We start from the raw sequence: 54,992 nt of genomic DNA on the forward strand, positions 1-54,992 counted from the left end.
GGCCCCGACCGCCCTCGGCCCCGGCCGGCCCTCGGCCCCGGCCGCCCCCGCCCCCGCGACGACCACCCCCGGTCCCGACCGCCCCCGGCCCCGGCCGGCCCCCGGCCCCAGCCGCCCCCGCGACGACCGCGCCTCCCCGCCCCCGCTCTTTCTCAGCGAATTCACAGAAAAGCCCAAGCCGGGTCTCACGCTCCCCCGCGACCGTATCCGCATGACTGCGACCACCTCCCGTTCGCGTACCGATCTGCTCCGGCCCGACGGCAGTGCCGTCCGCGTCCTCGTCGTCGACGACGAGGCCTCGCTCGCCGAGCTGCTGTCGATGGCCCTGCGCTACGAGGGCTGGCAGGTGCACAGTGCGGGCGACGGGGCCGGGGCCCTGAAGCGGGCGCGGGAGTTCCGGCCCGATGCCGTCGTGCTCGACATGATGCTGCCCGACATGGACGGGCTCGCCGTCCTCGGGCGGCTGCGGCGCGAGCTGCCCGAGGTGCCGGTGCTGTTCCTGACCGCGAAGGACGCGGTCGAGGACCGGATCGCCGGGCTCACCGCGGGCGGCGACGACTACGTCACCAAACCGTTCAGCCTGGAGGAGGTGGTGGCCCGGCTGCGCGGGCTGATCCGCCGGTCCGGGGCCGCGCAGGCGCGCGCCGAGTCGCTGCTCACCGTCGGGGACCTCACCCTGGACGAGGACAGCCACGAGGTGACCCGGGGCGGCGAGTCGATCCATCTCACCGCCACCGAGTTCGAGCTGCTGCGCTTCCTCATGCGCAACCCGCGCCGGGTGCTCAGCAAGGCGCAGATCCTGGACCGGGTGTGGTCGTACGACTTCGGCGGCCAGGCCAACGTCGTCGAGCTCTACATCTCCTACCTGCGCCGGAAGATCGACGCCGGGCGCAGCCCGATGATCCACACCCGGCGCGGGGCGGGCTATCTGATCAAGCCGGGGGAGTAGCCGGCGTGCGCGTCCGCCCACGGGCGCCCTGGTCGCTGCGGACCCGGCTCGTCGTCTCCGCCGTCGCGCTGATCGCCGTCGTCTGCGCGGTCATCGGCACGGTGACGACGATCGCGTTCCGGTCGTATCTGTACGACCAGGCGGACACCCGCCTGCAGGAGGTCGCCAACCGGGCCGCGGGGCCGCCGCCCGACTCGGTCGAGCCCTCGCCGGGCGGCTTCGACACGCCCCTGGGCTTCGTCATCGGGCCCGGCGCGCCGCTGGGGACGGTCGGCGCGCGGCTGGTGGACGGGGAGGTGACGGCGGCGGACCGCTCCGTGCCGCCGGAGGACGGCGTGTACGGGCCGCGGTACCGGTCGATCAAGCTCGACGACGCCCAGAGCGCCGCCCTCGCCGCCGTCCCGCGCGACGGTGATCCGTACACCGTGTCGCTGCCCGGCGGCCTCGGTGACTACCGGGTGCAGTACGCGTCCGGCAAGAACGGCGACTACCTCATCGGCATTCCGCTGACCGAGGTCCAGGACGCCCTCTCCACCCTCGTCGTCGTCGAGCTGAGCGTCACCGGCGCCGGGCTCGTCGCCGCCTCGCTCGCAGGGACCGTGCTCGTACGGGTCGCCCTGCGGCCCCTGCGCAGGGTCGCCGTGACCGCGGCCCAGGTGGCCCGACTGCCCCTGCACAGCGGCGAGGTGGCGCTCGACCACCGGGTGCCGGAGGCGCAGGCCGATCCGCGCACCGAGGTGGGGCAGGTCGGCGCGGCCATCAACCGGATGCTGGACCACGTCCATTCGGCACTGGACGCACGCCAGCGCAGCGAGACGCGCGTGCGGCAGTTCGTCGCCGACGCGAGCCACGAGCTGCGCACGCCGCTCGCCTCGATCCGCGGGTACGCGGAGCTGACCCGGCGCGGCCGGGAGGAGTGCGGGCCCGACACCCGGCACGCCCTCGGGCGCATCGAGTCCGAGGCGACCCGGATGACGGGCCTGGTGGAGGACCTGCTGCTGCTCGCCCGGCTCGACACCGGACGGCCGCTCTCGTACGAGAGCACCGATCTCTCACTGCTCGTCGTGGACGCGGTCTCCGACGCCCGTGCCGCCGGGCCCGAGCACCGCTGGCGCCTCGAACTCCCCGACGGCGAGGCGGCGGTGAAGGTGCCGGCCGACGGCGCCCGGCTGCACCAGGTGCTGGTCAACCTGCTCGGCAACGCCCGCACGCACACCCCGCCCGGCACGACCGTCACCGCCCGCGTCCGTACGGAGCCGGGTCACGCGGTCGTCGAGGTCGAGGACGACGGGCCCGGCATTCCGGGCGAGTTGCTGCCCTCGGTCTTCGAGCGGTTCGCGCGCGGCGACGCCTCCAGGTCCCGGCAGGCCGGCAGCACCGGCCTCGGGCTCGCCATCGTCCGCGCCGTCACCCTCGCCCACGGCGGCGAGGTGACCGTCGACAGCCGCCCCGGGCGGACGCTGTTCGCCGTGCGTCTGCCACGCCGGCGCTGACGGCCGGTCGGCGCTGACGTCCTGGCGGTGCTGTCGCCCTGTCGGCGCCGACGGCCGGTCGGTGCTGCCGCCCTGGCGGCCCTGTCGCCCTGTCGGCGCTGACGTTCTGTCGGTGCCGTCATCCTGCTGGTGCTGTCGCCCTGCCGGTGCTGTCGCCCTGCCGGCGCTGACGTCCTGCCGGTGCTGTCGCCCTGCCGGCGCCGTCATCCTGCCGGTGCTGTCGCCCCGTCCGTGCTGACTCACAGGCCGGCCACAGGCTCACCACACGGCCGTGACAGCGGGCCCGGCGAGTGTCGGGGACATGCGAACGTCACCGAGCGCCGAAACGCTTCCCTCCCGGGAGCACCTGCCCGTGGGCGCGGCCGGCCGGCCCGTCCTCGACGTGGTGATCCCCGTCCACAACGAGGAGAAGGACCTGGAGCCGTGCGTGCTGCGGCTCCACGAGCACCTTCACCGCACCTTCCCGTACGCCTTCCGCATCACCGTCGCGGACAACGCCTCCACCGACGCCACCCCGCACGTGGCCCGCGCGCTCGCCGCCCGTCTGCCAGACACCGTCCGCAGCGTGCGGCTCGAGCAGAAGGGCCGGGGCCGGGCGCTGCGGACGGTGTGGTCGGCGTCGGACGCGCCGGTCCTCGCGTACATGGACGTGGACCTGTCCACCGACCTCAACGCGCTGCTGCCGCTCGTCGCGCCGCTCATCTCGGGTCACTCCGACCTGGCGATCGGCTCGCGGCTCGCCCGCTCCTCGCGCGTGGTGCGCGGCCCCAAGCGGGAGTTCATATCCCGCGCCTACAACCTGATCCTGCGCGGCTCGCTCGCCGCCCGGTTCTCGGACGCCCAGTGCGGGTTCAAGGCGATCCGGCGGGAGGTCGCGGAGCGGCTGCTGCCGATGGTCGAGGACTCGGGCTGGTTCTTCGACACCGAGATGCTGGTGCTCGCGGAGCGGGCCGGGCTGCGGATCCACGAGGTGCCGGTCGACTGGGTCGACGACCCCGACTCGACGGTGCACATCGTCCGTACCGCCACCGAGGACCTGAAGGGCGTGTGGCGGGTGGGGCGGGCGCTCGCGACCGGCTCGCTGCCGCTCGACCGGCTCGCCCGGCCGTTCGGCGACGACCCGCGCGACCGCGAACTGCCGGGCGTGCCGGGCGGGCTGGCGCGTCAGCTGGTCGGCTTCTGCGTGGTCGGCGCCCTGTCCACCCTCTTCTACCTCGCGCTGTACTCGCTCTTCCGGCTCGGCGTCGGTGCCCAGCTCGCCAACGCCGCCGCCCTCCTGGTCTCCGCCGTCGCCAACACGGCCGCCAACCGCCGGCTCACCTTCGGCGTACGGGGCCGGGAGCGGGCCGCCCGCCACCAGGCGCAGGGCCTCGTCGTCTTCGGCATCGGCCTGGCCCTGACCAGCGGTTCGCTCGCCGCGCTCGAGGCCGCGAGCGGCGATCCGGCGCACTCCACCGAGCTCGCCGTGCTGATCGTCGCCAATCTCGCCGCGACCGTCGTGCGCTTCCTCCTCTTCCGGCTCTGGGTCTTCCCGGACCGTTCCCCGAACCCGACCAGGACGTGGACCCGATGACCACCGACCACCGTTCACCCACCCCGCTCCACCGCCTGTGGCGCGGGCGGCCCGAGGACGCGCCGTGGGTGCGGCCCGCGTTCCACGGCCTGCTGCTCGCCACCGCCGCCCTCTACCTCTGGAACCTGAGCGCGAGCGGCTACGCCAACTCCTTCTACTCCGCGGCCGTCCAGGCCGGCAGCCAGAGCTGGAAGGCCTTCTTCTTCGGTTCGCTCGACGCGGCGAACGCCATCACGGTCGACAAGCCGCCGGCCGCGCTGTGGCCGATGGCCCTGTCGGTGCGGCTCTTCGGTCTCGGCTCGTGGCAGATCCTCGTGCCCGAGGTGCTGATGGGCGTGGCGACGGTCGCCGTCCTGTACGCGGCCGTCCGCCGCCGCTTCGGTGCGGGCGCCGGCCTGATCGCGGGCGCGGTCCTGGCGCTGACTCCGGTGGCCGCGCTGATGTTCCGCTTCAACAACCCGGACGCGCTGCTCGCGCTGCTCATGACGGTGGCCGTGTACTGCGTGCTGCGTGCCCTGGAGCTGGACCGGGGCGCGGCGAAGTGGCTGGTGTGGGCGGGCGTGGCGCTCGGTTTCGCGTTCCTCGCCAAGACGCTGCAGGCCTTCCTGATCCTGCCGGTACTGGCGCTGGTGTACGTGGTGTGCGCGCCGGGCGGGTTCGGGCGCCGGCTCGGCCGGCTAAGCCTGGGCGGGCTCGCGCTGCTGGTGTCGGCGGGCTGGTGGGTGGCCCTGGTCGAGCTGTGGCCGAAGTCCTCCCGCCCGTACGTCGGAGGCTCGCAGAACAACAGCTTCCTGGAGCTGACCTTCGGCTACAACGGTCTGGGCAGGCTCAACGGCAACGAGGTCGGCAGCGTCGGCGGCGGTGGCCGCGGCGGGTCGGGCGGCGCCGGCGGCAGGATCACCGAGAACCTGCCGGCCGGCATGGAGCTGCCCACCCGGGCCGGCGGCGGACCCGGCGGCGGGGCCGGCGGCGGTGGCGGCTGGGGCGAGACGGGCCTCGGGCGGATGTTCAACGAGCAGGTCGGCGGCCAGATCTCCTGGCTGCTGCCCGCCGCGCTGATCCTCCTCGTCGCCGGTCTCGTGGTGACCTGGCGGGCCGCGCGCACCGACACGGCGCGCTCGGCGTTCCTGGTGTGGGGCGGTTCGCTGCTCCTGACGACGGCCGTCTTCAGCTTCATGGCCGGCATCTTCCACGAGTACTACACGGTGGCGATGGCCCCGTACGTCGCCGCTCTGATCGGCATGGGCGCGGCGGTGCTGTGGGAGGAGCGGGGCCGGTTCACGGCCTCGGCGGCGCTCGCGGTGACGGTCGCGGTGACGGCGGTGTGGGGCTGGATGCTGCTCGGCCGTACGCCGGACTGGCTGCCGTGGCTGCGCTGGACGGTGCTCGTGGCCGGCGGCGCGGCGGCGCTCGGGCTGCTGCTCGCGGGCCGTACCGACCGCCGCCTGGGCCTCGCGGCGGCGGGCCTGGGCCTCGCGGCGGGACTCGCGGGCCCCTTCGCGTACACCCTGGCGACGCTGGCCGACGGCCACCAGGGCTCGATCGTGACGGCCGGCCCGGCGGGCATGGCGGGGCCGGGCGGCATGCGCGGCGGCCCGGGCAACGGCCGGATGTTCTTCGTGTACGGGCCGGACGGCCAGGGTCAGGGTCAGGGCCAGGGTCAGGCTCCGGGCGGCCAGGGCCAGTTCCCGGGTGGTCCGGGCGGGCCGGGTGGTCAGGCGCCGGGCGGACCGGCTCCGGACGGCCAGGGTGGCCAGGCCGGCCAGGCCGGCCAGGCTCCCGGTGCGGCCCGTGAGGGCCAGGCCAACGGACCCGGCGGCATGGGCGGGCTCCTCAACGGCGCGGACGTCGGTACCGAGGCCAGGGAGAAGCTGCTCGCCGACGCCGACGACTACACCTGGGTCGCCGCCGCGATCGGCTCGCAGAACGCCGCCAGCTACCAGCTCGCCACCGAGAAGCCCGTGATGGCCATCGGCGGCTTCAACGGCAGCGACCCGTCGCCGACCCTCGCGCAGTTCAAGCAGTACGTCGCCGAAGGGAAGATCCACTACTTCATCGCCTCCGGCGGAGGCTTCGGCGCGGGCGGCCACGGCGCGGACATCTCGTCCTGGGTCGAGGAGACCTTCCAGAAGGTCACCGTCGGCAACGCCACCTTCTACGACCTGACCCGCCCCCTGACCAGCACGAAGTAAGGAGCTGGAGCAGTCGGGAGCGACCTGGAGCAGTCGGGAGCGCAGTCGGGAGCAGCTGGAAACAGTCGGCCGGAAAATATCGCTATACAGCGTACAAGAGAGTCTTATACGGTGTACGAGTCCAAGCCTCGTACACCGTATAAGGAGTTCCCATGACGGCGTCGACCGCCGCGAACGAACCGGCCGCGACCGGCGGCCACCCGCAGCGCTGGCTGATCCTCGGCGTCATCTGCCTCGCTCAGCTCACCGTGCTGCTCGACAACACCGTGCTCAGCGTCGCGATCCCCTCGCTGACCACCGAGCTCCACGCCTCCACCAGCGACATCCAGTGGATGATCAACGCCTACTCGCTCGTGCAGTCCGGTCTGCTGCTCACCGCGGGCAACGCCGCCGACCGCTACGGCCGCAAGAAGATGCTGGCCATCGGTCTCGCGCTGTTCGGCCTCGGCTCGCTCACCGCCGGACTCGCCGACTCCACCGGGCAGCTGATCGCCGCCCGCGCGGGCATGGGCATCGGCGGCGCGCTCCTGATGACCACGACCCTCGCCGTCGTCATGCAGATCTTCGACGACTCGGAGCGGGTCAAGGCGATCGCCCTGTGGGCCACCGTCGGCTCGCTCGGCTTCGCCGCCGGACCGCTGATCGGCGGCGCCATCCTCAACCACTTCTGGTGGGGAATGATCTTCCTCATCAACATCCCGGTGGCCGTGATCGGCCTCGTCGCGGTCCTCAAGCTGGTCCCCGAGTCCAAGAACCCGCTGGGCGAACGCCCCGACCTGGTCGGCGCGCTGCTCTCCACCATCGGCATGACCTCCGCCGTGTACGCGATCATCACCGGTCCCGAGCACGGCTGGACCTCCGTCGAGGTGCTCGTCCCGGCCGCGATCGGCGTGGCCGTCCTGGCCGCGTTCGCGCTCTGGGAGCTGCGCGTCCCGTACCCGATGCTCGACATGCACTTCTTCCGCAACCAGAAGTTCGTCGGCGCCGTCGCCGGCGCCATCCTGGTGATGTTCGGCATGGGCGGCTCGCTCTTCCTGCTCACCCAGCACCTGCAGTTCGTCCTCGGTTACGAGCCGCTGGAGGCCGGTCTGCGGATGGCGCCGCTCGCCCTGACCGTCGTCGCCCTCAACCTCACCGGCGTGGGCCCGCGCATCGTCATGAAGCTCGGCACCCCCGTCACGGTGGCCGTCGGCATGACCCTGGTCGCGGGTGGTCTCACGTCCATCGCCGTGATCGGTGGCGGCGCGGACGGCACGTACTGGGGCATGCTCCTGGGCCTGGTCCTGATGGGCGTCGGCCTCGCCGTCTCCAACCCGGCCATGGCCAACGCGATCATGAGCGCCATCCCGCCGGAGAAGGCCGGTGTCGGCGCGGGCGTCAACGGCACCCTCGCCGAGTTCGGCAACGGCCTCGGCGTCGCCGTCCTCGGCGCCGTCCTCAACGCCCGCTTCGCCGCCCTCGTCACCGTCACCGCCACCTCGCTCCCGGCCGCCCTGGCCGCGGCCGGCAGCGACGCCGAGCGCGGACAGATCGCCGACGCCTACGCCACCGGCCTCCAGACCAGCCAGCTGGTCGGCGCGATCGCCGTCTTCGCCGGCGGTCTGCTCGCCGCGGCCCTGCTGAAGCGGGCCGAGCGGGCCGAGACCAAGGGCGCGGGCGCTGCCGAACAGCACGCCGTGGCTGCCTAGCATGGTCACGGATCACTGACGGCGGGGACCAGGATGGAGCGCGCGATGGTCAAGGCAGCCGACCGGGCCAAGAACCCGGCGGGTTCCAGCGTCTGGCTCGAGCACCGGGCCGCCCGCAGCGGCGGCGGCCCGGCCGGACTCGACCGGGAGCGGATCGTCGCCGCCTCCATCCGGATGCTGGACGAGGAGGGCCTGGCCAAGCTCTCCATGCGCAAGCTCGCCACCGAGCTGAACGTCACCGCGATGTCCCTGTACTGGTACGTGGACACCAAGGACGACATCATCGAGTACGCCATCGACACCTGCTACGGGGAGATCGACCTCGCCGAGATCGACTCCGCCGACGACTGGCAGGGCCGGATCAAGCTGCTCGCCCTGGCCTATCGCCTGATGCTGGTGCGCCACCCGTGGATGTCGCCCTGCGCCGGCCAGTACCTCAACATCGGGCCGAACGCGATCGCCGTCGGCGCCAAGATCCAGGAGGCGGTCCGGGACAGCGGGCTGCCGATCGACCGCCAGCCGAGCGCGATGTCGGCCGTCTTCCAGTTCGTCTACGGCTACGGGACGATCGAGTCCCAGTTCCAGCGCCGTGCGGACGAGGCCGGGATGTCGCAGGACGACTTCTACGGCGAGTCGGTGAAGGCCTTCCGCGACGATCCGCAGTTCGTGGAGGTGCTCGAACCGATGGCGGAGATCCTCGACGAGCGCGCCTCCCACGGCAGCGTCAGCGCCATCTGGGACCGCGACTTCGCGTACGCCCTGGAGGTCCTGATCGCCGGCATCGAGGTCATGGTCGAGCGGAGCCGCACGGCCGGGTAGGCGGGGCCGGACGGCCGGGTAGGCGGAGCCCACGGTCGGGCAGGCGGGGCCCACGGTCGGGCAGGCGGGGCCGGACGTGACGGAGCGGCGGGCCGTCCCCTGCCCGCCGCTCCGTACCCGACCCGGCCGCGCCTCCGCTCGAAGCGCGGCCGGGAGTCTTCTCACTTCTCGTCGGTGACCACCGTGCTGCTCTTCAGCGCGACCTCCTTGATGAACAGCGTCACCAGGAAGGCGAGCAGCGCGAACGGCGCCGAGTAGAGGAACACGTCGCCGACGCCGTGCCCGTACGCGCTCTCCATCACCGTGCGGATCGGAGCGGGCAGCTTGTCCATGTCCGGGATGCCGCCACCGCCGCCGCCCTGGCCCATGGCCGCCGCGGCCTTCGGGCCGAGCTCGGCCATGCCGTCCTTGACGTAGTCGGTGACCCGGTGGGCCATGACCGCGCCGAGCGCCGAGACACCGATCGCACCGCCGAGGGAGCGGAAGAAGGTGACGACGGAGGAGGCGGCGCCGAGGTCCGAGGGCGCGACCTGGTTCTGGGTGCACAGGACCAGGTTCTGCATCATCATGCCGAGGCCGAGGCCGAGGACCGCCATGAACAGGGCGATGTGCCAGTACTCGGTGTCGTAGCGGAGGGTGCCGAGCAGGCCGAGGCCCGCCGTGGCGAGCGCGCCGCCGCTGATCAGCCAGGCCTTCCAGCGGCCGGTCTTGGTGATGATCATGCCGGAGACGGTCGAGGAGACGAACAGTCCGCCGATCATCGGGATCGTGAGGACGCCGGACATGGTCGGCGACTCGTTGCGGGCCAGCTGGAAGTACTGGCTGAAGAACACCGTGCCGGCGAACATCGCGACACCCACGAAGAGCGAGGCCGTCGAGGCGAGCGTGATCGTGCGGTTGCGGAAGAGGCGCAGCGGGATGATCGGCTCGGAGGCCCTGGACTCGACGAGGACGAAGACCGCGCCGAGCACGACCGAACCACCGACCATGACGGCGGTCTGCCAGGACATCCAGTCGTACTTGTCGCCGGCGAAGGTGACCCAGATGAGGAGCAGCGAGACGGCGGCGCTGATGAAGAAGGCGCCGGCCCAGTCGACCTTGACCTCGCGCTTCACGACCGGGAGCTTGAGGGTCTTCTGGAGGACGAGCAGCGCGATGACCGCGAAGGGCACGCCGACGTAGAAGCACCAGCGCCAGCCGAGCCACTCGGTGTCGGTGATGACGCCGCCGAGCAGCGGGCCGCCGACGGTGGCGACGGCGAAGACGGCGCCGAGGTAGCCGCTGTACCGGCCGCGCTCACGCGGGGCGATCATGGCGGCCAGGATGATCTGGGAGAGGGCGGTCAGACCGCCGACGCCGATGCCCTGGACGACGCGGCAGGCGATGAGCATGCCGGTGTTCTGGGAGAGACCGGCGACGACCGAGCCGGCGACGTAGATGACCAGGGCTATCTGGACGAGCAGCTTCTTGGAGAAGAGGTCGGCGAGCTTGCCCCAGAGCGGCGTGGTCGCCGTCATCGACAGGAGGGCGGCGGTGACGACCCAGGTGTAGGCGGACTGGCCGCCGCCGAGGTCGGTGATGATCTGCGGGAGCGCGTTGGAGACGATCGTCGAGGACAGGATGGCGACGAACATGCCGAGCAGGAGCCCGGACAGCGCCTCCATGATCTGCCGGTGCGTCATCGGGGCGGCGCCGGAGGTGTCGGTCCGGGCTTCCCGTGCACCCGTGGCAGGTGCGGTCGTAGCCATGAGTTTCCTTTGCGTGGCGGCTGGGGCGGCTGGGGGAGGGGCGTCGTCCGGCGTGGTCCGAGCGGCGCCGTGGTGGCGTCTGAGCGACGTCGGTCAGGCGTGGTGGGCCCGGCAGTCCCCGAAGGAGTCGCGGAGACGGGAGAGCAGGCCGGTGAGCAGAGCGACGTCTTCGTCGGACCACTCCGCGAGGTGGCGGGTGAAGGCCTCGGTGACCCGGCGGTCGAGCTCGCCGAGCATCGCGTAGCCCTCGTCGGTGAGGCGCAGGATCCGGGAGCGCTTGTCGTCCGGGTCGGGCAGTCGCTCGATCCAGCCGCGCTCCACGGTGTGCGCCACATGGCGGCTGCACACGGACATGTCGACCGCCATCAGTTCCGCCAGCCGGCTCATCCGCATGTCGCCGTGGTGCTTGACGAGGGCGAGGACCGCCGCCGCGCCGCCCTGGCAGTGGGCGGGCAGGGCGCGGGCGAGGCCGCGCTTCACGGCGCCGATGGCGCTCACCGCCCGGGCGAGCTCCTCGTACCGGCTCAGCGTCTCCATCGCCCTCTCCATCGCGTCTCCATCGAGCTTCGAGCTTCCGCACATCTTGTTGCTTAGAGCAACCATAGAGATGGATGGTTGCTTCAGGCAAACTAAATCGGTCAAAGCGCGCTAAAGAATCGGCAAAGGGGCTCGGGAAGCGCCGGAGACGGCGCTGAGCCGGCGCTGAGACGGCGCTGAGACGGCGCCGGAGGAGGGGGTGATGGTGGGTTCGTGCAGGTCCCGGGCAGGGGAGATGACCAGGGCTTGGGGCGGCAACCCCGTCTTCGCTAGGGTCCGGGCCATGGCACACAATCCCCAAGCACCGTACGGCCAGGGCGCCCAGGGCCCCGAGGGCTCCTACGACCCCGCCGGCAGCACCCAGATGTTCCGCGCCTTCGTCGACGAGGGCACCCCGCAGCGACAGCCGCAACAGGCCGTCGCCGCGTCCTCCGGCCCCCGCGTCGGCCTGATCGTGGGCATCGTCGTCGCGATCGCCGTCCTCGCGGGTGTCGCCTGGCTCGCGCTGGGCTGACCGGGGTTACGTCACGCAGATTCGTCCCGTAAGTACGTCACGCAGGCAGGGCGCGTAGTACGGCGCGCAGGCACGGCGCGTGGGTACGGCACGTGAGTACGTCGTGGGCCGCCCTCTCGTAGGAGGGTGGCCCGCGACGTGCCGGGTCACGGCCCTACCCGCTCGACCTCGTTCGGGTCGATGCGCAGCGCGGATCCGCTTTCGAAGGGCGTCTCCGATGTCAGGAGGCCGGCCACGACCTCCGCCACCCTGTCGGGCGAGGTGACTTGCCGGCTCGGGCAGACGCCCTCGGCGAGGGCCGACTTGGGGGCGCCCGCCATCTGGGAGATGCGGTCCATCATGGGGGTGTCGACGACTGCCGGGCAGGTGGCGAAGACCGAGATGCCCCGCTCGGCGAGTTCGGCGGCCGCCGAACGGGTCAGGCTCAGCAGGGCGGCCTTGCTGGCCGCGTAGGGTGCGGCGGCGGGCATGGGGATCATCCCGAGCCAGGAGCTGCCGTTGACGATCACCGACCCGGCGACCATGCGGGGCGCGGCGTGTTTCATGCACAGGAACGCGCCTTTGACGTTCACGTCCAGCACCGCCGCGACGACGTCGGCGGACCACGCGGCCATCGGCCCCGCAGTGCCCTCGATCCCGGCGTTGTTGAAGAGGTAGTCCAGACGGCCGAAGCGACGGACAGTGGCTTCCACGGACGACTCGACCGATGACTCGTCGGTCACGTCCAGCCGGTGGAACGCGACCCTCGCGCTGTCGAGATCGGCCACGACGTTCTCGCCCCGCTCCCGGTTCCTGGACGCCATCATGACGCTGCAGCCCTCGGCCAGCAGCCGACGTGCCGTGGCGAGCCCGATTCCCGTGGTGCCTCCGGTCACCAGGGCGACCTTCGGCTGGAGCCTGTCGTCCATCTCATCCCTCACAGTCGGGTGCCGGCAGGAAGGACGCGTCCGGACGCGCCGCTCGTCGGCTCAGGTCACGGGCCGCGCCCTTTCCGGCCTCGTGTCTCACGGAGCGGCGCGGCTCTCAGGGAGTGGCGCGGCCCTCGCGGAGTTGCGCGGCTCTCAGGGAGTTGCGCGGCGCGGCACCGTGCGGTGCTGAGCGCATGCCTGGCCTGCTCACACATCACTATTGAGCCGCCGCCCTCCTCCTTCAAGCCGGGAGCGGGTGCCCGGCGGCCATCCGGCGTAGACAGGCCTGACGAGTCCTAGTGGACGGGTCTTAGCGGACGAGTCCTAGTGGACGAGTCCTAGCGGACGACGTCGAAGACCTGCTTCTGCAGACCGTTCGCGTAGACCTCGTGCTCGACCAGCTTCAGCTTCTGGACGTCCTTGTCCGTGGTGCTGAAGAGCCGCTTGCCCGCGCCGAGCAGGAGCGGGAAGACCAGCAGGTGGTAGCGGTCGATCAGGCCGGCGTCCGACAGGGCCTGGTTCAGGGACGCGCTGCCGTGGACGATGATCGGGCCGCCCTCGGTCTCCTTCAGCGCGGCGACCTCGTCGAGCGAGCGCAGGATCGTGGTCTCGCCCCAGTTCGACACCAGGTCGTCCTCGGCGAGGGTCGTGGAGACGACGTACTTCGGCATCACCTTGTAGTCGGCGAAGTCCTCCATGTCCGGCCACACGGGGCTGAAGGCCTCGTAGCTGACCCGGCCCAGCAGCATGGCCGCGGCCTCCTTCTGCTCGCGCCCCTTGATCTCGAAGGACTCGGGCAGGAACTCGGTGTGCTTGAAGGTCCAGCCGGAGTTGCGGTAGCCGGGCTCGCCGCCGGGGGCCTCCACGACGCCGTCGAGCGAGATGAAGGCGGAGGTGATCAGGGTGCGCATCTTGGATCCTCGGTGTCGTGTGTTGTGTGTCGTGTGAGGTGTGTCGTTGTTAGTCATAGGTACTGACTGGAGGCCACGTGGGAACTCATCGGTCTTGGGTGGCGGGTTTCTGAGGCCGTACGGGTGGGCGTTTCGGGTGGGCTTCTGGTGCGGCCGCCCTTGTTCCGAGTGTGGCCCCCTCCACCACCGCCTCAAGGGCGCTCCCTTCGGTCGCGTCGCTTCGCGATTCCGCTTCGCTCCACCCTTGACCCGGCGGCTCCGGGAGCCTGTTCACACTCGGAGGGCGGCCGGGGGGCCCGGCCACGCGAGCCGCTTCGGGTAGCCATTCCCGCCGTAGGCGGATGGCGGCTGCGTGGGTGGGGGGCCGGGTATCGCTTCGGTCGGGGGGGCATGTGCTCCCCGGTGGGGTGGGGCTCGGTTCGTGGCGGGGGCGGGTGGGGCCGTTTCGCTCGGTTCGGGGTGCGCGGGCGTGGAATGGGGTGCTCAATCCACGGCTTAGCGGCTGTCGGCCGTCGTCCGGCCGGGGTTCATGCCCCGCTGGTCACTCCCGGTGGGTGGATGGTGGGTGGTCGGGGACGGGCGCGAGCAAACCTGGAGGTCGAGGGCCGCCTTGTGACGGAGGAGGACTGATGTGACGTCTGAGGTGTCCTAGGGTCCTCGCGGACCGGGTTTGCTCGGCCCGTGCCCGGCAGGTGTCTCAGGCCTGTTCGCCGAAGCCGTCGAGGAGCAGCTTCGCGGTCTTCTCCGCCCCGTCCGTGCGGATCGCGGCCGCCAACTCGCGGGCAGCGGCCACGGTTTGCGGGGCGAGGGCGGTTGTCAGGGCGGTCGAGAGGGAGTCGAAGGTCGGGACCGGGCCGTCGTGGGCGGCGCCGATGCCGAGGGCGGCGACCCTGCTCGCCCAGTACGGCTGGTCCACCATCTGGGGGATCAGCACCTGGGGGACACCGGCCCGGGCGGCCGTCGTGGTCGTGCCCGCCCCGCCGTGGTGGACGACGGCGGCCACGCGCGGGAAGAGGGCCTGGTGGTTGGCCTCGCCCACGGCCATGCAGTCGTCCTGGTCGTCGATCAGGTCCAGGTCCGCCCATCCCCGGGAGACGAGCACGCGGCGGCCCTGCGCCCGGACCGCCTCGATGGCGACCCTGGCGGTGTCGGGGGAGCTGTGCATGGACATGCTCCCGAACCCCACGTAGACCGGTGCTTCCCCGGTCTGCAGGAAGGCCTCGATGTCGGCGGGGAGCGGGCGGTCGTCCGGCTGGGTCCAGACGCCGGTCTGTACGACGTCGAGGTCGGCGGGTTCCTGCCACGGGCCGAGCACCGGGTCGGCGGCCAGCAGTGGCCGGCCGGTGATCGCGTAGTCGCGCACGCTCGCCAGGGGCGGCAGCCCGATCGTCTCCCGGAAGGCGGTGAGTCCCGGGCCGTAGACCGCGTTCTGGCCCTCGACGTCCAGGTCCCACAGCGTGCGGTTGTCGGTCACGCCCTCGGGGAGCGGGCGGCCGGGCAGCGGGTACGGCGGGTGGTGCGGCGACGGCAGCATGCCGGGGAAGTACGAGACGTACGCGAACCGCAGCCCCAGCTTCTCGGCCGCCGAGCGGGCCCCGGCCACGGCCGGGAACAGTCCGGTCGCCAGCACCGTGTCCGCGCCGTCGGCAGCCATGGTCACCGCCTCGTACTTTGCGGCGGCGACCATGGTCACGCGCTCCGTCATGGAGATCGGCACACCGGCCTGCGTCTCCGCCACCAGGGCGCGGATCGAGAGGCGTACGGGCACGAACTCCACGCCGACCCCGGCCAGTCGCTCGGCGAACTCCGCGTCCTCGGGCGCACACACCCGCACCTCGGCCCCGAGCCCGCGCAGCGCGATGGCCAGCGCCGCCATCGGTTCGACGTCCCCGCGTGATCCGTAGGACGACAGCACCACTCGCATGACGGTTTCCCCCTTCGTTCTTTCCAGCAACAGTTGTTGATTTTGCGTCAGAACCGGTCTCTTGTGGCAAGGCCCCCCAAGCGCTGTACGTTGAAGAGGGCGGGAGGCGGTCAGAGGCTGCGGGCGGTGATGTCGCCGTAGGTCGTGGTGGCGTGGATGGTCAGGCCCGGGGTGCCGTCGGTGTTCTTCAGTGCGTTGTGGATGCGGCCGTAGCCGGTGCCGGCGTCGAGGGAGGCGGAGACGCCCTGGGCGGCGACGACCGTGATCCCGCCGTGTTCGGTGCGCAGGGTGACGGTGCCGCCCATGGCCTCGTCGATGCGGAGGTCGCCCTTCTGGGTGGTGATCTCGGCGGACCCGCCGAGGCGTCCGACGACGATGTCGCCGGCCTGGAGGGTGAGCCGGGCACTCGCGGTCTCGTCGAGCCTGACGGTGCCGGCGGCCCCTTCGAAGGTGACGTCGCCGAGGCGTCCAACGCCGTGGAACTCGCCGGCGGCGGTCTTCGCGTCGACGCGGGAGCCGGCGGGCAGCTGGACGACGACCTCGATCGAACCGGAGTTGCCGAGCATCCGGTTCTTCGAGGCGGGCAGCTCGATGCGCAGGACCTCGCCGTCGTAGCTGACCTCGGTCTGCCCGGCCGCCTTCACGTCGCGACTGTCGGAGGCGTTCGCGGGCCGGACCTCCACGGTGGTGTCGACCCGGTCGCCCGCGATGAACCGAACGCGCCCGGCGGGGACGTTGACGAGCGCCGAGACGGGGGCGGGGGTGTCGAACTTCTGCATCACGTTCTCCTAGCGATCCGTTGTTTCTTACAACGGAAAAGCTACGTTGCGTTCAAGGATCCAGCAACACCCTTCATGCCGCCAACTCCCATAATTGCAAGCCAGCCTAAGGAAATTGTTGCAACAGCCCTGAGATCTAATGCAACGCTTCAACCCTTGCATTGCAATGAGTTGAAGGTGAACGCTCTGCCCACCGGGAGTGACCAGCGGGGCATGAACCCTGGCCGGACGACGGCCGACAGCCGCTAAGCCCGCAATGGGCACCCCATTCCACTGCCGCGCACCCCGAGCCGGAGCCCGAAACGGCCCCACCCGCCCCGGCCACAAACCCAGCCCCCACCCCACCGGCCCGCGCGCCGCCCACGGCGCGGCGGGCTACCCGGGCCGGTTCGCGTGGCCGGGCCCCCGGCCGCCCTCCGAGTGTGAACAGGCTCCCGGAGCCGCCGGGTCAAGGGTGGCCAAAGGCCATCGCGAAGCGACGCGACCGAAGGGAGCGCCCTTGAGGCGGTGGTGGAGGGGGCCACACTCGGATCAAGGGCGGCCGCACCAGAAGCCCACCCGCAACGCCCGCCCGTACGGCCTCAGAGACCCGCCACCCGTACCGGCCGCAGAAAAAAGTCGCCGGACCTGTCACACGTACATCGAGCGCGGTGTCAGTGCAGTGAGCGAGCGGGAAACGCCCGCCGCCGTCCGAGCGAGGAGCCCGAGATGTCCACCACCGCCACCGTCGTCACCGCCGTCGCCGCGTTCATGGCCGGGTTCTCGGGGGCGTCGATCTTCGCCCGCGCCAAGTTCGTCGTCGAGCCGCTTGCCGAGTACGGCGTTCCCCGTTCCTGGTGGAACTGGCTCGGCGCCGCCAAGCTGGCCGGAGCGGTCGGGCTCCTGGTCGGCTACGCCGTCCCGGCGATCGGCATCGCCGCCGCGATCGGACTCGTCCTCTACTTCGCCGGCGCCGTCCTCACCGTGATCCGCGCCCGCTCGTACGCGCACGTCCCGTTCCCGCTGATCTACATGGCCCCGGCCGTCGCCGTCCTCGCCCTGGTGTGAGGGCCCTATTCACAGGCTGTGGACGAAGGTGTCCCAGGCAGCACGCTCGAAGACGACGGCAGGGCCCTCCGGGGCCTTGCTGTCACGTACGGGGACGAGGCCGGGGAATCCGAGGGCGACTTCGAGGCAGTCGCCGCCGTTGGCCCCGCTGTAGCTGCTCTTGATCCAGGTCGCCGCAGTCAGATCGTGCCTCTGCATGGTGCCCGTACCTTTCCATCATGTCGCTGATCAGAACGGCGGACTCGCGGCCCGACAGGCAGTCAGCCCTCAGCACATCATAGGTTTGGCTGTGCCGCGCGAAGATGGCCGGATCATCGCTGAAGTGGCCGCTGTCGAGTGATTCCGAGTACACCCATTGGTGCCCGTCAGGCAGCAGGATCAGTGACATCGATGCGTCCGGGCGGTCGATTCCGGGTTGGCTGAACGGTGCCACCTGCACTCGGATGTTGGGCAGTTGGGCCACCTTCAGCAGATGGGCGCACTGCTCGCGCATGACGTCGGCGTCTCCGACCATGTTGCGGAGACAGCTCTCGTCGAGCACGGCGATGTACGCCGGTCCGCCCGCCGTGAGAAAGCGCTGCTGGCGGCTCAGTCGGGCGCGGACTCGCTCTTCCACCTCCTCGGCGTCCTCAAGGCGTTGTGCGTACAAGGACTGTGCGTAGGCAGGGGTCTGCAAGAGCCCGGGCACCACCTGGATCTGGTACGCACGGATCTCGGTGGCCTTCGCGTCCATCTCCGCCCTGCGTTCGAACCAGTCCGGGTGCTGCACCTCCGGATACCAGTCGATCCGCCCCCACAGCCGGAGTAACACCCCACCCGTCTCCAGGATTTCGTCGCACGCCTTCGCGAACGCGTCCGTCGGCACCCGCTTTGCCGCCTCCACCCGGGCCACCTGCGAGCGGTCGCACGGGATCAGACGCGCCAGCGCCTCCTGAGTCAGCCCCGCTGACTCCCGGTAATGGCGGAGGAGTTCTCCGAACACCTCCGCCGTCGTCGCGGCGGCCTCGCTTCCCGTCGCGCTCCTCTTGATCACTGCAACCCCCCTCGTGACAACAGCCCTTGGCACGCGAGCAGCGTTGTGGCCGCCCTCTCCATTGAGCAACGCTGGAACCACACAGAGTAATCGCCCGAACGGGTGAGGTACGAGAGGAACGGCGCAATGGCAGGGTGCTCGGGTACGGGACCGGGATGCGGGGACTACCTGTTCGACCTCGCGGCGCGGAAGGTCGGCGAGTACCGCGGGCAGGCCGGGCCGTACGCCATGCTGCGGCCCGTCGGCGGCGGGCGGGAGTGGCAGGCGGATCCGGAGCGGTTGCGGCCGGCCACGCGGGACGAGCGCATCACCGCCGGGGTCCGGGCCGTCAACGAGCGCGCCAACGCGGCGTACGAGCTGCAACGCCCGCCCGCTCCCGTCCCGGACTGCGTGCAGTGCGGCGCACTCGCCGACGCCCGTGCCGCCGCCCGCGCCCGGTTCGACTGGAGCGCCGAGACCGACGCGAACGTCCTTCTGCGCAGGCACCTCCGGGCGGGTCACCCTGAGTGACGGGCCGCCCTCAAGTCCCGCGTGCGCACCGCAACTCCGCACGCGCACCGTAATTCCGGATGCGCTCCGCTTCCTAGGGGTATTAGTTTGAAAACTAGTACCCCTAGGAAGGAGTCCCGCATATGGTGCGCCGTGCCGGCATCACCCCCGATCTCCTCGTCCAGGCCGCCGCCGAGCTCGCCGACGAGGACGGGCTCGACAACGTCACCGTCTCCGCGCTCGCCCGCCGCTTCGGCGTGAAGGACGCGAGCCTCTACTCGCACATCAGGAACCTCCGCGACCTACGGGTCCGGCTCGCGCTGCTCGCGTCCTCCGAGATGAACGACGCCATCGGCGCAGCCGTCGCCGGCCGCTCCGGCAAGGACGCGCTCGTCGCCTTCGCCGACGCGTACCGCGACTACGCGCTCGCCCACCCCGGCCGCTACGCGGCCACCCAGCAGCGCATCGAGCCGGCCGAGGTCACCGACAGCACCGTCCTCCTCCGTGCCGTCGAGCTGACCTACGGCATGCTCCGCGGCTACGGGCTCGGCGAGCCCGACCTCACCGACGCCGGGCGCCTGCTCCGCGCGACCTTCCACGGCTACATCCACATCGAGCAGAGCGGCGGCTTCCAGCACACCCGCCCCGTCGCCGAGTCCTGGGCGCGTTCGCTCGACGCCCTCCACACCACCCTGGAGACCTGGGGGAACCCCTCGTGAGTGTCATGAACATCGGCAGCCTCGCCGTTCCCGGCGCCACCCTCCGCTACGAGACGCGCGGCAGCGGTCCCGTCCTCCTGCTCATACCCGGCGGCGCGGGCGATGCCGGAATGTACGAGGGGATGGCGGACCGGCTCGCGGCCGCCGGGTACACCGTGGTCTCGTACGACCAGCGCGGCCTGTCCCGCAGTCCCCTGTCCCGCAGCCCCCTGTCTCACACCGGGAGCGAGGTCACCGCGCGCGCCGACCAGTCCGTGGCCGAGTGGGCCGACGACGCCCTCGCCGTCCTCGACGCGGTCTCCCCGGGCGGCGAGCCCGCGTACGTCTTCGGCGGCAGCTCCGGCGGCATCGTCGCGCTCGCCCTGCTCGCCCGCCACCCCGGCCGGGTGCGCCGGGTGGTCGCCCACGAGCCGCCCCTGGTCGAGCTGCTCGCCGACCCGGCCCCGTACCGAGACCACTTCGCCGAGGTGCGCGAGCTCCTGCGCACGCAGGGGCTCGGCGCGGCGATGGCACGATTCGCCGAGACGCCGGACGGCCGCAAGCCGCCGCGACAGGACGGGCAACGACACGACGCCGAACTGCCGCCTTCCATCCGGCACATGGCCGACCGCATGACGGCCAACATGCCCGTGTTCCTGGAGCACGTCCTGTGCCCCTTCTCCTCCTCCGCGCCCGACCTCGACGGGCTGCGCGCCGCCGCCGGGAAGCTGGTCCTGGGCGTCGGCCGCGAAACGGGCGATCAGGAGGCGCTGGTCGGGCCGGCTCGGCGGCTCGCGGAGCTGACCGGGGCGCCGACGGTCGCGTTCCCCGGTGGGCACGTGGGCTGCGTCGAGCACCCGGAGGAGTTCGCCGAGGAGCTGCTGGGCACGCTCACCGCCACCCGCCCCGCTGACCTCACTGCCACGAGGCGCTGACCTTCTGCGTGTCCACGCGCATGCCGATCGGCACCCGCCAGGACTCCACACAGACCGTGTACGTCTGCGTCCGGGCCGTCCCGGCCGCGATCGGGGCGGGCAGCGGCTGGGAGGACGTGAAGGTGCCCCAGTCGATGCCGAGTGCGCCGATGACGTGCGTCGCGAAGCTGACCGTGCCCGAACGGGCGGCCGTGCCACCGGTGTTGCGGAAGGTGACGGTGACGTTCTCGCACCAGCGTTTGTCGGTGTCCGTGAGCACGGGCGCGGAAAGGGTGAGCGTGGCGGGCGTCGCCGGCGGGTTCGTGGTCGGGGCCGGGGTGGTCTGTGAGGGCGGCGGCGCGGTCGTCGTGGGCGCGGGCCTGCCCGGTGCCGGGGCCGTACCGCTCGGAGCCCCGGGGGTGTGGGGTGGGGCGGTGCCGCCCGCGACCGGGGGCGGCGCCGTGGCCGTACCGCTCGGAGACGTACCGCCGGGGCCTGGCTCGCCCGGTCCCGGTCCCGGCTCCGATTCCGGTCTCGGTGACGGGCGAGACGTGCTCGACGTGAGTCCCGGGTCCGTGGATTTCGCCCCGTCGGCCCCGTCGGCCCCGCCCTTCCCGTCCTGCGGGTCCAGCGGGACCAGGGTGACCGAGCCGGACGGCGGCATCGCGCCCTTCGGTGAGGAGCCGGCGCCGACCGCCGCGTATCCGTCGCCGTCGTCGCCCGATCCGCACGCGGTCAGCGCCCCGCCGAGGCAGAGCGCGACCGCCACGAGTCCAGGGCGTCGCTTCCTTCGCCACTGGCACTTGGACATGGGCGCCAGTGTGGCTGACGAGCCGTCAGCGAGGAAGTAGAACAGCGCAATTCCCCGTGCTGGATGCTGTGTCCAGGTCCGCTCAGTCCGCGATCAGTCCGCGATCAGGCCCTCCCGCAGCTGCGCCAGCGTGCGGGTCAGCAGTCGGGAGACGTGCATCTGGGAGATGCCGACCTCCTCGCCGATCTGCGACTGGGTCATGTTCGCGAAGAAGCGGAGCATGATGATCTGGCGCTCGCGCGGAGGGAGTTTGGCGAGCAGCGGCTTGAGCGACTCGCGGTACTCGACACCCTCCAGGGCCGTGTCCTCGTAGCCGAGGCGGTCGGCGAGGGAGCCCTCGCCGCCGTCGTCCTCGGGGGACGGGGAGTCGAGCGAGGAGGCGGTGTACGCGTTGCCGACGGCGAGGCCGTCGACCACGTCCTCCTCCGACACCCCGAGCACCGCGGCGAGTTCGGGCACGGTCGGCGAGCGGTCGAGCTTCTGCGAGAGCTCGTCGCTGGCCTTGGTGAGGGCGAGCCGGAGTTCCTGGAGGCGGCGCGGGACGCGCACCGACCACGAGGTGTCGCGGAAGAAGCGCTTGATCTCGCCGACGACCGTCGGCATCGCGAACGTCGGGAATTCCACGCCGCGTTCGCAGTCGAAGCGGTCGATCGCCTTGATCAGGCCGATGGTGCCGACCTGGACGATGTCCTCCATCGGCTCGTTGCGGGAGCGGAAGCGGGCCGCCGCGTAGCGCACGAGCGGGAGGTTGAGCTCGATGAGGGTGTCGCGGACGTAGGTCCGCTCGGGGCTGTCCGCGGCCGCGCCCTCCTCGTCCAAGGCGCGCAGGCGCAGGAACAGGGAGCGGGAGAGAGTGCGGGTGTCGAGGGCCTCGGGCGTGACGACCGGCGGCGCGGGGAGCGCCTCCACGCCGCCGGCGGCGTCCGTGACGGTGGAGTCCGCGGCGGTGGTGTCCGCAGCGCCGAGGTTCGCGGCGCCGAGGTTCGCAGCGTCGAGGTCCGTGACGGCGAGGTCCGTGACACCGAGGTCGGCAACGCCGAGGCCGGTGACACCGAGGTCCGCAACGCCGAGGTCCGTGGCGGCGGTGTCCGCGGCGGTCGGCGCCGTCGTCTGCGCGGGCACGGGCGTCTGCGTGGGCACGGGCGTCTGCATGGGCGTGAGCGTGAGCACCTTCGAGCTGCCCTGTTCTGCGGACATGCCACCCCCTTGAGGTCGCGGACGGTCGTGGCGGCCACGACCATCTGAGGAACGCAGCCTCCACCTGAATACCGGAGGCGGGGCTGCGGCAAACGCGGTTCCTGCAGAATGTCACATGTCGGCAACACGCTGTAGTGACTTGTCGACATGGGGAGCGTGCATATCCGCAGGAAACAAGGGGTGTACGGCATTTGAGGGGCCGTAAGACCGCCTGGAAACGGTCTACCCGTTTCGGTTACGCCTCGATCCTGTTTGCGGATCTCAATCGGGCGAAGCTCCGCGCGAGGAGCCTTGACACGTGCATCTGCGAGACCCCGAGCTCCTGGCTGATCTGAGACTGGGTCAGGTTGCTGTAGTAGCGGAGCATCAGGATGCGCTGTTCGCGCTCGGGCAGCTGGACGAGCAGATGCCGTACGAGATCGCGGTGTTCGACCCCGGCGAGCGCGGGATCCTCGTAGCCGAGCCGGTCGAGCAGACCGGGCAGGCCGTCGCCTTCCTGGGCCGCCTCCAGGGAAGTGGCGTGGTAGGAACGGCCGGCCTCGATGCAGGCCAGCACCTCGTCCTCGCCGATCTTCAGCCGCTCGGCGATCTCGGCGGTGGTGGGCGAGCGGCCGTGCGCAGTGGTCAGGTCCTCGGTGGCGCCGTTGACCTGCACCCAGAGCTCGTGGAGGCGGCGGGGCACGTGCACGGTGCGGACGTTGTCGCGGAAGTAGCGCTTGATCTCGCCGACCACGGTGGGCATGGCGAAGGTGGGGAACTGCACGCCGCGGTCGGGGTCGAAGCGGTCGATGGCGTTGATCAGGCCGATGGTGCCGACCTGGACCACGTCCTCCATCGGCTCGTTGCGGCTGCGGAAACGGGCGGCGGCATACCGCACGAGCGGCAGGTTGGCCTCGATCAGCGCACCGCGCACGCGGTGGTGCTCGGGAGTTCCCGGTTCGAGGTTCTTGAGCTGGCCGAAGAGCACCTGGGTGAGGGCGCGGGTGTCGGCGCCGCGGGTGCTCTGGGGCCGGGGGCGAGGGGGCTCGGGGGCCCCGGCCTCGTTCTGGGGCGGGACTTGAGGCGCTGTACTGGCCGGCACGTTCACGCCACCCCTTCAGGTCAACTTCGCATGTCAACTTCGGTCGACTCATCCGTCAAAAGCGGTCATAGCATCACAAGACATGTCCACTGTGTGCAAGCACCGGATAACCACGTGTTGAGGGCGCGTTGGGAGGGTAAAAACCTCGGCCCCTCGCCGTCGAACGGCGAGGGGCCCAAGGGAAAGTGCGTCGTGTCGCGGTGGAGCCGGGGTGGTCTCCGAACGGCCTCCGAATGACCTGCGGATGGTCTCAGACCGGCCTTCGATCGGCCTCCGCCCGGCCTTCGACCGGTCTCAGAACTCGTAGTCGGCGATCACCCACGTGGCGAACTCGCGCCACTGGGCGACGCCCGCCTGATGCGCCGGGTGGTCCAGGTAGCGCTGGAGCGCGTCCTTGTCCTCGACGGCGGAGTTGATGGCGAAGTCGTACGCGATCGGCCGGTCGGTGATGTTCCAGTCGCACTCCCAGAACTTCAGCTCCGGGATCTGCGAACCGAGGGCACGGAAGGCCTCGACGCCCGCGGTCACGCGCGGCTCGTCGCGCTGCACGCCGTCGTTGAGCTTGAAGAGGACCAGATGGCGGATCACGGCGGTACTCCCGGTAGTCCGGAGCCGTCTTAGTTGACGAGCTCGGTCATGAACTGGCCGACGCCTTGAGCGGCGCTCGATATGCCCTCGAACCCTACCTGGACCAGGTCCGCCGCCCTGGCCGGGGATGTGATGATCGTGTACAGCACAAAGACCACGACCGCGTAGAGCGCGATCTTCTTCGCCTGCGCCATTCGTCCGCCCTCCCCTGGTCGAGCCCCGCCCGCGCCTCTCCGGCCGCGTAAGCCTAACCGAGTCTTTATGGACCAAGGGCCCGGGGATCGGGGCCTTTTGCCGCCCCCCGGAAGGGTGACGGACGAGCAGGATGGATGTCGAGCCCGGCGGATCTGGCAGGAATCCGCGGGGCATGGAACCGGCCCACACTGCGGGGTCCGCGCCGCGAGCTTCCCCCCTGACTGCGGCGCAGGACTTGCGGGCCGGGTCTCATCGGGGGGAGCGGCTTGTCCCCCCGATGCCGCTCCCCCCGTCCAAAGCAGGACGAACGAAGCCCGGCGGTGGCGTGGGTAGCCGCAGCGGCAGTCGCAGCGGCAGCGGCAGCGGCAGCGGCAGGCGCAGTGGCAGTGCAGGGGTATGGGTATGGGTATGGGCATGGGCCTTGGCATGGGCATGGCTGTACGTACGGCCGAGGGCTAGGCTGACCACCCTTCCCAGGCGTCACAGGCGTTCCCGAGGGGGCGAGCGGTGAGCACTCCCGAAGACGACGGACCCGGCTACGAGGACGACGGACCCGGCCACGAGGACGACGGACCCGGCTACGGAGGGGGCGGTGAGCCCGCGCGTTCGTACGCGTCCGGGCGCGACATGTACGTCGCCGAGCAGGGCGACCTCCACCTCTACCTCCAGGACCCCGACGGCACCGAGCTGCACCACACCGTGGGCCCGGCCACCGGCGACGACTGCCCCTACCCCGGCCTCGCGGCCTTCACCGCCGAGCAGGCCGACCAGTACTTCGGCCGCGCCCGGCTCCGCACCGAGCTCGGCGAGCGGATCGCGGACTGCCACGCCGCCCGTACGCCCCTCGTCGTCGTCGCGCCCTCCGGTGCCGGCAAGACCTCCCTGCTCCAGGCCGGCCTGTGGCAGGACCTCGACCGGGGCCGGGTGCCGGTGCCCGGCTCACGCGAGTGGCCCCGGCTGCTGCTCACTCCCACCGCCCGCCCGTCGTACGAGCTCACCGCCCGCCTGGCCCGGCTCGCGGGCCTCCCGGAGCCGGAGAACGTGGCGGCGCCCTCCTCCGCGGCCGAGCCCGGCTTCCGAGAAGAGCCGGGTGGAGCGTGGGCGCGGCTCGCCGAGCGATTACGGCGGAAGACCGGCCGCAGCGGAGGCGGCGGCCGGATCCTCCTCGTCGTCGACCAGGCGGAAGAGCTGTTCACCCTCTGCGACGACCCCACCGAGCGGCAGGCCTTCGTCGACCTCCTCGCCCGGCTCGCCGACCCCGGTGACGGCACCGCCCCGCTCGCCGTGGTCGTGCTCGCCCTGCGCGCCGACTTCTACGCCCGCTGCGCCGAGCTGCCCTGGCTGCGCACCGCCGTCCAGAACGGCCAGCTCCTCCTCGCCCCGCTCACCCGCGACGAACTCCTCGACGCGATCCGGCTGCCCGCCCGGGCCGCCGGCCTCCGGCTCGAACCGGGCCTCGTCGAACTCCTCGTCGCCGACTTCGGTGCCACCCGCGGTCTCGTCGAGCCCGGCGCCCTGCCGCTGCTCGCCCACGCCCTGCGCGCCACCTGGCAGAACCGGCAGGGACGGCTCCTCACCGCCGCCGGCTACACCGGAACCGGTGGCGTCGCCCACGCCCTCGGCAACACCGCCGAAACCGTCCACGAACGCCTCGACCCCGCGGCCCGGCGCACCGCGCGCCGGCTCTTCCTCGGCCTCGTCGCGATCGGCGAGGACAGCGCCGACAGCCGCCGCAGGATCCGGCGCGACCAGCTCCTCTCCGGCATCCCCGAGCAGGAACGGGAAGCCGCCGAGGCCGTGCTCGCCGCCTTCACCTCGCGGCGGCTCCTCGTCCAGGAACGGGACACCGTCTGCCTCACCCACGAGGCCCTGCTCACCGCCTGGCCCCGGCTCCACGCCTGGATCAACGACGACCGGCCCCGCAACCTCGTCCTCCAGGACCTCGACGCTGCCGCCCGCGCCTGGCACGCCGGCGGGCGCGAGGCCACCGACGTCTACGAGGGCAAGCGGCTCGACCGGGCCCTCGCGGCGGCGCCGCGCCCCGCCGATCCGGCCGAGGACGACCCGTTGCGGCGGGCGTTCCTCGACGCCTCGGTACGGCGGCGCCGGCGTGCCGTACGGAACCGGCGCCGGCTCGGGGCGGTCCTGGCCGCGCTCGTGCTGATCGCCTCGGTGGCGGCCGTGGCCGCCGTACGCCAGCGCGACACGGCCCGCGCCGAGCAGCGCGCGGCCCTCGCCGCCCGCATCGTCGCCCAGGCGGACCGCCTCCGCGGCGCGGACCCGGCCCTCGCGGCCCAGCTCAACCTGGTGGCCCACCGCCTGGCGCCGCGCAGCGAGACGACGCTGAACCTGCTGGCGGACGGGAACGCGATCCTGCCGCGGCCCCTGCTCGCCTCCCGGCTCCTCGTCTCCGGGACGGCGTACCGCCCGGACGGGCGGGTGCTCGCCGTCGTGGACACGGCCGGGGTCGTCCGGCTGTGGGACGTCGCCGATCCGGCCCGGCCCAAGGAGCTCGGGAAGCCGCTGGAGGCCGGGGTCCCGCTCGGGATGGCCTTCAGCCCGGACGGCCGCACCTTGGTCGTCAACCGCTACAACAAGAAGGCCGGGCTGTGGAACGTCTCCGACCCGGCCCGCCCCGTCCCCGTCGACCTGCCACTGGGACCCCCGGGGCGACGGTGGCCGAACCGTGGCCTTCGCCGCCGACGGCCGCACCCTCGTGGGCAGCGGGTGGCCGGGGGACCGGATGCTGCAGTGGGACCTCGCCGATCCGACCCGCCCCGTGCTGCTGCCCACGGCCCCCACCGGCTCGAACGGCGTCCCGTACGCGTTCGGCCCGGACGGCCGCACGCTCGCCGGTACGACCGAGGGCAACACCGTACGGATCTGGGACCTCGCCCACCCGAACCGGCCGCCCGCGAAGCTCGAGCCGCCGAACGCACCGGACAGCCGGCACCGCGTGGTCTACGGCCCGGACGGGAGGACCCTCGCCCTCTCCAGCGGCACACGGATCTGGCTGTGGGGCCTTGCGGACCCCGCCCACCCCGTGCGACACCCCCTCTACCTGCCGACGAACGGCACCGGGGCCCTCTCCTTCGCCTTCAGCCCGGACGGGCGGACCCTCGCCGTGTCGGACGACGCCAGGACCGTGCGGATGTGGGACGTCAGTGACCCGGCCGCTCCCGTGGGACTGCCCGCGATCCCCCACACCCGGGACAACGTGCGGGGACTGGCCTTCAGCCCGGACGGCCGCACGCTGTCCGGAGGAACGGAGAGCGGCACCGTCATGCTGTGGCACCTCCCGTACGACCGCCTTCCCATCGCCGCGAAGGACGCCCGGGCCCTCGCCTTCGCCCCCGACGGCCGCACCCTCGCCACGGGCGGCGAGGACGGCAGGGTCCGGCTGTGGAACCTGGCGGACCCGGCGCGCCCCCGGGCCGCCGGCACCGTCGACATCGGTACGGGCGAGGTGGCGGCCCTCGCCTTCGGGACCGACGGGCACACGCTCGCCGTGAGCACCTGGGACGCCCGTGACCGGCGGGTCGGTCTGTGGGACGTCACCGCGCCCGGGAGCCCGCGACGGCTGGACGAGCGTGCCGTGGAGTCCGGCGGGCGGCCACCCGCCGTGAGCGCGGACGGCAGCACCGCCGTCGCGGTCGCGGACCGCGGGATCCACGTGTGGCGCCTGGCCGGTACGGCAGGCGCGGCACCGGCCGACCGGATCCTGAAAGCGGGTGACGGGAGGGTCGGCTCACTGGCCGTCAGCTCCGACGGGCGCGTCGTCGGTGTCGGCCACGACGACGGGGACTTCTCGCTCTGGATGGCCGGAGACCCCTCCCCGGTGGCGCGGGTGACCGGGGTGGATCCCGGCGCCTCGGCCACGCAGGTCCTGGCGCTCGCCCCGGACGGGCACGCCCTCGCCAAGTCCGATCGCGCCACCCTCACCGTCTGGGACCTCGGTGATCCGGCGAAGCCCGCGGCCCGGGGCTCGGTGAGCGGGAGCAGCGACGTCGAGTCCCTCGCCTTCGCCCCGAGCGGTCACCTGCTCGCCGAGGGCAACGCCGACGGCACGATCCGCTTCGTCGATCCGGCGCGCGCGACGGTCCTGAGCCGCACCCTCGCCGCCGGCGTCGGCCCGGTCACCGCCCTCGCCTTCGCCCCCGACGGCCGCACCCTCGCCGGCGCCGGCGAGGACCAGCCCGTGCGTCTCTGGTCCACCGACCCCGAAGCGGCCGCCCGTTGGATCTGCACGGCCGCGGGCAACGTCATCACCCCGGCCCAATGGGCCCAGTACGTCCCGGGATTGGCGTACGAGCCGCCCTGCGACGAACAGGGCTGAGGGCGTGAAAAAACCTCCCCGATCCGCGTTTCCGCGGATCGGGGAGGTTCTCTGGCGGTAGCGGAGGGATTTGAACCCTCGGTGACTTGCGCCACACTCGCTTTCGAGGCGAGCTCCTTCGGCCGCTCGGACACGCTACCGAGAGAGAGCTTAGCCCAAAGGCGCCGTGGACTGAAATCCGTATCCCCCGGCAGGCTCTCCGCAGGTCAGCGGTCGCGGAAAAAGCGGGTCAGCTGCGCCGAGCAGTCCGCCTCCAGGACCCCGTGGATCACCTCGGGCCGGTGGTTGAGCCTGCGGTCGCGGACCAGGTCCCAGAGCGAGCCGGTGGCGCCCGCCTTCTCGTCCCACGCGCCGAACACCACCCGTTCGACCCGCGCCTGGACGAGGGCGCCCGCGCACATCACGCAGGGCTCCAGGGTCACGACGAGCGTGCAGCCGGTCAGCCGCCACTCGCCGGTCGCCGCCGCGGCCCGCCGCAGGGCGAGGACCTCGGCGTGGGCGGTCGGGTCGCCGGCGGCCTCCCTCTCGTTGTGGCCGCTGGCGATGACCCTGCCGTCCGGGGAGAGCACGACCGCGCCGACCGGTACGTCACCGGCCGACGCGGCCAGGTCGGCCTCGGCGAGGGCGAGCCGCATCGGGTCCCGCCAGGGGTCCCGTACGGGGTCCGCGCCCGCGACCGGGCCGGGTGTCGCGAGGGGTGGCACTAGCGCACGGTCTCCAGGATGTCCGAGGCGCCGATCGCGTCCGCGACCTCGCCGAGGGCGTCGTCGGTGATGGCGAGGAGCTGCTTCTCGGGCAGGCCGAGGTCGGCCAGGATCCGGGTCTCGCCCAGCGGGCCGGCCGGCGCGATGCCGGCACCGGTCACCGCGTCGTCGTCCTCGTCGTCGTGCTCCGGCTCACCGTCCTCGGTGCCGTCCAGGTCGGTCAGTTCGTCGAGCTGGTCGTCCTGGTCGTCGTCGCCGAGGAGTTCCGAGGTGAGGATCTCCCCGTACGAGGAGCGGGCCGCGGCGGCCGCGTTCGAGACGAAGACCCGGGGGTCGTCCTCGCCGTCGACGCGGACGATGCCGAACCACGCGTCCTCCTGCTCGATGAAGACGATCACCGTTTCCCCGTCGTCACTGGCGGACTCGCGGGCCAGATCGGCCAGGTCCGCCAGCGTCTCCACGTTGTCGAGCTCTGTATCGCTCGCTTCCCACCCGTCTTCGGTGCGCGCGAGCAGTGCGGCGAAGTACACCTGACTCTCCCACTGATCAGAGGTGTGATGATCCGGCGGCGACGCTCCTGATGCCCCGCCCAATCGGCATCGTGACAGAAACCTCGCCCTCAGGAGAGGTCTTCGGCTCTTGCGTCGTGCATCAGTCTGAACGACGCCCGGATCGGGCGGGCGCGCGACCCCGGCGCACGGAGGGGGCGCACGGCCGGCCCGCACGGCCGGACGACCGGCCGGACGACCGGCCCGAGCCCCGCAGGTCAGCGCCCTCCACGGCCGGGTCCGCGCGGCCGGCGCCCACCGACTCTCACCAACGGAAAGTCCGCATCCGCATCGCCTGGCGCATCCGGGCCGCCCGGGCGCGCCGCGGCTGCACGCGGTCGCGCAGCGCCTTGGCCTCGTTCAGCTCGCGCAGGAACTGCGCGCGGCGCCTGCGACGCTCCGCGTCGGTCTCCTGGCGGGGCTCCCCCTCGGGAGGGTCCGCGCCGGGCTTGCCGTCCAGGTCGGGCATAGGCCACACCACCCCGTGACTGGGTCCCTGTGTCCCCACCTTCCCTCGCTGGCGTGGGTTGACGCCAGTCCCGGCTACTGTTGGGGCATGCGTCTCCACGTCGTCGATCACCCGCTGGTCGCCCACAAGCTCACCACGCTGCGCGACAAGCGCACGGACTCCCCGACCTTCCGCCGGCTGGCCGACGAGCTGGTCACCCTGCTCGCCTACGAGGCGACCAGGGACGTGCGCACCGAGCAGGTCGACATCGAGACCCCCGTCACGCCGACGACCGGCGTGAAGCTGTCGCACCCGCGGCCGCTGGTGGTCCCGATCCTGCGGGCCGGTCTGGGCATGCTCGACGGCATGGTGCGGCTGCTGCCCACCGCCGAGGTCGGCTTCCTGGGCATGATCCGCAACGAGGAGACGCTGGAGGCGTCGACGTACGCGACGCGGATGCCGGAGGACCTGTCCGGCCGCCAGGTGTACGTCCTCGACCCGATGCTCGCGACCGGCGGCACGCTGGTGGCGGCGATCCAGGAGCTGATCAAGCGCGGTGCGGACGACGTGACCGCCGTCGTGCTGCTCGCCGCCCCGGAGGGCGTCGAGGTCATGGAGCGCGAGCTGGCGGGCACGCCGGTGACGGTCGTGACGGCCTCGGTCGACGAGCGGCTGAACGAGAACGGCTACATCGTGCCGGGCCTCGGCGACGCGGGCGACCGCATGTACGGCGCGGCGGAGTAACCCGTACGCGCCCGCCCGCCCGTGGCCACGGTCACGGGCGTCAGCAGCGGCCCGGTACCGGCTTCGGCTTGTTGAGCGCCACGAGCGCCGCGTCCGCCGCCGCCTTCGGGTCGAGCGTCTTGAAGGCCGTACCGATGATCAGGTCGACGTCCGCCGTGGTGCGGGCGTCGACCTTTGTCGTGGCGCCCTTCAGCTGGGTGCCGACGACGGAGAAGGTGCCCTTGGCGGCGCCGGGGGCGCCGAGCAGCAGTCCGGTGCCCGGGACCTTCTTGTCGTAGGCGGCGGGCGCGTTCCCGACCTTGCCGATGAGGAAGCCGCGCTTCTTCAGCTCGTCCGCGGTCGACTTGGCGAGCCCGCTGCGCGGGGTCGCGTTGTAGACGTTGACCGTGATCTGGGCGGGCTTGGGCAGCGCGGCCGCGGCGGGTTGCGTGCTCGGCCTGGGCGCGGGCTTGCAGTCCGGTTTGCCCGCGGCCGTGGTGGTCTTCTCCTCGCCGCCGGAGAAGACGTCGATCAGCTGCACCGTTCCCCAGCCGGCCGCGCCGAGCACGAGGACGGCGGCCGCGGCTCCGAGGACGATCCTGCGCCGGCGGCGGGGGCGGCGCATGCGCGGGTAGACGTCCCCTGTGATGCGGTATTTTCCGCCCATTCCGGGGGGAGTGAGCATGCTCATGAGCGCAGCGTAATGCCGCCCGTGGGGGATGCCTACTGGATGATCATGTGATCGCGTCCGGATGGGCGTGAAGAGACCCCGAAAGGATCAGCCGGGGCCGTGCCGTCGGCCGGTGAGGGGCATCGGCCGGGGCCGTGCCGTCGGCCGGTGAGGGGCATCGGCCGGGGCCGTGCCGTCGGCCGGTGAGGGGCATCGGCCGGGCGGGCGCAGTCGCTCAGTCCAGTTCCAGGACGCGGGCGTGCAGCACCTGGCGCTGCTGGAGCGCGGCCCGGACCGCGCGGTGCAGTCCGTCCTCCAGGTAGAGGTCGCCCTGCCACTTCACGACGTGCGCGAAGAGGTCGCCGTAGAAGGTGGAGTCCTCGGCGAGCAGCGTCTCGAGGTCCAGCTGGCCCTTGGTGGTCACCAGCTGATCGAGGCGGACCGGGCGCGGTGCCACGTCCGCCCACTGCCGGGTGCTTTCCCGGCCGTGGTCGGGATACGGCCGGCCGTTTCCGATGCGCTTGAAGATCACACGGAAAGCCTACCGGGCAAGCGGCTCCCGGCGCAGCCACGCGGGCCCGGTGCGATGCTGGGGCAAACCGGGTGAAAACGTGACAGGGGTCTGCGATGAGCGCGACTGAGCAGCCGTGGGCGGAGATCGCCGCCGGGTACGCCTTCGACGGAGCCGCACTCGATCTGGGGGCTCTGCTCTGGGACGGCGCGTGTCACCCGGACGCGCAGGTCCGCATCCCGCTGCCGATGCTCAACCGGCACGGACTGGTCGCGGGCGCGACCGGCACCGGCAAGACCAAGACGCTCCAGCTGATCGCCGAGCAGCTCTCCGACCACGGCGTGCCGGTCTTCCTCGCCGACATCAAGGGCGACGTCTCCGGCATCTCCGCGCCGGGACGGGACGGAGAGAAGGTGCGGGAGCGGGCCGGACAGGTCGGCCAGGACTGGTCGGCGAGCGGCTTCCCGTGCGAGTTCTACGGGCTCGGGGGCGGCGGCGCCGGCGGCGGCATCCCCGTCCGGGCCACGGTGACCGCCTTCGGCCCGGTGCTCCTGTCGAAGGTGCTCCGGCTCAACCAGACCCAGGAGCAGTCGCTCGGCCTGATCTTCCACTACGCCGACGGCAAGGGCCTCGAACTCGTCGACCTGAAGGACCTGCGGGCGGTGGTCGCCTTCCTCGTCTCCGACCTCGGCAAGCCCGAGCTGAAGGGCATCGGCGGGCTGTCGACGGCGACGGCCGGGGTGATCCTGCGGGCGATCACGGCCCTGGAACAGCAGGGCGCGGGCGGGTTCTTCGGGGAGCCGGAGTTCGACACGAGCGAGTTCCTGCGGACGGCGGCGGACGGGCGCGGTGTCGTGTCCGTACTGGAGCTGCCGGCCGTGCAGGACAGGCCGCAGCTGTTCTCGACCTTCCTGATGTGGCTGCTCGCCGACCTGTACGGCGACCTGCCGGAGGTCGGCGACCTCGACAGGCCGAAGCTGGTCTTCTTCTTCGACGAGGCGCACCTGCTCTTCAACGGGGCCTCGAAGGCCTTCCTGGAGTCGGTCACGCAGACGGTGCGGTTGATCCGCTCCAAGGGCGTCGGGGTCTTCTTCGTGACACAGACGCCGAAGGACGTGCCGGCCGACGTGCTCGCCCAGCTCGGCAACCGGGTCCAGCACGCGCTGCGGGCGTTCACGCCGGACGACGCGAAGGCGCTGAAGGCGACCGTACGGACCTTCCCGAACTCCGCGTACGACCTGGAGGAGGTGCTGACCGGGCTCGGCACGGGCGAGGCGGTGGTCACCGTCCTCGGCGAGGAGGGCGCCCCGACCCCGGTGGCGGCGACGCGGCTGCGGGCGCCGCGGTCGCTGATGGGCCCGATCCCGGCGGAGGACCTGGCGGCGGCGGTGAAGGGTTCGCCGCTGTACGGGCGGTACGCGGAGGCGGTGGACCGCGAGTCGGCGTACGAGAAGCTGACGGCCGAGCAGCAGGCGGCGGAGGCGGCGGCGGAGCGGGCCGCGTCGGAGAAGGAAGGAGCGAGGGCCCCTCGGGAGAAGGAGGAGCCCTCGCTCGTCGAACAGGTCGTGGGAAGCGGCCTGTTCACGTCGCTCGCGCGGTCGGTCGGGACCCAGCTGGGCCGGGAGATCAGCCGCTCGATCTTCGGCACGGCACGCCGCCGGAGGCGTTGACCGTCAGGCGGTGGCGGTCGTCCGCTGACCGTCAGGCGCCGACCGGTCGGCGGCCGCCGCCAGGCGGTGCCTACTCGGTGACCTCGTGGTGGTCCTCGTGCAGACCGCCGCCGCTGCCCGCGTCGCCGTTGGTCGGCACGAACGGGACCGGCTTCCTCAGGGAGCTGAGGTCGTGGGCGTAGGTGCCGACGGCGTTGGCGATGACGTCGATGTTGACGTCGAACGCGGTCATGTCGATGTTGTTGATGTCGTCACCAGCGGCGTGGTAGTTCACGTCGTAGGCGACGCCCGCCTCGCCGCCGAACTTCGTCGCCTGCGCGGCGGTCTTGATGCCCTCGGCGCCGGTGAAGGTGCCGCCGGAGGGGATGCCGACCTCGATGAACGGCCCGTAGTCGGAGCGGCCCGTGAAGTCGGTGCCCTCGTGCGGCAGGCCGCGCTTGTCGAGGAAGTCGTTGATGTCGCGCTCCAGCTGGGCGGAGCCCTCGGGGCCGGCTTCCGCGCCGACGCCGTCGGAGTTGTCGCCGTCGTAGACGAAGAGTCCGTAGTTCGGCGAGGCGATCATGTCGAAGTTGAGGTAGAGCTTGATCTCCTTCCGGTCCAGGGAGCTCATGGTGGCCACGTAGTGGTCCGAGCCGACGAGGCCCACCTCCTCGGCGGACCACCAGGCGAAGCGGATCTTGTTGCGGACCTTGTCCTGCGACCCGGCGAGCTTCAGGGCGGTCTGGAGGAGGCCCGCGGAGCCGGAGCCGTTGTCGTTGATGCCGGGGCCGGCGGTGACGGAGTCGAGGTGGGAGCCGAGCATCACGGTGTTGGCGGCGTTGCCGCCCCGGGTCTCGGCGAGGACGTTGTTGGTGGAACGCCTCTCGATGAGCTGGCGGATCTCGAAGTCGAGGTTCACCGGGCCCTTGGCGAGGTCGGCGACGAGCTTCTCGCCCTCGGCCTTCGTGATGCCGCCGGTCGGGATCCGGCCGTTGGCCGGGTCGCTGAGGGTGCCGGAGAGGACGCCGTCGACGTTGTTGTAGACGATCGCGCCGACCGCGCCGGCGTCGGCCGCCTGCTGCTGCTTGACGGCGAAGGCGCAGCCGCCGCGCTTGATGAGCGCGATCTTGCCGGTGAAGGCGCCGGCGGCGTAGTCGCCCGGCTCGCAGCCGGTGGTGCCGTCGGCGTCGACCGGGACGGCCGCGAGCTCGGCCTTGATGCCGCCCGTCGGCGTGGACTTCGAGTAGGTCATCGCCCGGATCGGCAGGTCGCGCGGGGCGGGGGAGAGGACGGCGGCCCTCTCGGCGAGCGTCTGCGTGTACCAGAAGTCGAACTTCTGGTACCTGACGTCGTAGCCGGCCTTCTTGAGCCGGCTGTAGACGTACGCGGCGGAGGCGTCGTGACCGAGGGTGCCGGCCGCGCGGTTGCCGCCCGCCGAGTCGGCTATGGCCTGGAACTTCTGCAGGTGCTTGAAGGCGTCCGTCGCGGTCGTCTCGCTGACCAGCTTCCTCGCGAGCCGGGCGGCGTCGCGGGCCTCCGCGGCTCCGGGTTCGGGCGTGGCGGTGGCGGGCGCGGCGAGCATCAGCGGGGTGGCGAGCGCGGCGACGGCCAGAACGGCGGCTGCTCTGCGCTGGGTTGCGTTCACAGAAGTCCTTCCCGGTACGGACGAGGTAGAGGGGAAGTTAGCGATCGCCGGGGATGCTGTGAACACATCTCACGCAATTCCTGTCGGGTGGAACAGGATTGACATGGGGAATTATCAATTCCCACTGGCTTTGGAGCTTTTGGAGCTTTTGGAGCTCTTCGAGCTTTTGGCGCTTTTCGCGCCTTTGGTGGATCCGGCTTCGGCGCCCTTGGCCGCTTTGGCCGCGGCCTTCATCTCCTGCTTGTGGGCGCGGACCTTCGCCAGGGATTCGGGACCGGTGATGTCGGCGGCGGAGCGGTAGCAGTCCTTCTCGCCGTACGGGCCCGCCGCCTCGCGCCAGCCCTCGGGGCCGACGCCGTACTGCTTGCCGAGCAGGGCCAGGAAGATCTGCGCCTTCTGCTTGCCGAAGCCGGGCAGCGCCTCCAGGCGGGCGAGCAGCTCGTCGCCGCTCGTCGCGTCCCGCCAGACCGCCTCCGCGTCGCCTCCGTACTCGTCCACCAGGAAGCTGCACAGCTGCTGGATCCGCTTGGCCATGGAGCCCGGGTAGCGGTGCACGGCCGGTTTCTCGGAGAGCAGTGCGGCGAAGGCCTCCGGATCCCGGGCGGCGATCTCGTGGGCGTCGAGGTCGTCGTGGCCCATGCGGGTGGCGATGGTGTACGGGCCGGAGAAGGCCCACTCCATCGGCACCTGCTGGTCGAGCAGCATGCCGACGAGTGCGGCGAGCGGGGAGCGGGCCAGGAGCTCGTCGGCTTCGGGCTGCTGGGCGAGGTGGATCACGGGGCGCATGTTCCGGTCGGCCATGTTCCGATCATCCCGCCGAGGCGTGCCACCCGCCCGGTGTGCGCACCCTTTCGCGGGGCCGACTCGGCGCGGGCCCGACTCGGTGTGGGGTCGGGCCCGTGCGGTCAGGCCTGTGCGGCTCGGGCCTGTGCGGCTCAGGGCTTGGCGAAGCGGGCGAGGGCGTCCATGACGAGACGGCGGGTCTCGTCGCCGCCCAGGTGTCCGGCGCCTTCCACCACGTGGAGCTCGGCGTCCGGCCAGGCCTTGACCAGCTCCCAGGCGGTGTGGAGCGGCCCGCCCATGTCGAACCGGCCGTGCACGAGGACGCCGGGAATGCCGGCCAGCCGGCCCGCGTCCCTGATCAGGGCGCCCTCCTCCAGGAACGCGCCCTGCGAGAAGTAGTGCGAGCAGATCCGTACGAGGGCCAGCTGGGCGGTGTCGACCCGGTCGGAGTACGGGGTGCCCTGGCCCTCGCCGGAGAGGACGGCGTCCTCCCAGGCGCACCAGTCGGCGGCGGCCTTCTCCCGTACGGCAGGGTCGGGGTGGGCCATCCGGGCCGCGTAGGCGCCGAGCAGGTCCGGGGCCCCGTCCACTCCGGCCCGGAAGCGCTCGTGGGCCTCGGGGAAGAAGCGGCCGACGCCCTCGTAGAGCCAGGCCGTCTCGGAACGGCGGGTCGTCGTCACGGCCGCGATGACGATCTCGGTGACCCGCTCGGGGTGCGTCTCGGCGTAGGCCAGGATCAGCGTGGAGCCCCAGGAGCCGCCGTACAGCAGCCAGCGGTCGATCCCCAGGTGCTCGCGCAGCCGCTCCATGTCGGCGACGAGGTGGGCGGTGGTGTTCACGGCCATGTCGGTGGCCGGGTCGCCGGCGTGTGGGGTGGAGCGTCCGCAGCCGCGCTGGTCGAACTGGACGATCCGGTAGTGCTCCGGGTCGAAGACCCGGCGCGCGTGCGGCGAGGAGCCGGAGCCGGGGCCGCCGTGGACGACGAGCGCGGGCTTGCCGTCGGGGTTTCCGGCGACGGACCAGTGGACGTGGTTGCCGTCGCCGACGTCGAGCATGCCTTCGTCGTACGGGGCGATCTCGGGGAATCTCTCCAGGCGCATCCGGCCGACGCTACCGGTTGCCGGTCAGGCGCGTCGCCGGGTTTTCGCACCACTCGAGGACGGAGGGCCAGGGCCCGTAGCCGCCGTGCTCGGGGTTCAGGTGCCCGCCGCCGGGCACGTGGTCGAGGTCGAGCCCGAGCGGGACGCCGTAGTGGACGTCGGCTCCCTCGGGGCAGTACGGGTCGCCGTCCCCGTACACGAGCCGCGCCCGCGGACCGCGCCGGCCCAGGTCGGGTCCGAGGGCGAGCCCGTCGGCGAAGCCGGCGATCTCCGGGATGGACGCGGTGACCTGCGGCGAGGGCGGCGCGACGAGCAGCACCCGGTCGGCCTCGGGCGCCCGCCCGGCGGCGACCGCCCGCAGCCAGAGCAGCACGGACAGACTGTGCGCGACGACGACGAACTCGGAACCGCCACCGGGCCGTTCGCCGTGCTTCTCCAGCGCGGCGAGCCAGTCCTCCCGTACGGGCGCGTCCGCCTCGGGCAACTGCGGATACCGCACCTCGTGCCCCCGCTCGCGCAGCTGCCCGGCGAGCCAGTACTGCCAGTGGCCGGGCGGACGGTGGTTCTGGAAGCCGTGGAGGATCAGATAGGTGGTCATGACACTGATCCTGGAGCCTGGCGCGGAAGCGGGCCAGGGTGGTTTCAAGGGGTGGACGCTCAAGGCAGCGTGGGCACGTTGTGCACGTTGCGTTCAGAGAGATCGGACAGGACGTCCGCCGCGGCGGCGAAGTCCTTGTCGTCATGAAGCACGACGAGGCCATGGTGGGCGGCCGTCGCGCAGATGAGCCAGTCGACGACGGAAAGGCTCTGGTGCCGCCCGCGCTGCGCCAGGCGGTACTGCGCGGTCTCGATCCACCGCCAGGCGTTTTTCGGGACGGGCGCGTCGGGGAAGAGGGCGTGGAACGCGTCGGTCATCGCGTCGTACTCGTCGAGGTTGCGAGCCGACATGCGGAACTCCACGCGCTGCGGATGGCACGATCCGAGGTTGCCCTCGTCGATCTCGTGCGCCCACGCCTCGTTCAGGTGCCGGTCGCGCTGGAGTCGCCACACTGCGGTGGAGTCCACCAAGTAGCGCAGCACGTCAGCCTTCGCCCTTTTCGGCGGCGTGCCGGCGCCAGAAGGTCGAGTCGTCCCATTCCTGCGACTCCTCGAAGACCCGCAGTCGGGCTTCGGTGCGCCGTCGCCGCTCGGCGTACTCGCGCAGGGCGAGGTTGACGGTCTCTTTCTTGGTGCGGGCGCCGGACAGCCGCATCGCCTCGGCGAGAGCCTCGTCGTCTATATCGATCTGTGTCGCGGTCATCCTGGCCTCCTCGGGCGGAGCATGGGCTCCATACAAGGGTAGCGGATGTTACGTATTCGCAACGGAGAGTCACGATCCGGTGCTCTGCTCGGCCCGCCGGATGTGGCCCGGCCCGTGGGGAACCGGCTACGCCGTCCGCGCCGTACTAGTGCGCCTGCAGGCTCAGCAACTGCCGTATGCCCGCCTTCAGTTCCGCGGCCGAGATGCGCTGCTCCTGGGAGAGGTGATGCATCAGGCTGGGGGAGAACGGGGCCAGGAGGAGGTGGGCGAGGAGGGGGGCGTTGGCGGTGGGGCGGGTCTGGGAGACGAGGAGGGTGAGGTGGGTGTGCATCGCGAGGTACGCGCCGCTGGTGTAGCGCGCGCTGGGGGCCGCCGTCTGCGCGGCGAGCAGGATCTCGCGCTGCTCGACCACCCGGTCGACGAGCGCGTCCAGGAACGCGTCGAGCCGCTGCGCGGCGGGCGCGCCCGGGCCGAGCGGCGGCGGGCCGCTCAGGTACGCCTCCTGGAACTGCCGCTCCCGGTCGTCGAGCAGCGCCCACAGCAGCTGCGAGACGTCACCGAAGCGCCGGTACACCGTGCCGACGCCGATGCCGCTGGCGTGGGCGACCTGGTTCATGGTGACGGCCTCGGGGCCCCGCTCGGCGACGATCCGGGCGGCGGCGTCGAGGATCTTGCGCCGGTTGCGGGCGGCGTCGGCGCGTTCGGGCGCGGGACCGCCGACGGTCGGCAGGAGGCTGAGCAGCGGCGACGACGCGGCGGCCCGGGGGGAAGCGGTGGGCGCGGGGGACGCGGTGGGCGCGGCGGATTCGGCAGGTCCGGCAGGTGTGGCGGGCCCGGCGGGCGCGGCGGAAGCGGGTTCGGCTGCTTCGGGCGCGGGCGGCGCCGGCGTCGGTCCGCCGCTCTCGGTCTGCCGTTTCGTCGTGCTCATCCGTCGCTCCCTGCCTTCCTCGCGCGTCCCCCTCGCATCGGTCCCTGACCTGAGCATACCCGTACCCCTTGCGAACCGGATAGCTGTCCGTTTAGCCTGGGCAACGTTGAAGCGGAAAGTAATCCGGTTACAGGACGCCTTCAGGAGGGCTCGTCATGTCCGTCAAGGTCGCCGTCATCTACTACTCGGCCACGGGGAACGTCCACCAGCTCGCCCAGGCCGTCGCCGAGGGCGCCGAGAAGGCCGGCGCCGAGGTGCGGCTCCGCCGGGTGCCCGAGCTCGCTCCCGACGCCGCCATCGACTCCAACCCCGCCTGGCGCGCCCACGTCGACGCCACCGCCGGGACCGTCGAGGTCGCGACCCTGGACGACCTGGAGTGGGCGGACGCCTACGCGCTCGGCTCGCCGACCCGCTTCGGCAACGTCGCCGCCCAGCTGAAGCAGTTCATCGACACCTCCGGCGGCCTGTGGAACCAGGGCGTCATGGCCGACAAGCCCGCCACCGCCTTCACCAGCGCGTACAACACCCACGGCGGCAACGAGTCCACGCTGCTCGCGCTCTACAACACCTTCCACCACTGGGGTTCGGTCATCGTCTCGCCCGGCTTCACCGACCAGTCCGTCTACGCGGCCGGTGGCAACCCGTACGGCACCGCCCACCCCGGCGCCAACGGCGAGCCGGACGAGAAGGTCCTCGCCGCCGCCCGCTACCAGGGTGAGCGCCTGACGAAGATCGCCAAGCGCCTGAAGGGCCTCGCGGTCGACTGACGCCTTCGGGTCGTCCGAGCGTCCACCGCCGTCCATCGCCTGAGTACCCCCGGGGAAAATACCCCCGGGGGTACTTCTGTTAGGGTCGCCCATATACCCCGGGGGGTAAGTTTCCGAGGTTCCTGGGGTTCCTGGAGTTCCTGGAGTTCCCGGAGCTCCCAGGTGCCTCGGGTGTTCCTGGAAGGAGTACGGGCGTGTTCTTCGTGGACACCGTCGAAGTGCCGGGCCTCGGCAACCGCAGCTACCTCGCGGGCGGCCCCGCGACCGCCGTCGTCGTCGACCCGCCGCGCGACATCGACCGGGTGATCGCCGCCGCCGCACTGCGCGGAGTGCGGATCTCCCACGTCGTCGAGACGCACGTGCACAACGACTACGTGAGCGGCGGCCACGAGCTCGCCAGGATCACCGGCGCCGTGTACGTCGTGCCGGCCGACGCGCCCGTCTCGTACGAGCGGCTGCCCGTGGCCGACGGCGACACCCTCGCCGTCGACGAGGGCCTCGTCCTGCGGGCCGTCGCCACGCCCGGCCACACGCCGCACCACACCGCGTACGTCCTGGAGGAGGGCGGCGAACCGGTCGCCGTCTTCACCGGCGGCTCGCTGCTCATCGGCACCGTCGGGCGCCCCGACCTGGTCGAGCCCCGGCTCACCGCCTCCCTGGCGCGCGCCCAGCACGCCTCCGCGCACCGGCTCGCCGCCGAACTGCCCGACGCCACCACCGTCCTTCCCACCCACGGCTTCGGCAGCATGTGCGCCGCCGCGAAGGCCGGGAACGGAGCGGGCGGTTCGGGCGGCCCGGGCGGCGCGACCACGATCGGGGAGCAGGCGGCCGTCAACGAGGCCTTCGCCAAGGACGTCGACACCTTCGTCGCCGACCTGCTCGCCGGCCTCGACGACATCCCCGCCTACTACGCCCACATGGGCCCGCTCAACTCCGAGGGCCCCGCGCCCGTCGACCTCACGCCGCCCGCCGTCGCGGACGCGGACGAGATCGCCGCGCGCCTCGCGGCCGGCGAGTGGGTGGTCGACCTGCGCAGCCGGGTCGCCTTCGCGGAGGGCCACGTGGCCGGTTCGTACAACATCGAGGCCGGCGAAGGGCCCGGCGGGCAGCTCGCCGTGCTCCTCGCCTGGCTGATTCCCTGGGGCAGGCCCGTCACCCTGCTCGCCGACTCGCCCGAGCGACTGGCCAGGGCCCAGCGCGAACTGGTCCGGGTCGGCATCGACCGGCCGGCCGCGGCGGCGACCGGCACGCCGGAGGAGTGGGTACGGAAGGGCGAGCGGCCGGCGGGCTTCCGCCGCGCGGTCTTCGCGGACCTCGCCTCCGAACCGCCGGGCGAGGCCGTGCTGCTGGACGTGCGACGCGCCTCCGAACGGGCCTCGGCCGGTCACGTCGAGGGCTCCCGGCACATCCCGCTGCACGAACTGCGTTCCCGCATGCGGGAGATACCGTCCGGCGTGCCGGTCTGGGTGCACTGCGCGGGCGGTCTGCGCGCGTCCGTCGCCGCGTCCCTGCTCGCCGCGGCCGGCCACGAGGTCGTCGCCGTCGACGACTCCTTCGCGAACGCGCCGGTCAGCGGCCGATGACCCTCGTCCTCGCCCTCGCCGCCGGGGCCGGGGCGGTGGTCGGGCTCGCGCTGGGCGCGCTCGGTGGCGGCGGCAGTGTGCTCGCCGTGCCCGCGCTGGTCTATGTGCTCGGCCTCACCCCGGCCGCCGCCGCGACGGCGAGCCTGCTGATCGTGCTGGGCACGTCCGCGACCGCGCTGTACGGGCATGCCCGTGACGGCCAGGTGCGGTGGCGCACGGGAGCGCTGTTCGCCGCGGCCGGTGTCCTGCCGGCCGCGGCGGGCGGGCTGCTCTCGGCCCGGCTGCCGGAACCGCTGCTCACCCTCGGGTTCGCGGTGGTGGCGGCGGTCGCCGCGGTACGGATGGTCCGCCGGGCCCCGGCGGGGGAGGGCGAGCGGCGGGTACGGCGCTCGGGTCCCGCGGTCGCGGGCGCCGGGGCCGGGCTGGGTGCCGTGACCGGGGTGCTCGGCGTGGGCGGCGGGTTCCTGACCGTGCCGGCGCTCGTCCAGGTCGTCGGGCTGCGGATGCGCCCGGCGGTCGGGACCGGCCTGCTGGTCGTCGCCGTCAACGCGCTGGTCGCGCTGCTGGCCCGCGCCGGCGCCGCGGGAAGCGCCGTACCGGTGGACTGGGCGGTCGTCGCCCCGTTCGCGGGAGCCGCGGTCCTCGCCGCCTGGGACGGCCGCCGCCTGGCCTCCCGCGTCCCGGCGGACACCCTGCGCCGGGCCTTCGGTTTCGTCCTGCTCGGGACCGCGGCGGCGATGCTGGCCGACCTGGCGGTCTGAGGGCGGCGGCCCCGGGGGCGGAGGGCGGCGACCCTGGGGTCGGAGGGGATCAGGCCAGCGAGAGGAAGAGCTTCTCGAGCCGGGCCCGCATCTGCTCCGTGTCCTCGCCGCTCTTGCGCCCGTTCTCCACATCCGTGAGGCACTGCTGGAGACCGGTCGCGATGATCGCGAACCCGGCCCGGTCGAGGGCGCGGGAAGCGGCGGCCAGCTGGGTCACGACCTCCTCGCAGTCGCGGCCCTCCTCGATCATCCGGATGACGCCGGAGATCTGCCCCTGGGCCCGGCGCAGCCGGTTCAGCACGGCCTTCAGCTCGGCGCCCGCGAGATCCAGTTCCACAACCACTCCTCAGCAGATACCCCAGGGGGTAATTTACTCCCCGTCGTGGGGTCCCGTCGAAGACCAAGGATGACACCTGCCATGACCGCACCCGCCTCTCTCGACGCCGCCCAGACCCTCGCCCGCCTGGACGAACTCACCGTCGTCGACGTCCGCAGCCCCGCCGAGTACGCGGGCGGCCACCTGCCCGGCGCCCTCAACGTGCCCCTCGACCGCCTGGACCGGGCCGTGCCCGCGCTCAAGGAGGCGGCGGCCCGCGGCGAGCTCCTCCTCGTGTGCCAGTCGGGCAACCGCTCCCGCACCGCCTGCGAGCGGCTCGCCGCCCAGGGCGTCCCGGCGCTCGACCTGGCCGGCGGCACCAGCGCCTGGGCGGCCCGCGGCCACGCCCTCGACCGCCAGGCCGGCGCCCCGGCCCGCCCGCCCTGGGCGATGGACCGCCAGGTCCGCCTCGCCGCCGGCTCCCTCGTCCTCCTCGGCCTGCTCCTCGCCCTCCTCGTCCACCCCGCTTTCCAGCTCCTCGCCGCCGCGGTCGCCGCCGGCCTCGTCTTCTCGGCCCTCACCAACACCTGCGGCATGGCCGCCGCCCTCGCCCGCCTCCCGTACAACCGCACCCCTGCGTGCACGCCGGACGAGGAATCCACCCTGAACGCGACGCTGGCCCGCCTCCGGCAGGGCTGACCACGGTCACGGAGCACGGTTACGGAACACCGTCACGGACTGCCGTCGCGGACTGCCGTCACATGAGGGTTCGGCGTCACGGATCGAGGGCCGCCGCGCGGGTCTGGAGGTAGCGGCGTTCCGGGAGGCTGCGGGTCGTGCGGGCGGCGGTGCGGTAGGCGTCGGCGGCGGCCTTGCGGGCGCCGGTGCGTTCGAGGAGGTGGGCGCGGACGGCGGGGAGGCGGTGGGAGTCGGGGAAGCGGGGTTCCAGGGCCGCCAGGGCGGCCAGGCCCGCCTCCGGGCCCTCGGTCATCGCGACGGCGACGACGCGGCCCAGCTCCGCCATCGGGTCCTGGGTCTTCGTCAGGAGGACGTCGTAGAGGGCGAGGATCTGGGGCCAGTCGGTGGTGTCCGGGCCCGAGGCCTCGTCGTGGAGGGCAGCGATCGCCGCCTGGAGCTGGTACGGGCCGGGCGGGCCCTCCGTCAGGGCCTCCTCCACCAGCGCGGTGCCCTCGGCGATCGCCGCCCGGTCCCAGAGCGTGCGGTCCTGCCGGTCGAGCGGGACCAGCTCGCCGTCCGGTCCCGTACGGGCCGCGCTGCGGGCCTCCGTCAGTAGCATGAGCGCGAGCAGACCCGTCACCGCGCCCTCGCGCGGTAGCAGCCGGCGGGCCGCCCGGGTCAGCCGGATCGCCTCGCGGGCCAGCTCGGCGCGGTGGAGCGCGGGCCCGGAACTGGCGGTGTAGCCCTCGTTGAAGATCAGGTAGAGGACCTGGAGGACGGAGGCGAGCCGGGCGTCGCGGTCCTCCGGGCCGGGAGGACGGAAGCCGGGAGGGTGGTCGGCCGGTGGGGGGAAGGGGTGGTCCGAGCCGGCCGCGCGGAGCTTCGCCTTCGCGCGGCTGATCCGCTGCGCGACCGTCGCCTCCGGCACCATGAACGCGCGGGCGATCTCCGCCGTCGTCAGGCCGCCCACCGCGCGCAGCGTCAGCGCGATCCGGCCCGCCGGCGGCAGCACCGGGTCGCAGCACAGGAAGAGCAGCGTCAGCGTGTCGTCCTCGGCCGGCGCGGCCCGTACCTCGCGCGGTTCGAGCCGTACCGCCCGCTCCTCCCGGCGGGCCCGCGCCGCCTCCGCCCGCAGCGCGTCCGTCAGCCGCCGCGACGCCACCCGGATCAGCCAGCCGCGCGGATTGGCCGGCACGCCGTCCCGCGGCCACTGCTCGGCGGCGGCGATCAGCGCCTCCTGAACGGCCTCCTCGGCGTCGTCGAAGTGCCCGTACCGGCGCACGAGCGCGCCGAGGACCTGCGGCGCGTGCCGGCGCAGCAGGTCCTCGACGGCGTACGCGGAGCTCACACCCCGCCTCCCGCGAGCTCGCCCGAGCCCAGGTCGCCGCCGCCGGCCTCGTCGATCGGGCGGATCACCACGGGGTAGACCGGCGCCCCGGCCGGCTGCGGGCACTGCGCGACCCGCGCCGCGATCTCCGTGACCCGCTCCAGGCTGGCGCAGTCGAGCACCCAGTACCCGGCCAGCACCTCCTTCGTCTCCCCGTACGGCCCGTCGGTGACGACCGGCCGCCCCTCGGCGTCGGCGGTCACGAACCGGGTCCTGGCGGGCTCGACGAGCCCCTGGCCGTCGATGAACTCGCCGGTCTCCGCGAGATCGTCGTTGATGTTGTTCATGTACGAGAACATCGCCCTGAGTTCCTGCTCGCTCCACGCCGGGCTGTGGTCCGAGGCCTTGCCGTTCATGGCGTCGTAGTCGGCCTGCGCGCCCTGCACCATCACCAGGTACTTCATGACGTCCTCCATGTTCCGTGCCCACGGCCCCCGGGCGGGGCCTTCTACAGGGGACGTCGGAGCAGGGCCGCGTTTCTCGACACCTCGCCGGAGGTCACCGGTTCGGACGCGCCCGAAGGTACGAACGGTCCCGCTCGGCGACCCGCCCGAGCGGGCCCGCCGCCCGCAGGACCACATCGAGGACGGCGCCCGGATCCGCGGCGTAGCAGTGGGCGAACCACGCCATGTTCGCCTCCACCACCGCCCAGCCGTCCGGATGCGTCGGGCTGCCTTCGAGCAGGCCCACGTCCACCACCACCCCGCTCGGCAGCGTGTCGCCCACCGCCGCGAGCAGTTCCTCGCCGAAGCGCCGGGCGTCCGGCGCGAGCGGGCCCGGTTCGAGGCGGCCGTACACGGCGTACCGGCTGCCCGTGACCACCTGCCCGTCGAGCACGAAGAGCCGGTACTCGGCCGAGAACGTCACCGGGTCCGACACCAGGACCGGGGTGTGCGGCGACACACTGGCCCGGACCTCCTCGAAGCCGGCCGCGCCGTCCGCGTACACCGCCGGCGGGAAGGACTTGTCCGACGGCGGCTTCAGGAACACCGGCCGGGACACCTCCCGGTACACCGAGGAGAAGGTCTCCAGCGTGATCCGCCGCCGGGTGAACTCCGGCGGCAGTGCCGCCGGCCAGCCGTCCGAAGGCTCCAGGAGCCCGAGCCCCAGCGGCTCCGCGACCCGGTCGGCGAGCCGCGGCCCGCCGTGCCAGTGGACGGCCTCGCCCGGGCGCACCACGCTCTCCGGCGGGCCGTTCAACACCCGGGACGTCATGCCGCGGCGGTCGGCGACCCCGGCGAGGAGGGCTGCGGTGGAGGTGTGCGCCGCGGACAGCAACAAGACGTCGCCCGGCCGGGCAACGCTCGGTCGGACGTCGCTCGGTCGGACGACGCTCGGTCGGGCGGCGCTGGGTCGGGCGGCGCTCGGTCGGGCAACGCTTGGTTGGGCAACGCTCGGCCGTATGCCGGTTTCATGGTTCGCGCCGCTCGTGCGGCTCGTGTCGGTCCCGCCGGTCGTGCGCGTCACGAGGCCGACAGCTCCTTCTCCAGCGGGGTGCGGAAGCGGGGCGTGATCCGCGTGTCGCCGACCCAGTCGGTCAGGCGCCCGGCCTCCTCCGCGATCAGGAAGTCGTCCACGTCCCCGTCGCCGTCCGTGAGGCGCCGCCACACGATCTCGCCGTTCGGCCGCTGCGCCCAGCCGCCGACGATCCGGCCGTTCCACCACACCGTCGGCCCGATGTTGCCGCTGCGGTCGAAGAGGGCGGGGCGGAGCTCCGGCTCCAGGTACCAGTCGCGGGACTGCCACCCCATCGCCGTCGGGTCCAGGGCCGGGAGGAGCGCCGCCCACGGCTCGCCGGCCTCCTCCGGCCGTACGGGGTCGAGGTCGTCCGGCAGCACGTGGCCCACGCCCTCCGCGAGTGCCACCGGCACCGCGCCCACCGCCGCCAGGGCGCGGCGCACGTCCGACACCTTCCAGCCGGTCCACCATTTCAGGTCGGCCTCGGTCGCCGGACCGTAGGCGGCCAGCCAGTGCCGTACGAGCTCCGCCTGCGCGCCGTCCCGCGCGACCTGCGCGTGCGGCGGCACCGCCGCCCAGCGGAACCGGCTCGACGTCCAGCCGCCCTGCGGCCGGCCCCGGGCGATCCGGCCCTCCATGCCGAGGACGCGCAGCACCCGGCTGCCGACCGGCTGCGGCCCTTCCTGGTTGGTGCCCACCCCGTACACGTACTTCTCCCGCAGCCTCGGTACGGCGGTGCCGAGTTCGGCGCCCGTCGCCTCGCCGCGCGCCGCCAGCTCGGCGAGCACCCGGCGCTCGGTCTCCGCGAGCCAGGCCTCGTCGTGGTCGCTGCCCGCCACCAAGTGCTTGATCAGCATGGTGCGTTCGCGGGCGGAGACGGCGTCCGTGGTGGAGGAGTGGACGACGGCAGCGAGCGCGGAGGGCACCACGAACAGGGTGTGCCGCATGCCGTGCATCCGGGTCAGCGTCCGCTCCTCGTACAGCGCCCGCTCGACCTCGGCGACGGGGTCCCGGTCCGCGGTCAGCCGCGCGCCCGCCGCCAGGAACACCGTCGCCGCGTCCGTCGCGTGCAGCGCCACCAGCGAACCGGCCACCTGTTCCGCCGTGGCCGCCCGCACGCCCGCGCCGAGCCGGTGCCGCAGCGCGAGCCGCGCCCTGCGCTCCTCGGGGCCGATGGTTCTCGTGTGCGTCCGCGCGTCAGCCATGCGTTTCACCATGCGTTTCGCTCATGCGCCGTCTCACCTACGCGTCCTCTCACCTACGCGTCCTCTCACCCATGCGGTCAAGCATGACCTCACGCGTACGGGATGTCCGGCACCCGGCCGTCAGTCCGCCGCCGCGCGCTCCCCTGTCGGCCGGCGGCGCAGAGCCGGGTCGGTGAGGGCGGCGGGGCGCCAGACGCCGTCCGGCGGGTAGACGTTCGTGCCGGGCGGCACGATCTCGTCGATCCGGTCGAGGACCTCATCCGTCAGGGTCAGCGAGGCACCCTTCAGGAGCCCCTCCAGCTGCTCCATCGTGCGCGGCCCGAGGATCACCGACGTGACCGCCGGGTGGGCGGTGACGAACGCGATCGCCAGCTCGGGCAACGTGCAGCCGATCTCCTCGGCGAGCGCGACGAGCTCCTCGACGGCGTCCAGCTTGGCCTGGTTCACGGGCAGCGACGGGTCGAAGCGGTGCGGGTGGAGCGCGGCCCGGCCGCTGGTCATGTCGATGTCCCGGCCCTTGCGGTACCTGCCGGTGAGGAAGCCGGACGCCAGCGGCGACCAGGTCAGCACGCCCATCCCGTACCGCTGCGCGACCGGCAGCACGGAGGTCTCGACGCCGCGCGCGAGCAGCGAGTACGGCGGCTGCTCGCTGCGGAAGCGGCGCAGGCCGCGCCGCTCGGCGACGGCGTGCGCCTCGACGATCTCCTCGGCGGGGAAGGTCGAGCAGCCGAAGGCGCGGATCTTGCCCTGGGAGACCAGGTCGCCGAGGACGTCGAGGGTCTCCTCGATGTCGGTGCGGTGGTCGGGCCGGTGGACCTGGTAGAGGTCGATCCACTCGGTGCCGAGCCGCTTGAGGCTGTTCTCGACGGCCCGGGTGATCCAACGGCGCGAGGTGCCGCCCCTGTTGGGGCCTTCACCGCCGACCGGGAAGTACACCTTGGTGGCGAGCACGGTCTCGTCGCGGCGGCGCGGGTCGCGCAGCGCCTTTCCCACGATCTCCTCCGACTCGCCCGCCGAGTACATGTCGGCGGTGTCGACGAAGTTGATCCCCCGGTCGAGTGCGGCGTGGATGATCCGTACGGAGTCCTGGTGGTCGGGGTTGCCGACCGCTCCGAACATCATCGTGCCCAGGCAGTACGTACTGACTTCGATCCCGGTCCCGCCGAGTACCCGATAGCGCATGCGCCGCACCCTAGGGGTTGGAGTCCACTCCAGCGCAAGGGAGTTCGGCGAGGAACCCGGAGATCAGGCGGTGGAGGACCTCGGGCCGCTCCAGGTGCAGGTCGTGGCCGGTGCCGGGTACGCAGACCCCGCGGAGCTCCGGGCGCCGGCGCGCCATCTCGTCGTACTCCTCGTCGGGGATGATGCCCCGCTGCCCGAGGACGGCGAGTACGGGGACGGGCGGCCGTGCGCCGCCGATCGCGTTCCACTCCCCCCACCAGGCACGACCGGCGTTCTCGGCGAGCGAGGCGACCATCACCTCGGGGTCGAACCGGGGCCACAGGCCGCCGTCCCCCTCCTCCAGCCCGTCCGCCCAGCCTTCCCCTACGGGACCGCCGCCGAGGTACGCGACGGCCGCCTCCCGCGACGGGAACGGCACCGGCCACGCCCTGAGCCATCCGCCGATCTGCTCCAGGACACCCGGCTCGGCCCCGCCGGGCCCGGCCTCGACGAGCACGGCTCCGGCGAGCGGGACCCGGGGACGCTCCGCTTGGGCGGCGTGGGAGGCGGCGGTGAGCCCGGCTGTGTGGGAGGCGGCGTGGGAGGCGGCGGTGAGCTCGGCTGTGTGGGAGTCGGCATGGGAGGCGGCGGTGAGCATGGCGGCGTGGCCGCCGTACGACTGGCCGACCAACACGACGTCCGACAAGTCGAGTTCGGCGATGACGGCGAGGACGTCGGCGACGTACGCGGCGCGCGAGACGTCCTGCGGGTGCCGCTCGCTCGCGCCGTGCCCGCGCTGGTCGAGGGCGACGACCCGGTGCCCGTCGGCGCGCAGAAGCCGGGCGATGCCGTCCCATTCGCCGGCGTGCCCGGCGAGCCCGTGCAGCAGCAGGAGGGACCGCTGTTCGCCGCCCCGGGGGTGACCAGTGCTCGCGCCGCTCCCGCCGCCCCAGTCGCGCAGGGAGAGCCGTACGCCGTCGTCGCGCACGAGAGTGCGCTCGATCCAGGCCGGGGCCGCCGGGACCTCGTCCACACCCCGTTCGGGAAATTCCTCAGTCGTCTCGGTCGTCCGGGTCACAGTGTCTCCAGCTCGGGGCAGAGCAGCGCGTCGGCGACGGCGGTGCGGGCGTAGAGGACGGACCGGCCGCTGCGGTGGGCGGTCACCAGGCCGGCGTTCCTGAGGGCGGTGAGGTGCTGGGACACGGCGGCCGCCGACAGGCCGAAGGCGGCGGCGAGTCGGGTGGTCGAGGCCGGAGTGTCCAGCTCGGCGAGGAGCAGCGCGCGCGAACGCCCGAGGACGCCGGCGACGGCGTCGGTGGCCGTGGTCGTGGTGCGCGGCTTCCACAGGTTGCCGATGCCCCGTGCCGGATAGGCGAGCTGGGGCGGGTCGGGTGCGACCGAGCGGGTCAGGACCCGCGGCCACGCGAACGCCGACGGGACGAGCAGCAGCCCGGAACCCGCCTCGTCGCGGGTGAGGGCGCAGGCCCGCCGTACCAGCCGCAGGGTGCCGTCGTCCCACCGTACGGTCTCGTGGAGTTCGCCGAGCACGCGCGCGGAGCCGTGCTCGGCGACCTGGCGGGCGCGGTGGAAGACGTCGGCTTCCAGGAGACTGCGGATGCGGGCCCAGTAGGGGGCGAGGGCGAGCTCCCAGTAGGTGAGGATCTCGTCGCAGAGCCGGTCGAGGTCGAGGTCGCGATCGAGGTCGATGTCGGTGTCGTCGCCGTGGGGACGGCTGGCGGTCCCGAGCGTCGCCAGGTCGTGGAGAAGGTTCTCGCGCGGGGTGCGGCGGATGGCCTCGAGCTCGCTTTCCAGGGTGGGGAAGGGGCCTTGGGGCGTGGGGTTGAGGAAGTCGGCGAGGTAGCCGTGGGCGGGGACGAGCGCGGCGAGCCGCCCCCGGTCGAGCCCGGCGCGCAGGAAACGGGGCCGTACCTGCGCGACCCAGCCGCGGTGCATGGCCGGAGCGCGGTCGTCGCCGGCGCGGAGCAGCCGGAAGCTGGTGACGACCTCCCACATGGGGGAGACGGCGAAGCGGGTCTGGGCGAGGTCGGCGGCGGAGAAACTGAGCCCGGAGTCCATCGCGTACCCCCTGTGTTCGGCGAACGGATTCGGCTGGAGCTTAATCATTGGAGGGTGGGGAGGGCGCGGCAGCAAGCTCACGGCATGCCCTCGAAGCCCACGGGCGGCCCCGCCGCCGAGCCCCCTGCCCAGCCCACCGCGCCGACGAAGTCGGCCGGGTCCGCCGGGTCCGCCGGGTCAACCGACCCCACGAAGCCCACCGCGCCCGCGGCCTCGCCCGAGCCCACGAAGCCCACCGCGCCCACGACCTCGCCCGAGTCCGCCAAGTCCCGCCCCTCCGCCCGCCCTTCCTCCGCCGCCCGCTCTTCCTCCGCCCGGCCTTCCTCGCTCCTCCCTTCCTCCCTCCTCCCTTCCTCCTTCAGGAACCTCCCGTCCGTCGTCTGGACGGTCTTCGCGGGCACGGTGATCAACCGTCTCGGCTTCCTCGTCACCCCGTTCCTCGTCTTCTTCCTCGCCTCGCGCGGTGTGACCGGCACCGACACCACGTACGTCCTGGGCGCGCTCGGCGCCGGCAACCTCCTCGGTCCCGCCGTGGGCGGCGTCCTCGCCGACCGCATCGGCCGCCGGCCCACGATGCTCGTCGGCCTGATCGGCTCGGCGGCCGCGCAGGGCGCGCTGTTCCTGGCTCCCGGCGTGTGGACGATGGCCGTCGCCGCGCTGCTGATCAGCGCCACCGGCATGACGGTGTCCCCGGCCGCGTACGCGCTGATGGCGGACGCCGTCGACGCGGAGCGCCGGCAGCGCGCGTACGCCCTGTTCGGCTGGGGCGTGAACATCGGCACGGCGGTCGCGGGCGTCCTCGGCGGCTTCCTGGCCGCGCACGGCTACTGGCTGCTCTTCGCGGTCGACGCCGGTTCGATGCTGCTGTACGCGGTGGTGGTCGCCACGCGCCTGAAGGAACCGCCGCGCGCGCCCCGGCCCGCGGACGACGGCATCGGCTACGGCGTGGTCCTGCGCGACCGCCTCGCCGTCCTGCTCCTGCCGGTCCTCGGCGTGCAGCTCTTCGTGTACTCCCTCACCGAGGTCGGGCTGCCGCTGGCGATCCGCGACAGCGGCCTCTCGCCCGCGGTGTACGGCACGATGGCGGCGCTCAACGCGATCCTGGTCGTCGCCCTCCAGCCCTTCACCACGGCGCGGCTCGCCCGCCTGCCGCAGCTCAAGGTGCAGGTCGTGGGCAGTGTGCTGATCGCCCTAGGGGTGGCCCTGACGGGACTGGCGGACGGGATCGTGGGCTTCGCGTTCTCGGTCGTCGTCTGGTCGCTGGGCGAGGTGGTGGTCGCCGGCATCGGCGCCGCGCTCGTCGCGAACCTGGCCCCCTCCCACGCCCGCGGCCGCTACCAGGGCGCCTTCAGCTGGACGTGGGGCGTCGCCCGCTTCGCCTCCCTGACCCTGGGCGTCACGGTCTACACCGGCCTCGGCGCCGCCACCCTCTGGTGGTCCGCCCTCGCCGCAGGCCTCGCCGCGTCGGCGGCACTGCTGGCCCTGAGCGCCCGCGTGACCGAGCGCACGGCGGCGGCGACGGCGGCGCCCGGCGACCGAGCCGGTGGCGACCGCCTCGCCGACGCTTCACCCGTCGACGACGCCGTCAGCGAAGCCCCTTCGTCCGCAGCGCGTTCAGCCGCCGTCTGAGGTGCTCGCGGCAGGTCGGCCATTCCTCGTCCGTCACCGAGAAGACGGCCGAGTCGCGGAGGCGGCCCTCCTCGCCCGGGGCGGAGGAGAGGGACCAGTTGCGCAGGACGCCCTCGAAATGGGCGCCGGTCCTGGCGATGGCCGCGCGGGAACGGCTGTTGCGGGCATCGGTCTTGAGGTCGAGGCGGGCGACCCGCCAGTGCTCGAAGGCGTACGCGAACAGGAGGTACTTCGCCTCGGTGTTCAGGCCGGTGCCCTGCGCCGACGCCGCGAGCCAGGTGAACCCGACCTCGATCGCCTGGAGGCCGTCGCCGGAAGAGGTCAGGCGCGGGTCCCAGTAGGAGGTGACGCCGACGGCGCGGCCGGTGGGCCGGTGGATCTGGGCGTACGGCGCGAGGGTGCCGGCGGCGGCACGGCCCAGCTGGGTGTCGATGTACGCGCCGATCTCGGCGGGCTTCGGGACCCACGTGTAGGCGTACGTGTCGCGGTCCTCCGCCACGGCGGCCGCGAGGTCCGCGGCGTGATGGCGGCCCAGCGGTTCGAGGCGCACGAGGTCGCCTTCCAGGACCGGCCCTGTCAGCACGAACGTCATCACTGTCCCCCGTCTCGCGGCCCGGGCGACCCACCGGTCATCCGACCCGACCCCTTGATCCCTTGATTCGTTGATCCGCCGATCCGCCGATCCGCCGATCCGCCGATCCGCCGATCCGCCGATCCGCCGATCCGCCGATCCGCCGATCCTTGGATCTTGCGATCTGCGTGTCGAGCGCAGGGTGGCAGAGCGGTCCGCCGCGTGTCGCGCGAATTCCGCCGCCGTGCCCGTGCGATGCTCCTACGCTCCTTCCGTGACCGAGAACGAGATCAAACTCAAGGCCATCGCCGCACTGACGGCGCTGCGCGGCGGAGTCGACGAGAGCCTCGTCTCGGACCTCCTGGGCGAGGTGATCCCGGGGCAGTTCGCGGTACCGGCCGGGGCGACCGCCGAGGAGGCCGGCCTCGCGGTCCTCGCCCAGCTCTCCGAGCCCCTGAGCGCCCTCGTCAACGGCTTCATCCTGGCCTTCGAGGCCGTGGCCGACGCCCATGACGCCTCGGGCGCGGAGCCGGCGACCGAGCCGATCCTCCAGGAGCTCGCCCTCCGCCTGGCCAGCGACAACTTCGGCTGACCGGAGGTACCGCACCGGCGTCGCCCGCACTGATCGGGTGAAGGCGAGGTGTCGGCGCACGGACGCGGCGGGGCGCGCCCGCATGGTGAGCGCGTCGACCGGAGCCGTCGGCGCCCGTGCCGCCGGTCCGGTCGCGCCCCGTGAGAGGAGCGCGCATCGTGCGAAGAACCGGGTCCGTCGCCAGGGCCCTCGCCCTGCTCGTCGCTGCGGCGGCCCTCGCCGCATCCGCCCTGTCCCTGCCCGTCCCTTCCGCCGCGCACGACGGGAGCGCGGGGGCCCGGAGCGACGACGCGCGGGACATCCGTACGGGGCCGCCCGGCACTCCCCTCACCTGGGGCAGCAACAGCAAGGGGCAGCTCGGCGACGGCAACACCTCCGGTTCGGGTGCCGTCCCCGGCAGGGTCTGCGGGAACGCCACGTGCACCACCGCGCTCGGCCGGATCGTGCAGGTCGCGGCCGCCGGATGGCACAGCCTCGGCGTCCTCGAGGACGGCGGCGTCGTGGCCTGGGGCTACAACGCGTCCGGTCAGCTGGGGGACGGCACCAATACCGACCGCACCACGCCGGTCCGGGTCTGCGCGATCGGGGAGACCGCGCCGTGCGCGAGGCATCTGAAGGGCGTCGTGGCGGTCGCCGCGGGCGTGGTCCACAGCATGGCCCTGCTGACCGACGGGACCGTCGTCTCCTGGGGCAACAACGCGTACGGCCAGCTCGGCGAGGGCACCGCCGTGAACCACCGGACGAGCCCCGGCCGGGTGTGCGCCGTCAACGCGACCGCGCCGTGCACGACGCACCTGAGCGGGGTCACCGCCCTGGCCGCGGGCTACCAGCACTCGCTGGCGGTCCTGGCCGACGGCACCGTCGCCTCCTGGGGCCTCAACACCGACGGCCAGCTTGGCGACGCCAGTACGCAGGACCGCACGGTCCCCGTGCCGGTGTCCGGGCTGACCGAGGTGGTGTCGGTGGCGGGCGGTGTGCGTCACAGCGTCGCGGTACGCGCGGACGGCACCGTGCGCGCGTGGGGTGACGGCGACGCGCTGGGCGACGGCGTGGGCGCGCGGTCCACCGTGCCGGTGCAGGTGTGCGCGGTCGGCCAGACGGTGCCGTGCACGTCGTTCCTGACGGGAGTGAAGGGCGTGGCCGCCGGGGCGTACCACAGCCTCGCCGCCCGGACCGACGGCACGGCCGTCGCCTGGGGCGACAACAACTGGGGCGCGATCGGCGACGGGACCGGCCTCGACCGGAAGGTCCCGGCGGAGGTGTGCGCGCCAGGCGGCTGCGCCACGAAGCTGACCGGCGTCACCCAGGTCGCCGCGGGCGTCGCCGGCGCGCACAGCCTCGCGCTGCGGGACGACGGCACGGTACGGGCCTGGGG

General features: G+C 72.7%; 56 protein-coding genes, 1 tRNA gene and 1 pseudogene (1 of these 58 running past the window's edge). 22 read left to right on the top strand and 36 right to left on the bottom strand.

The window, feature by feature from the left end:
• The first annotated feature begins 211 nt into the window (after positions 1-211).
• The 6 genes from ACFWJO_RS32260 (at position 212) to ACFWJO_RS32285 (ending at position 8,714) form a co-directional block, all read left to right on the top strand.
• On the top strand, positions 212-949 hold the full coding sequence (locus ACFWJO_RS32260) for a response regulator transcription factor (RefSeq protein ID WP_386870919.1): 738 nt from the start codon (positions 212-214) through the stop codon (positions 947-949).
• Positions 950-954: 5 nt separating this feature from the next.
• Positions 955-2,442, top strand: a complete 1,488-nt coding sequence (locus ACFWJO_RS32265) for a sensor histidine kinase (RefSeq protein ID WP_386870921.1) — start codon at positions 955-957, stop codon at positions 2,440-2,442.
• Positions 2,443-2,743: 301 nt separating this feature from the next.
• Positions 2,744-4,015, top strand: coding sequence for a glycosyltransferase (locus ACFWJO_RS32270; protein ID WP_386870923.1), 1,272 nt, complete (start codon positions 2,744-2,746; stop codon positions 4,013-4,015).
• On the top strand, positions 4,012-6,207 hold the full coding sequence (locus tag ACFWJO_RS32275) for an ArnT family glycosyltransferase (RefSeq protein WP_386870925.1): 2,196 nt from the start codon (positions 4,012-4,014) through the stop codon (positions 6,205-6,207). The genes ACFWJO_RS32270 and ACFWJO_RS32275 overlap by 4 nt, the downstream gene beginning before the upstream one ends.
• A 152-nt stretch (positions 6,208-6,359) precedes the next feature.
• The gene (locus ACFWJO_RS32280; RefSeq protein ID WP_386870927.1) at positions 6,360-7,895 is read left to right on the top strand and encodes an MFS transporter; all 1,536 of its coding nucleotides are present in this window, start codon (positions 6,360-6,362) and stop codon (positions 7,893-7,895) included.
• Positions 7,896-7,940: 45 nt separating this feature from the next.
• Entirely contained in the window at positions 7,941-8,714 is a 774-nt protein-coding gene (locus tag ACFWJO_RS32285; RefSeq protein ID WP_386870928.1) for a TetR/AcrR family transcriptional regulator, read from the top strand.
• Between the two features lie 161 nt (positions 8,715-8,875).
• Here the strand turns inward: ACFWJO_RS32285 and ACFWJO_RS32290 are convergent, their stop codons facing one another.
• Entirely contained in the window at positions 8,876-10,462 is a 1,587-nt protein-coding gene (locus tag ACFWJO_RS32290; RefSeq protein ID WP_386870930.1) for an MDR family MFS transporter, read from the bottom strand.
• Positions 10,463-10,555: 93 nt separating this feature from the next.
• A complete protein-coding gene (locus ACFWJO_RS32295; protein ID WP_386870932.1) occupies positions 10,556-10,999 on the bottom strand; it encodes a MarR family winged helix-turn-helix transcriptional regulator in 444 nt (147 codons plus the stop codon).
• 283 nt (positions 11,000-11,282) lie between these two features.
• Here ACFWJO_RS32295 and ACFWJO_RS32300 point away from each other — a divergent pair, with 283 nt between their 5' ends.
• The gene (locus tag ACFWJO_RS32300) at positions 11,283-11,513 is read left to right on the top strand and encodes a hypothetical protein (protein ID WP_386870934.1); all 231 of its coding nucleotides are present in this window, start codon (positions 11,283-11,285) and stop codon (positions 11,511-11,513) included.
• 146 nt (positions 11,514-11,659) lie between these two features.
• On the opposite strand, the gene ACFWJO_RS32305 is transcribed toward ACFWJO_RS32300, so the two are convergent.
• The 4 genes from ACFWJO_RS32305 to ACFWJO_RS32320 all read right to left on the bottom strand — a co-directional run bounded on the left by ACFWJO_RS32305 (position 11,660) and on the right by ACFWJO_RS32320 (position 16,035).
• A complete protein-coding gene (locus tag ACFWJO_RS32305) occupies positions 11,660-12,421 on the bottom strand; it encodes an SDR family NAD(P)-dependent oxidoreductase (protein ID WP_386870936.1) in 762 nt (253 codons plus the stop codon).
• A 338-nt stretch (positions 12,422-12,759) separates the two neighbouring features.
• Positions 12,760-13,332, bottom strand: coding sequence for a dihydrofolate reductase family protein (locus tag ACFWJO_RS32310; RefSeq protein ID WP_386870938.1), 573 nt, complete (start codon positions 13,330-13,332; stop codon positions 12,760-12,762).
• Between the two features lie 697 nt (positions 13,333-14,029).
• Positions 14,030-15,256 carry a glycosyltransferase gene (locus ACFWJO_RS32315; RefSeq protein ID WP_386870940.1) on the bottom strand — a complete coding sequence of 409 codons (1,227 nt, stop codon included), beginning with the start codon at positions 15,254-15,256 and terminating at the stop codon, positions 14,030-14,032.
• A gap of 110 nt (positions 15,257-15,366) precedes the next feature.
• Entirely contained in the window at positions 15,367-16,035 is a 669-nt protein-coding gene (locus tag ACFWJO_RS32320; protein WP_386870942.1) for a DUF4097 family beta strand repeat-containing protein, read from the bottom strand.
• Positions 16,036-16,743: 708 nt separating this feature from the next.
• On the opposite strand from ACFWJO_RS32320, the gene ACFWJO_RS32325 reads away from it, so the two are divergent.
• A complete protein-coding gene (locus ACFWJO_RS32325; RefSeq protein ID WP_386870943.1) occupies positions 16,744-17,082 on the top strand; it encodes a DoxX family protein in 339 nt (112 codons plus the stop codon).
• A gap of 9 nt (positions 17,083-17,091) precedes the next feature.
• Here ACFWJO_RS32325 and ACFWJO_RS32330 read toward each other — a convergent pair.
• Positions 17,092-17,196 (bottom strand): annotated as a pseudogene (locus ACFWJO_RS32330) (DUF397 domain-containing protein); the annotation flags it as partial.
• Positions 17,165-18,115 (bottom strand): Scr1 family TA system antitoxin-like transcriptional regulator, encoded by a 951-nt coding sequence (locus ACFWJO_RS32335; protein WP_386870945.1) that lies wholly within the window; start codon positions 18,113-18,115, stop codon positions 17,165-17,167. The pseudogene ACFWJO_RS32330 and the gene ACFWJO_RS32335, both read right to left, overlap by 32 nt.
• Positions 18,116-18,241: 126 nt before the next feature.
• Between ACFWJO_RS32335 and ACFWJO_RS32340 the strand changes: the two genes are divergently transcribed.
• The 3 genes from ACFWJO_RS32340 (at position 18,242) to ACFWJO_RS32350 (ending at position 20,237) form a co-directional block, all read left to right on the top strand.
• Positions 18,242-18,625, top strand: coding sequence for a hypothetical protein (locus tag ACFWJO_RS32340; RefSeq protein ID WP_386870947.1), 384 nt, complete (start codon positions 18,242-18,244; stop codon positions 18,623-18,625).
• 125 nt (positions 18,626-18,750) lie between these two features.
• Positions 18,751-19,323 carry a TetR/AcrR family transcriptional regulator gene (locus ACFWJO_RS32345; protein ID WP_386871006.1) on the top strand — a complete coding sequence of 191 codons (573 nt, stop codon included), beginning with the start codon at positions 18,751-18,753 and terminating at the stop codon, positions 19,321-19,323.
• 5 nt (positions 19,324-19,328) lie between these two features.
• On the top strand, positions 19,329-20,237 hold the full coding sequence (locus ACFWJO_RS32350) for an alpha/beta fold hydrolase (RefSeq protein ID WP_386871008.1): 909 nt from the start codon (positions 19,329-19,331) through the stop codon (positions 20,235-20,237).
• On the opposite strand, the gene ACFWJO_RS32355 is transcribed toward ACFWJO_RS32350, so the two are convergent.
• The 5 genes from ACFWJO_RS32355 to ACFWJO_RS32375 form a co-directional block, all read right to left on the bottom strand.
• A complete protein-coding gene (locus ACFWJO_RS32355) occupies positions 20,218-21,027 on the bottom strand; it encodes a hypothetical protein (RefSeq protein ID WP_386870949.1) in 810 nt (269 codons plus the stop codon). The two genes, ACFWJO_RS32350 and ACFWJO_RS32355, sit on opposite strands and share 20 nt — an antisense overlap.
• Before the next feature lie 93 nt (positions 21,028-21,120).
• Complete coding sequence (locus tag ACFWJO_RS32360; RefSeq protein WP_386870951.1) at positions 21,121-22,224, bottom strand: RNA polymerase sigma factor SigF; 1,104 nt, start codon at positions 22,222-22,224, stop codon at positions 21,121-21,123.
• 235 nt (positions 22,225-22,459) lie between these two features.
• Complete coding sequence (locus ACFWJO_RS32365) at positions 22,460-23,305, bottom strand: RNA polymerase sigma factor SigF (protein ID WP_386870953.1); 846 nt, start codon at positions 23,303-23,305, stop codon at positions 22,460-22,462.
• 294 nt (positions 23,306-23,599) lie between these two features.
• Entirely contained in the window at positions 23,600-23,893 is a 294-nt protein-coding gene (locus ACFWJO_RS32370; RefSeq protein ID WP_384407450.1) for a Dabb family protein, read from the bottom strand.
• Between the two features lie 29 nt (positions 23,894-23,922).
• On the bottom strand, positions 23,923-24,087 hold the full coding sequence (locus ACFWJO_RS32375) for a hypothetical protein (RefSeq protein ID WP_164986384.1): 165 nt from the start codon (positions 24,085-24,087) through the stop codon (positions 23,923-23,925).
• Positions 24,088-24,595: 508 nt separating this feature from the next.
• On the opposite strand from ACFWJO_RS32375, the gene ACFWJO_RS32380 reads away from it, so the two are divergent.
• Together ACFWJO_RS32380 and ACFWJO_RS32385 are read left to right on the top strand one after the other, a co-directional pair.
• Positions 24,596-27,256 (top strand): hypothetical protein, encoded by a 2,661-nt coding sequence (locus tag ACFWJO_RS32380; RefSeq protein ID WP_386870955.1) that lies wholly within the window; start codon positions 24,596-24,598, stop codon positions 27,254-27,256.
• On the top strand, positions 27,150-28,424 hold the full coding sequence (locus ACFWJO_RS32385; protein WP_386871010.1) for a WD40 repeat domain-containing protein: 1,275 nt from the start codon (positions 27,150-27,152) through the stop codon (positions 28,422-28,424). Before ACFWJO_RS32380 ends, ACFWJO_RS32385 begins: the two co-directional genes overlap by 107 nt.
• A gap of 52 nt (positions 28,425-28,476) precedes the next feature.
• On the opposite strand, the gene ACFWJO_RS32390 is transcribed toward ACFWJO_RS32385, so the two are convergent.
• The 4 genes from ACFWJO_RS32390 to ACFWJO_RS32405 all read right to left on the bottom strand — a co-directional run bounded on the left by ACFWJO_RS32390 (position 28,477) and on the right by ACFWJO_RS32405 (position 30,145).
• A tRNA-Ser gene (locus ACFWJO_RS32390) sits at positions 28,477-28,564 on the bottom strand.
• 66 nt (positions 28,565-28,630) lie between these two features.
• A complete protein-coding gene (gene tadA, locus ACFWJO_RS32395; protein WP_386871012.1) occupies positions 28,631-29,059 on the bottom strand; it encodes a tRNA adenosine(34) deaminase TadA in 429 nt (142 codons plus the stop codon).
• Positions 29,060-29,127: 68 nt separating this feature from the next.
• Entirely contained in the window at positions 29,128-29,658 is a 531-nt protein-coding gene (locus tag ACFWJO_RS32400; protein WP_384407446.1) for a hypothetical protein, read from the bottom strand.
• Between the two features lie 283 nt (positions 29,659-29,941).
• Positions 29,942-30,145, bottom strand: a complete 204-nt coding sequence (locus tag ACFWJO_RS32405; protein ID WP_386870957.1) for a hypothetical protein — start codon at positions 30,143-30,145, stop codon at positions 29,942-29,944.
• A gap of 87 nt (positions 30,146-30,232) precedes the next feature.
• Between ACFWJO_RS32405 and upp the strand changes: the two genes are divergently transcribed.
• Positions 30,233-30,868, top strand: coding sequence for a uracil phosphoribosyltransferase (gene upp, locus ACFWJO_RS32410; protein ID WP_386870959.1), 636 nt, complete (start codon positions 30,233-30,235; stop codon positions 30,866-30,868).
• Positions 30,869-30,908: 40 nt separating this feature from the next.
• Here upp and ACFWJO_RS32415 read toward each other — a convergent pair whose 3' ends face one another.
• Together ACFWJO_RS32415 and ACFWJO_RS32420 are read right to left on the bottom strand one after the other, a co-directional pair.
• On the bottom strand, positions 30,909-31,538 hold the full coding sequence (locus tag ACFWJO_RS32415) for a LytR C-terminal domain-containing protein (RefSeq protein WP_386870961.1): 630 nt from the start codon (positions 31,536-31,538) through the stop codon (positions 30,909-30,911).
• Between the two features lie 214 nt (positions 31,539-31,752).
• The gene (locus tag ACFWJO_RS32420; RefSeq protein ID WP_003999914.1) at positions 31,753-32,049 is read right to left on the bottom strand and encodes a type II toxin-antitoxin system VapB family antitoxin; all 297 of its coding nucleotides are present in this window, start codon (positions 32,047-32,049) and stop codon (positions 31,753-31,755) included.
• Positions 32,050-32,144: 95 nt separating this feature from the next.
• On the opposite strand from ACFWJO_RS32420, the gene ACFWJO_RS32425 reads away from it, so the two are divergent.
• The gene (locus tag ACFWJO_RS32425; RefSeq protein WP_386870964.1) at positions 32,145-33,698 is read left to right on the top strand and encodes a helicase HerA-like domain-containing protein; all 1,554 of its coding nucleotides are present in this window, start codon (positions 32,145-32,147) and stop codon (positions 33,696-33,698) included.
• A gap of 70 nt (positions 33,699-33,768) precedes the next feature.
• Here the strand turns inward: ACFWJO_RS32425 and ACFWJO_RS32430 are convergent, their stop codons facing one another.
• From ACFWJO_RS32430 to ACFWJO_RS32460, 7 genes are all read right to left on the bottom strand, one after another.
• Positions 33,769-35,322, bottom strand: coding sequence for a M28 family metallopeptidase (locus ACFWJO_RS32430; protein WP_386870966.1), 1,554 nt, complete (start codon positions 35,320-35,322; stop codon positions 33,769-33,771).
• Between the two features lie 114 nt (positions 35,323-35,436).
• Positions 35,437-36,108, bottom strand: coding sequence for an HhH-GPD-type base excision DNA repair protein (locus ACFWJO_RS32435; protein ID WP_386871014.1), 672 nt, complete (start codon positions 36,106-36,108; stop codon positions 35,437-35,439).
• Positions 36,109-36,257: 149 nt separating this feature from the next.
• The gene (pip, locus tag ACFWJO_RS32440; protein ID WP_386870967.1) at positions 36,258-37,205 is read right to left on the bottom strand and encodes a prolyl aminopeptidase; all 948 of its coding nucleotides are present in this window, start codon (positions 37,203-37,205) and stop codon (positions 36,258-36,260) included.
• A 10-nt stretch (positions 37,206-37,215) separates the two neighbouring features.
• A complete protein-coding gene (locus ACFWJO_RS32445) occupies positions 37,216-37,803 on the bottom strand; it encodes an RBBP9/YdeN family alpha/beta hydrolase (protein ID WP_386870969.1) in 588 nt (195 codons plus the stop codon).
• A gap of 59 nt (positions 37,804-37,862) precedes the next feature.
• Positions 37,863-38,285 (bottom strand): PIN domain-containing protein, encoded by a 423-nt coding sequence (locus ACFWJO_RS32450; RefSeq protein WP_386870971.1) that lies wholly within the window; start codon positions 38,283-38,285, stop codon positions 37,863-37,865.
• 1 nt (position 38,286) lies between these two features.
• Complete coding sequence (locus tag ACFWJO_RS32455) at positions 38,287-38,505, bottom strand: type II toxin-antitoxin system VapB family antitoxin (RefSeq protein WP_386870973.1); 219 nt, start codon at positions 38,503-38,505, stop codon at positions 38,287-38,289.
• Positions 38,506-38,650: 145 nt separating this feature from the next.
• Positions 38,651-39,433 carry a TetR/AcrR family transcriptional regulator gene (locus tag ACFWJO_RS32460; RefSeq protein ID WP_386870975.1) on the bottom strand — a complete coding sequence of 261 codons (783 nt, stop codon included), beginning with the start codon at positions 39,431-39,433 and terminating at the stop codon, positions 38,651-38,653.
• 155 nt (positions 39,434-39,588) lie between these two features.
• Here ACFWJO_RS32460 and wrbA point away from each other — a divergent pair, with 155 nt between their 5' ends.
• The 3 genes from wrbA to ACFWJO_RS32475 all read left to right on the top strand — a co-directional run bounded on the left by wrbA (position 39,589) and on the right by ACFWJO_RS32475 (position 42,544).
• Positions 39,589-40,200: an NAD(P)H:quinone oxidoreductase gene (gene wrbA, locus ACFWJO_RS32465; RefSeq protein WP_386870977.1), complete on the top strand. Its 612-nt coding sequence runs from the start codon at positions 39,589-39,591 to the stop codon at positions 40,198-40,200.
• Positions 40,201-40,394: 194 nt separating this feature from the next.
• The gene (locus ACFWJO_RS32470) at positions 40,395-41,783 is read left to right on the top strand and encodes a rhodanese-like domain-containing protein (protein ID WP_386870979.1); all 1,389 of its coding nucleotides are present in this window, start codon (positions 40,395-40,397) and stop codon (positions 41,781-41,783) included.
• On the top strand, positions 41,780-42,544 hold the full coding sequence (locus tag ACFWJO_RS32475) for a sulfite exporter TauE/SafE family protein (protein WP_386870981.1): 765 nt from the start codon (positions 41,780-41,782) through the stop codon (positions 42,542-42,544). The genes ACFWJO_RS32470 and ACFWJO_RS32475 overlap by 4 nt, the downstream gene beginning before the upstream one ends.
• Before the next feature lie 49 nt (positions 42,545-42,593).
• Here the strand turns inward: ACFWJO_RS32475 and ACFWJO_RS32480 are convergent, their stop codons facing one another.
• Positions 42,594-42,881 carry a metal-sensitive transcriptional regulator gene (locus tag ACFWJO_RS32480; RefSeq protein WP_384407421.1) on the bottom strand — a complete coding sequence of 96 codons (288 nt, stop codon included), beginning with the start codon at positions 42,879-42,881 and terminating at the stop codon, positions 42,594-42,596.
• Positions 42,882-42,962: 81 nt separating this feature from the next.
• Here ACFWJO_RS32480 and ACFWJO_RS32485 point away from each other — a divergent pair, with 81 nt between their 5' ends.
• On the top strand, positions 42,963-43,559 hold the full coding sequence (locus ACFWJO_RS32485) for a rhodanese-like domain-containing protein (protein WP_386870983.1): 597 nt from the start codon (positions 42,963-42,965) through the stop codon (positions 43,557-43,559).
• A 76-nt stretch (positions 43,560-43,635) separates the two neighbouring features.
• On the opposite strand, the gene ACFWJO_RS32490 is transcribed toward ACFWJO_RS32485, so the two are convergent.
• The 8 genes from ACFWJO_RS32490 to ACFWJO_RS32525 form a co-directional block, all read right to left on the bottom strand.
• On the bottom strand, positions 43,636-44,886 hold the full coding sequence (locus ACFWJO_RS32490) for an RNA polymerase sigma factor (RefSeq protein ID WP_386870985.1): 1,251 nt from the start codon (positions 44,884-44,886) through the stop codon (positions 43,636-43,638).
• On the bottom strand, positions 44,883-45,329 hold the full coding sequence (locus ACFWJO_RS32495) for a YciI family protein (protein ID WP_386870987.1): 447 nt from the start codon (positions 45,327-45,329) through the stop codon (positions 44,883-44,885). Before ACFWJO_RS32495 ends, ACFWJO_RS32490 begins: the two co-directional genes overlap by 4 nt.
• A 94-nt stretch (positions 45,330-45,423) precedes the next feature.
• Positions 45,424-46,203: an ATP-grasp domain-containing protein gene (locus ACFWJO_RS32500; RefSeq protein WP_386871016.1), complete on the bottom strand. Its 780-nt coding sequence runs from the start codon at positions 46,201-46,203 to the stop codon at positions 45,424-45,426.
• Positions 46,204-46,388: 185 nt separating this feature from the next.
• Positions 46,389-47,588, bottom strand: a complete 1,200-nt coding sequence (locus ACFWJO_RS32505) for a winged helix DNA-binding domain-containing protein (RefSeq protein ID WP_386870989.1) — start codon at positions 47,586-47,588, stop codon at positions 46,389-46,391.
• A 120-nt stretch (positions 47,589-47,708) separates the two neighbouring features.
• Complete coding sequence (locus ACFWJO_RS32510; RefSeq protein ID WP_386870990.1) at positions 47,709-48,770, bottom strand: aldo/keto reductase; 1,062 nt, start codon at positions 48,768-48,770, stop codon at positions 47,709-47,711.
• A 10-nt stretch (positions 48,771-48,780) separates the two neighbouring features.
• Positions 48,781-49,737 carry an alpha/beta fold hydrolase gene (locus ACFWJO_RS32515; protein WP_386871018.1) on the bottom strand — a complete coding sequence of 319 codons (957 nt, stop codon included), beginning with the start codon at positions 49,735-49,737 and terminating at the stop codon, positions 48,781-48,783.
• Between the two features lie 86 nt (positions 49,738-49,823).
• Positions 49,824-50,825 carry a DUF5937 family protein gene (locus ACFWJO_RS32520; RefSeq protein WP_386870992.1) on the bottom strand — a complete coding sequence of 334 codons (1,002 nt, stop codon included), beginning with the start codon at positions 50,823-50,825 and terminating at the stop codon, positions 49,824-49,826.
• A gap of 77 nt (positions 50,826-50,902) precedes the next feature.
• Positions 50,903-51,235, bottom strand: a complete 333-nt coding sequence (locus ACFWJO_RS32525) for a hypothetical protein (RefSeq protein ID WP_386870994.1) — start codon at positions 51,233-51,235, stop codon at positions 50,903-50,905.
• Between ACFWJO_RS32525 and ACFWJO_RS32530 the strand changes: the two genes are divergently transcribed.
• A complete protein-coding gene (locus ACFWJO_RS32530; protein ID WP_386870996.1) occupies positions 51,228-52,454 on the top strand; it encodes an MFS transporter in 1,227 nt (408 codons plus the stop codon). The genes ACFWJO_RS32525 and ACFWJO_RS32530 overlap by 8 nt on opposite strands.
• Here the strand turns inward: ACFWJO_RS32530 and ACFWJO_RS32535 are convergent.
• On the bottom strand, positions 52,411-53,046 hold the full coding sequence (locus tag ACFWJO_RS32535; protein ID WP_386870998.1) for a GNAT family N-acetyltransferase: 636 nt from the start codon (positions 53,044-53,046) through the stop codon (positions 52,411-52,413). The genes ACFWJO_RS32530 and ACFWJO_RS32535 overlap by 44 nt on opposite strands.
• A 253-nt stretch (positions 53,047-53,299) precedes the next feature.
• On the opposite strand from ACFWJO_RS32535, the gene ACFWJO_RS32540 reads away from it, so the two are divergent.
• Both ACFWJO_RS32540 and ACFWJO_RS32545 read left to right on the top strand, forming a co-directional pair.
• Complete coding sequence (locus tag ACFWJO_RS32540) at positions 53,300-53,617, top strand: hypothetical protein (protein WP_384407397.1); 318 nt, start codon at positions 53,300-53,302, stop codon at positions 53,615-53,617.
• 158 nt (positions 53,618-53,775) lie between these two features.
• On the top strand, positions 53,776-54,992 hold the 5' portion of the coding sequence (locus ACFWJO_RS32545) for a hypothetical protein (RefSeq protein WP_386871000.1). It continues 544 nt past the right edge of the window; the window shows 1,217 of its 1,761 coding nt (coding positions 1-1,217); it begins with the start codon at positions 53,776-53,778; its stop codon lies beyond the right edge, outside the window.

Origin of the sequence: Streptomyces sp. NPDC127092 (assembly GCF_042722475.1) — a bacterium.
In the GTDB taxonomy this organism is placed as follows: domain Bacteria; phylum Actinomycetota; class Actinomycetes; order Streptomycetales; family Streptomycetaceae; genus Streptomyces.

Excerpts from the sequence above, each read along its gene's own strand:
- ACFWJO_RS32270 (WP_386870923.1), top strand. The coding sequence starts at position 2,744 with ATGCGAACGTCACCGAGCGCCGAAACGCTTCCCTCCCGGGAGCACCTG.
- ACFWJO_RS32425 (WP_386870964.1), top strand. The coding sequence starts at position 32,145 with ATGAGCGCGACTGAGCAGCCGTGGGCGGAGATCGCCGCCGGGTACGCC.
- ACFWJO_RS32455 (WP_386870973.1), bottom strand. The coding sequence starts at position 38,505 with ATGACCGCGACACAGATCGATATAGACGACGAGGCTCTCGCCGAGGCG.
- ACFWJO_RS32520 (WP_386870992.1), bottom strand. The coding sequence starts at position 50,825 with ATGGACTCCGGGCTCAGTTTCTCCGCCGCCGACCTCGCCCAGACCCGC.
- ACFWJO_RS32315 (WP_386870940.1), bottom strand. The coding sequence starts at position 15,256 with ATGCGAGTGGTGCTGTCGTCCTACGGATCACGCGGGGACGTCGAACCG.
- ACFWJO_RS32415 (WP_386870961.1), bottom strand. The coding sequence starts at position 31,538 with ATGAGCATGCTCACTCCCCCCGGAATGGGCGGAAAATACCGCATCACA.
- wrbA (WP_386870977.1), top strand. The coding sequence starts at position 39,589 with ATGTCCGTCAAGGTCGCCGTCATCTACTACTCGGCCACGGGGAACGTC.
- ACFWJO_RS32325 (WP_386870943.1), top strand. The coding sequence starts at position 16,744 with ATGTCCACCACCGCCACCGTCGTCACCGCCGTCGCCGCGTTCATGGCC.
- ACFWJO_RS32260 (WP_386870919.1), top strand. The coding sequence starts at position 212 with ATGACTGCGACCACCTCCCGTTCGCGTACCGATCTGCTCCGGCCCGAC.
- ACFWJO_RS32535 (WP_386870998.1), bottom strand. The coding sequence starts at position 53,046 with ATGACGTTCGTGCTGACAGGGCCGGTCCTGGAAGGCGACCTCGTGCGC.
- ACFWJO_RS32475 (WP_386870981.1), top strand. The coding sequence starts at position 41,780 with ATGACCCTCGTCCTCGCCCTCGCCGCCGGGGCCGGGGCGGTGGTCGGG.
- ACFWJO_RS32340 (WP_386870947.1), top strand. The coding sequence starts at position 18,242 with ATGGCAGGGTGCTCGGGTACGGGACCGGGATGCGGGGACTACCTGTTC.
- ACFWJO_RS32355 (WP_386870949.1), bottom strand. The coding sequence starts at position 21,027 with ATGTCCAAGTGCCAGTGGCGAAGGAAGCGACGCCCTGGACTCGTGGCG.
- tadA (WP_386871012.1), bottom strand. The coding sequence starts at position 29,059 with ATGCGGCTCGCCCTCGCCGAGGCCGACCTGGCCGCGTCGGCCGGTGAC.
- ACFWJO_RS32280 (WP_386870927.1), top strand. The coding sequence starts at position 6,360 with ATGACGGCGTCGACCGCCGCGAACGAACCGGCCGCGACCGGCGGCCAC.
- ACFWJO_RS32285 (WP_386870928.1), top strand. The coding sequence starts at position 7,941 with ATGGTCAAGGCAGCCGACCGGGCCAAGAACCCGGCGGGTTCCAGCGTC.
- ACFWJO_RS32375 (WP_164986384.1), bottom strand. The coding sequence starts at position 24,087 with ATGGCGCAGGCGAAGAAGATCGCGCTCTACGCGGTCGTGGTCTTTGTG.
- ACFWJO_RS32510 (WP_386870990.1), bottom strand. The coding sequence starts at position 48,770 with ATGCGCTATCGGGTACTCGGCGGGACCGGGATCGAAGTCAGTACGTAC.
- ACFWJO_RS32305 (WP_386870936.1), bottom strand. The coding sequence starts at position 12,421 with ATGGACGACAGGCTCCAGCCGAAGGTCGCCCTGGTGACCGGAGGCACC.
- ACFWJO_RS32460 (WP_386870975.1), bottom strand. The coding sequence starts at position 39,433 with ATGAGCACGACGAAACGGCAGACCGAGAGCGGCGGACCGACGCCGGCG.
- ACFWJO_RS32360 (WP_386870951.1), bottom strand. The coding sequence starts at position 22,224 with ATGTCCGCAGAACAGGGCAGCTCGAAGGTGCTCACGCTCACGCCCATG.
- upp (WP_386870959.1), top strand. The coding sequence starts at position 30,233 with ATGCGTCTCCACGTCGTCGATCACCCGCTGGTCGCCCACAAGCTCACC.
- ACFWJO_RS32275 (WP_386870925.1), top strand. The coding sequence starts at position 4,012 with ATGACCACCGACCACCGTTCACCCACCCCGCTCCACCGCCTGTGGCGC.
- ACFWJO_RS32485 (WP_386870983.1), top strand. The coding sequence starts at position 42,963 with ATGACCGCACCCGCCTCTCTCGACGCCGCCCAGACCCTCGCCCGCCTG.
- ACFWJO_RS32505 (WP_386870989.1), bottom strand. The coding sequence starts at position 47,588 with ATGGCTGACGCGCGGACGCACACGAGAACCATCGGCCCCGAGGAGCGC.
- ACFWJO_RS32300 (WP_386870934.1), top strand. The coding sequence starts at position 11,283 with ATGGCACACAATCCCCAAGCACCGTACGGCCAGGGCGCCCAGGGCCCC.
- ACFWJO_RS32320 (WP_386870942.1), bottom strand. The coding sequence starts at position 16,035 with ATGCAGAAGTTCGACACCCCCGCCCCCGTCTCGGCGCTCGTCAACGTC.
- ACFWJO_RS32295 (WP_386870932.1), bottom strand. The coding sequence starts at position 10,999 with ATGGAGACGCTGAGCCGGTACGAGGAGCTCGCCCGGGCGGTGAGCGCC.
- ACFWJO_RS32290 (WP_386870930.1), bottom strand. The coding sequence starts at position 10,462 with ATGGCTACGACCGCACCTGCCACGGGTGCACGGGAAGCCCGGACCGAC.
- ACFWJO_RS32495 (WP_386870987.1), bottom strand. The coding sequence starts at position 45,329 with ATGAAGTACCTGGTGATGGTGCAGGGCGCGCAGGCCGACTACGACGCC.
- ACFWJO_RS32435 (WP_386871014.1), bottom strand. The coding sequence starts at position 36,108 with ATGCGCCCCGTGATCCACCTCGCCCAGCAGCCCGAAGCCGACGAGCTC.
- ACFWJO_RS32445 (WP_386870969.1), bottom strand. The coding sequence starts at position 37,803 with ATGACCACCTATCTGATCCTCCACGGCTTCCAGAACCACCGTCCGCCC.
- pip (WP_386870967.1), bottom strand. The coding sequence starts at position 37,205 with ATGCGCCTGGAGAGATTCCCCGAGATCGCCCCGTACGACGAAGGCATG.
- ACFWJO_RS32310 (WP_386870938.1), bottom strand. The coding sequence starts at position 13,332 with ATGCGCACCCTGATCACCTCCGCCTTCATCTCGCTCGACGGCGTCGTG.
- ACFWJO_RS32350 (WP_386871008.1), top strand. The coding sequence starts at position 19,329 with ATGAACATCGGCAGCCTCGCCGTTCCCGGCGCCACCCTCCGCTACGAG.
- ACFWJO_RS32405 (WP_386870957.1), bottom strand. The coding sequence starts at position 30,145 with ATGCCCGACCTGGACGGCAAGCCCGGCGCGGACCCTCCCGAGGGGGAG.